The sequence below is a fragment of the Brachybacterium subflavum genome, assembly GCF_009299795.1.
Lineage (GTDB): Bacteria > Actinomycetota > Actinomycetes > Actinomycetales > Dermabacteraceae > Brachybacterium > Brachybacterium subflavum.
In genome coordinates this window covers 455301-512971 of the sequence record NZ_VIGP01000003.1, presented here as the reverse complement: position 1 = coordinate 512971, position 57671 = coordinate 455301, and the positions used below count along the sequence as shown (strand labels likewise).

46 protein-coding genes, 1 tRNA gene and 1 pseudogene (2 of these 48 cut by a window edge) are annotated in these 57671 nt (G+C 72.6%); 36 read left to right on the top strand and 12 right to left on the bottom strand.

What is annotated here, in order from left to right:
• Both FHG10_RS09400 and pyk read left to right on the top strand, forming a co-directional pair.
• Positions 1 to 56, top strand: the 3' portion of a protein-coding gene (locus tag FHG10_RS09400; protein WP_152353043.1) for a glutamate synthase subunit beta. It extends 1423 nt beyond the left edge of the window; only the last 56 of its 1479 coding nucleotides appear in the window; its start codon lies beyond the left edge, outside the window; the stop codon is at positions 54 to 56.
• A gap of 206 nt (positions 57 to 262) precedes the next feature.
• On the top strand, positions 263 to 1735 hold the full coding sequence (gene pyk / locus FHG10_RS09395) for a pyruvate kinase (RefSeq protein ID WP_152353042.1): 1473 nt from the start codon (positions 263 to 265) through the stop codon (positions 1733 to 1735).
• A 104-nt stretch (positions 1736 to 1839) separates the two neighbouring features.
• On the opposite strand, the gene FHG10_RS09390 is transcribed toward pyk, so the two are convergent.
• Positions 1840 to 1922: transfer RNA gene (locus tag FHG10_RS09390), tRNA-Leu, on the bottom strand.
• 201 nt (positions 1923 to 2123) lie between these two features.
• Between FHG10_RS09390 and FHG10_RS09385 the strand changes: the two genes are divergently transcribed.
• Positions 2124 to 2783, top strand: a complete 660-nt coding sequence (locus FHG10_RS09385; protein WP_193636249.1) for an ANTAR domain-containing response regulator — start codon at positions 2124 to 2126, stop codon at positions 2781 to 2783.
• Positions 2784 to 2873: 90 nt separating this feature from the next.
• Positions 2874 to 4229: an ABC transporter substrate-binding protein gene (locus FHG10_RS09380; RefSeq protein ID WP_152353040.1), complete on the top strand. Its 1356-nt coding sequence runs from the start codon at positions 2874 to 2876 to the stop codon at positions 4227 to 4229.
• Positions 4230 to 4270: 41 nt separating this feature from the next.
• Here FHG10_RS09380 and FHG10_RS09375 read toward each other — a convergent pair whose 3' ends face one another.
• Entirely contained in the window at positions 4271 to 4726 is a 456-nt protein-coding gene (locus FHG10_RS09375) for a hotdog fold thioesterase (RefSeq protein WP_152353039.1), read from the bottom strand.
• A 59-nt stretch (positions 4727 to 4785) separates the two neighbouring features.
• On the opposite strand from FHG10_RS09375, the gene polA reads away from it, so the two are divergent.
• The 7 genes from polA to aroD all read left to right on the top strand — a co-directional run bounded on the left by polA (position 4786) and on the right by aroD (position 14125).
• Positions 4786 to 7506: a DNA polymerase I gene (gene polA / locus FHG10_RS09370; protein WP_152353038.1), complete on the top strand. Its 2721-nt coding sequence runs from the start codon at positions 4786 to 4788 to the stop codon at positions 7504 to 7506.
• Positions 7507 to 7743: 237 nt separating this feature from the next.
• Positions 7744 to 9240 carry a 30S ribosomal protein S1 gene (rpsA, locus tag FHG10_RS09365; RefSeq protein WP_152353037.1) on the top strand — a complete coding sequence of 499 codons (1497 nt, stop codon included), beginning with the start codon at positions 7744 to 7746 and terminating at the stop codon, positions 9238 to 9240.
• Between the two features lie 166 nt (positions 9241 to 9406).
• A complete protein-coding gene (locus FHG10_RS09360) occupies positions 9407 to 10237 on the top strand; it encodes an HAD-IIA family hydrolase (protein WP_152353036.1) in 831 nt (276 codons plus the stop codon).
• 75 nt (positions 10238 to 10312) lie between these two features.
• Positions 10313 to 11554, top strand: coding sequence for a chorismate synthase (aroC, locus tag FHG10_RS09355; protein WP_152353035.1), 1242 nt, complete (start codon positions 10313 to 10315; stop codon positions 11552 to 11554).
• Entirely contained in the window at positions 11551 to 12159 is a 609-nt protein-coding gene (locus FHG10_RS09350; protein WP_227488151.1) for a shikimate kinase, read from the top strand. The genes aroC and FHG10_RS09350 overlap by 4 nt, the downstream gene beginning before the upstream one ends.
• The gene (gene aroB / locus FHG10_RS09345) at positions 12156 to 13292 is read left to right on the top strand and encodes a 3-dehydroquinate synthase (RefSeq protein WP_152353034.1); all 1137 of its coding nucleotides are present in this window, start codon (positions 12156 to 12158) and stop codon (positions 13290 to 13292) included. Before FHG10_RS09350 ends, aroB begins: the two co-directional genes overlap by 4 nt.
• Before the next feature lie 5 nt (positions 13293 to 13297).
• Complete coding sequence (aroD, locus tag FHG10_RS09340; RefSeq protein WP_152353033.1) at positions 13298 to 14125, top strand: type I 3-dehydroquinate dehydratase; 828 nt, start codon at positions 13298 to 13300, stop codon at positions 14123 to 14125.
• 6 nt (positions 14126 to 14131) lie between these two features.
• Here the strand turns inward: aroD and FHG10_RS09335 are convergent, their stop codons facing one another.
• The gene (locus FHG10_RS09335; protein ID WP_152353032.1) at positions 14132 to 15133 is read right to left on the bottom strand and encodes a trimeric intracellular cation channel family protein; all 1002 of its coding nucleotides are present in this window, start codon (positions 15131 to 15133) and stop codon (positions 14132 to 14134) included.
• 99 nt (positions 15134 to 15232) lie between these two features.
• Here FHG10_RS09335 and coaE point away from each other — a divergent pair, with 99 nt between their 5' ends.
• Together coaE and uvrB are read left to right on the top strand one after the other, a co-directional pair.
• A complete protein-coding gene (gene coaE / locus FHG10_RS09330) occupies positions 15233 to 16024 on the top strand; it encodes a dephospho-CoA kinase (protein WP_152353031.1) in 792 nt (263 codons plus the stop codon).
• Between the two features lie 9 nt (positions 16025 to 16033).
• Complete coding sequence (uvrB, locus tag FHG10_RS09325) at positions 16034 to 18142, top strand: excinuclease ABC subunit UvrB (protein WP_152353030.1); 2109 nt, start codon at positions 16034 to 16036, stop codon at positions 18140 to 18142.
• Positions 18143 to 18160: 18 nt separating this feature from the next.
• On the opposite strand, the gene FHG10_RS09320 is transcribed toward uvrB, so the two are convergent.
• Both FHG10_RS09320 and FHG10_RS09315 read right to left on the bottom strand, forming a co-directional pair.
• The gene (locus tag FHG10_RS09320) at positions 18161 to 19975 is read right to left on the bottom strand and encodes a bifunctional 3'-5' exonuclease/DNA polymerase (protein WP_227488150.1); all 1815 of its coding nucleotides are present in this window, start codon (positions 19973 to 19975) and stop codon (positions 18161 to 18163) included.
• Positions 19972 to 20589 carry an MBL fold metallo-hydrolase gene (locus tag FHG10_RS09315; protein WP_227488170.1) on the bottom strand — a complete coding sequence of 206 codons (618 nt, stop codon included), beginning with the start codon at positions 20587 to 20589 and terminating at the stop codon, positions 19972 to 19974. The genes FHG10_RS09320 and FHG10_RS09315 overlap by 4 nt, the downstream gene beginning before the upstream one ends.
• A gap of 300 nt (positions 20590 to 20889) precedes the next feature.
• On the opposite strand from FHG10_RS09315, the gene uvrA reads away from it, so the two are divergent.
• The 9 genes from uvrA (at position 20890) to secG (ending at position 32357) form a co-directional block, all read left to right on the top strand.
• Positions 20890 to 23739: an excinuclease ABC subunit UvrA gene (gene uvrA / locus FHG10_RS09310; RefSeq protein ID WP_152353028.1), complete on the top strand. Its 2850-nt coding sequence runs from the start codon at positions 20890 to 20892 to the stop codon at positions 23737 to 23739.
• Between the two features lie 9 nt (positions 23740 to 23748).
• A complete protein-coding gene (uvrC, locus tag FHG10_RS09305; protein WP_152353027.1) occupies positions 23749 to 25638 on the top strand; it encodes an excinuclease ABC subunit UvrC in 1890 nt (629 codons plus the stop codon).
• A 129-nt stretch (positions 25639 to 25767) separates the two neighbouring features.
• A complete protein-coding gene (gene rapZ, locus FHG10_RS09300; protein WP_152353026.1) occupies positions 25768 to 26703 on the top strand; it encodes an RNase adapter RapZ in 936 nt (311 codons plus the stop codon).
• Complete coding sequence (locus tag FHG10_RS09295) at positions 26700 to 27746, top strand: gluconeogenesis factor YvcK family protein (protein ID WP_454614417.1); 1047 nt, start codon at positions 26700 to 26702, stop codon at positions 27744 to 27746. The genes rapZ and FHG10_RS09295 overlap by 4 nt, the downstream gene beginning before the upstream one ends.
• Positions 27730 to 28713 (top strand): DNA-binding protein WhiA, encoded by a 984-nt coding sequence (gene whiA, locus FHG10_RS09290; RefSeq protein ID WP_152353025.1) that lies wholly within the window; start codon positions 27730 to 27732, stop codon positions 28711 to 28713. The genes FHG10_RS09295 and whiA overlap by 17 nt, the downstream gene beginning before the upstream one ends.
• Positions 28714 to 28898: 185 nt before the next feature.
• Positions 28899 to 29903 (top strand): type I glyceraldehyde-3-phosphate dehydrogenase, encoded by a 1005-nt coding sequence (gap, locus tag FHG10_RS09285; RefSeq protein WP_152353024.1) that lies wholly within the window; start codon positions 28899 to 28901, stop codon positions 29901 to 29903.
• Between the two features lie 113 nt (positions 29904 to 30016).
• Positions 30017 to 31219: a phosphoglycerate kinase gene (locus tag FHG10_RS09280; RefSeq protein WP_152353023.1), complete on the top strand. Its 1203-nt coding sequence runs from the start codon at positions 30017 to 30019 to the stop codon at positions 31217 to 31219.
• Positions 31216 to 31995: a triose-phosphate isomerase gene (tpiA, locus tag FHG10_RS09275; protein WP_152353022.1), complete on the top strand. Its 780-nt coding sequence runs from the start codon at positions 31216 to 31218 to the stop codon at positions 31993 to 31995. Before FHG10_RS09280 ends, tpiA begins: the two co-directional genes overlap by 4 nt.
• A 113-nt stretch (positions 31996 to 32108) precedes the next feature.
• Positions 32109 to 32357 (top strand): preprotein translocase subunit SecG, encoded by a 249-nt coding sequence (secG, locus tag FHG10_RS09270; protein WP_152353021.1) that lies wholly within the window; start codon positions 32109 to 32111, stop codon positions 32355 to 32357.
• A gap of 225 nt (positions 32358 to 32582) precedes the next feature.
• On the opposite strand, the gene pgl is transcribed toward secG, so the two are convergent.
• From pgl to tkt, 4 genes are all read right to left on the bottom strand, one after another.
• The gene (gene pgl, locus FHG10_RS09265) at positions 32583 to 34283 is read right to left on the bottom strand and encodes a 6-phosphogluconolactonase (RefSeq protein ID WP_152353020.1); all 1701 of its coding nucleotides are present in this window, start codon (positions 34281 to 34283) and stop codon (positions 32583 to 32585) included.
• Positions 34280 to 35821 carry a glucose-6-phosphate dehydrogenase gene (zwf, locus tag FHG10_RS09260; protein WP_152353019.1) on the bottom strand — a complete coding sequence of 514 codons (1542 nt, stop codon included), beginning with the start codon at positions 35819 to 35821 and terminating at the stop codon, positions 34280 to 34282. The genes pgl and zwf overlap by 4 nt, the downstream gene beginning before the upstream one ends.
• Before the next feature lie 142 nt (positions 35822 to 35963).
• Positions 35964 to 37070, bottom strand: coding sequence for a transaldolase (gene tal, locus FHG10_RS09255; RefSeq protein ID WP_152353018.1), 1107 nt, complete (start codon positions 37068 to 37070; stop codon positions 35964 to 35966).
• 176 nt (positions 37071 to 37246) lie between these two features.
• A complete protein-coding gene (gene tkt, locus FHG10_RS09250) occupies positions 37247 to 39346 on the bottom strand; it encodes a transketolase (RefSeq protein ID WP_152353017.1) in 2100 nt (699 codons plus the stop codon).
• A 445-nt stretch (positions 39347 to 39791) separates the two neighbouring features.
• Between tkt and FHG10_RS09245 the strand changes: the two genes are divergently transcribed.
• The 12 genes and pseudogenes from FHG10_RS09245 (at position 39792) to FHG10_RS09190 (ending at position 52015) form a co-directional block, all read left to right on the top strand.
• On the top strand, positions 39792 to 40715 hold the full coding sequence (locus FHG10_RS09245) for a heme o synthase (protein ID WP_152353214.1): 924 nt from the start codon (positions 39792 to 39794) through the stop codon (positions 40713 to 40715).
• 5 nt (positions 40716 to 40720) lie between these two features.
• Positions 40721 to 41569 (top strand): annotated as a pseudogene (locus FHG10_RS09240) (tyrosine-type recombinase/integrase); the annotation flags it as partial.
• A gap of 372 nt (positions 41570 to 41941) precedes the next feature.
• Entirely contained in the window at positions 41942 to 42814 is an 873-nt protein-coding gene (locus FHG10_RS09235; protein WP_152353016.1) for a ParA family protein, read from the top strand.
• On the top strand, positions 42814 to 43641 hold the full coding sequence (locus tag FHG10_RS09230; RefSeq protein WP_152353015.1) for a pseudouridine synthase: 828 nt from the start codon (positions 42814 to 42816) through the stop codon (positions 43639 to 43641). Before FHG10_RS09235 ends, FHG10_RS09230 begins: the two co-directional genes overlap by 1 nt.
• Positions 43638 to 44786 carry a prephenate dehydrogenase gene (locus FHG10_RS09225; RefSeq protein WP_152353014.1) on the top strand — a complete coding sequence of 383 codons (1149 nt, stop codon included), beginning with the start codon at positions 43638 to 43640 and terminating at the stop codon, positions 44784 to 44786. The genes FHG10_RS09230 and FHG10_RS09225 overlap by 4 nt, the downstream gene beginning before the upstream one ends.
• Before the next feature lie 19 nt (positions 44787 to 44805).
• Positions 44806 to 47073 (top strand): bifunctional cytidylate kinase/GTPase Der, encoded by a 2268-nt coding sequence (der, locus tag FHG10_RS09220; protein ID WP_152353013.1) that lies wholly within the window; start codon positions 44806 to 44808, stop codon positions 47071 to 47073.
• A 102-nt stretch (positions 47074 to 47175) separates the two neighbouring features.
• Positions 47176 to 47514 carry a hypothetical protein gene (locus FHG10_RS09215; RefSeq protein ID WP_152353012.1) on the top strand — a complete coding sequence of 113 codons (339 nt, stop codon included), beginning with the start codon at positions 47176 to 47178 and terminating at the stop codon, positions 47512 to 47514.
• Positions 47515 to 47522: 8 nt separating this feature from the next.
• Positions 47523 to 47996, top strand: coding sequence for an NUDIX hydrolase (locus tag FHG10_RS09210; protein ID WP_152353011.1), 474 nt, complete (start codon positions 47523 to 47525; stop codon positions 47994 to 47996).
• Complete coding sequence (locus FHG10_RS09205) at positions 47993 to 48634, top strand: hypothetical protein (protein ID WP_152353010.1); 642 nt, start codon at positions 47993 to 47995, stop codon at positions 48632 to 48634. The genes FHG10_RS09210 and FHG10_RS09205 overlap by 4 nt, the downstream gene beginning before the upstream one ends.
• A gap of 134 nt (positions 48635 to 48768) precedes the next feature.
• Positions 48769 to 50142, top strand: coding sequence for an extracellular solute-binding protein (locus tag FHG10_RS09200; RefSeq protein WP_152353009.1), 1374 nt, complete (start codon positions 48769 to 48771; stop codon positions 50140 to 50142).
• The gene (locus tag FHG10_RS09195; protein WP_152353008.1) at positions 50139 to 51083 is read left to right on the top strand and encodes a carbohydrate ABC transporter permease; all 945 of its coding nucleotides are present in this window, start codon (positions 50139 to 50141) and stop codon (positions 51081 to 51083) included. Before FHG10_RS09200 ends, FHG10_RS09195 begins: the two co-directional genes overlap by 4 nt.
• Entirely contained in the window at positions 51080 to 52015 is a 936-nt protein-coding gene (locus FHG10_RS09190) for a carbohydrate ABC transporter permease (protein WP_152353007.1), read from the top strand. The genes FHG10_RS09195 and FHG10_RS09190 overlap by 4 nt, the downstream gene beginning before the upstream one ends.
• On the opposite strand, the gene FHG10_RS09185 is transcribed toward FHG10_RS09190, so the two are convergent.
• On the bottom strand, positions 52005 to 53282 hold the full coding sequence (locus FHG10_RS09185; protein WP_227488147.1) for an acyltransferase family protein: 1278 nt from the start codon (positions 53280 to 53282) through the stop codon (positions 52005 to 52007). The two genes, FHG10_RS09190 and FHG10_RS09185, sit on opposite strands and share 11 nt — an antisense overlap.
• Before the next feature lie 121 nt (positions 53283 to 53403).
• On the opposite strand from FHG10_RS09185, the gene FHG10_RS09180 reads away from it, so the two are divergent.
• Positions 53404 to 54690 (top strand): sensor histidine kinase, encoded by a 1287-nt coding sequence (locus tag FHG10_RS09180; protein WP_193636248.1) that lies wholly within the window; start codon positions 53404 to 53406, stop codon positions 54688 to 54690.
• Positions 54687 to 55343: a response regulator gene (locus FHG10_RS09175; RefSeq protein WP_227488146.1), complete on the top strand. Its 657-nt coding sequence runs from the start codon at positions 54687 to 54689 to the stop codon at positions 55341 to 55343. The genes FHG10_RS09180 and FHG10_RS09175 overlap by 4 nt, the downstream gene beginning before the upstream one ends.
• A 44-nt stretch (positions 55344 to 55387) precedes the next feature.
• Here the strand turns inward: FHG10_RS09175 and FHG10_RS09170 are convergent, their stop codons facing one another.
• Together FHG10_RS09170 and purU are read right to left on the bottom strand one after the other, a co-directional pair.
• Positions 55388 to 56620: a dioxygenase family protein gene (locus FHG10_RS09170; RefSeq protein ID WP_152353005.1), complete on the bottom strand. Its 1233-nt coding sequence runs from the start codon at positions 56618 to 56620 to the stop codon at positions 55388 to 55390.
• Positions 56621 to 56768: 148 nt separating this feature from the next.
• Positions 56769 to 57671, bottom strand: partial view of a formyltetrahydrofolate deformylase gene (gene purU, locus FHG10_RS09165; protein WP_152353004.1) — the 3' portion only. The gene runs 27 nt beyond the window's last position; only the last 903 of its 930 coding nucleotides appear in the window; the start codon falls outside the window, past its right edge — the gene reads right to left on this strand; its stop codon occupies positions 56769 to 56771.

The window sequence follows — 57671 nt, the reverse complement described above, 5'->3', positions numbered from 1 at the left end:
GATCCACGGCCCTCCCGCAGCCGGTCGAGCCCCACGCCCGGGCCCTGTCCGTCTGACCCGGAGGCGGTCGGCGGTCGCGCTCAGCCGGGTCGTTCGTCCACGCTCCGACCGCTGGCCGGTCGCACCGCCCGACTCCGCCGCGCGGACAGTACACTGGACGGCGACGGATCACAGCGGTGCGACCCGTGGCAGCGCGTTGCCCGGATGCACCCCGCTGCGACGGGGATGCGCGCCCCCACTTACCTCCGATAGATGGGTTGACATGCGAAAAGCCAAGATCGTCTGCACACTGGGCCCGGCGACGAGCTCGTATGAGCAGATCCGCACGCTGATCGACGCCGGGATGAACGTGGCCAGGATGAACCTGAGCCACGGCACCCACGACGACCACGAGAAGGTCTACGCGAACATCCGCCGCGCGGCCGATGACCTGGGGCGCAACGTCGCGGTCCTCGTCGACCTCCAGGGACCCAAGATCCGGCTCGGGAACTTCGCGGACGGCCCTCATCGTCTCGAGGTGGGCGACGAGTTCACCATCACCACCGAGGACGTCGAGGGCACCAAGGAGCGCGTCTCCACGACCTTCAAGGGCCTGCCCGGCGACTGCCGTCCCGGCGACGTGCTCCTGATCGACGACGGCAAGGTGTCGGTGCGCGTGACCGACGTGTCCGACACCGAGGTGCGCACCGTCGTCGAGGTCCCCGGGCCCGTCTCGAACCACAAGGGCATCAATCTGCCCGGTGTCGCGGTCTCGGTTCCCGCCATGAGCGAGAAGGACATCGACGACCTGCGCTGGGGTCTGAACCTCGGCGCCGATCTGATCGCCCTGTCCTTCGTGCGCGACGCGCACGACATGGACGACGTCCTGCGGATCATGCAGGAGGAGGGGCGCCGCGTCCCGGTCATCGCCAAGATCGAGAAGCCCCAGGCCGTGCGCGCCCTGCGCGCGATCGTCGGCGCCTTCGACGGCATCATGGTCGCCCGCGGCGACCTCGGCGTCGAGCTGCCTCTCGAGCAGGTCCCGCTCGTGCAGAAGCGCGCGATCGAGCTGGCCCGCCGCAACGCCAAGCCCGTCATCGTGGCCACCCAGGTGCTCGAGTCGATGATCGAGAGCCCGCGCCCCACCCGCGCCGAGGCCTCCGACTGCGCCAACGCCATCCTCGACGGCGCCGACGCGGTCATGCTCTCGGGCGAGACCAGCGTGGGCAAGTACCCCTTCGAGGCCGTGCGCACCATGGCGCGCATCGTCACCAACACGGAGGAGAACGGTGCGGACCGCATCCTCCCGCTGGGCACCATCCCGCACACCCGCGGCGGCGCCATCACCCGCGCGGCGGCGGAGATCGGCGGCCAGCTCTCCGCCCAGTACCTGGTGACCTTCACCGAGTCGGGGGACACCGCGCGCCGCCTCGCGCGCCTGCGCCCGTCGATCCCCCTGCTCGCCCTCACCCCGTACGAGCACGTGCGTCACCAGCTCGCGCTCTCGTGGGGCATCGAGGCGCACCTCGTGCCGATGCAGAAGAACACGGACGAGATGGTCCTCGTCGTCGACGAGCTGCTGCGCGAGCACAAGGGCCTGCAGAAGAACGACCTGGTGATCGTCGCCGCCGGTTCGCCCCCCGGTGTCCACGGCTCGACGAACACCCTGCGCGTGCACCGCATCGGCGACCTCGACGGCACCGAGTCCGCGCGGATCGAGGCCGACCGCATCGCCGCCGGCACCCAGGAGTCCTGAGCCCCTGCCCGGAGCCCCGGAGGCGCATCCGTCGCGCTGCACGAAGGGCCCCGTTCCGGATCCGAGCATCGGATCCGGGGCGGGGCCCTTCGTGCGTCCTCGTGTACCGGGTGCGGGACTCGAACCCGCACGCCCTTGCGGACAGCGCATTTTGAGTGCGCCGCGTCTACCATTCCGCCAACCCGGCGCGTCCGCGGGGGAGAGGGGTGCGGGAGCTCCCGTGACCCTGCTCGCCGTGCGGACCCGCGTGATCGCTCACGACGGGCCCTCGCGGGACAGCTGGTCTAGGATAACGCGTGTGCGACGCGCGCCGAGCGGGCGTCGCGACCTCATGCATCAGCGCCCCGGCCAGCACCGGAGCGAGCCACAGGAAGTGAGCGCGTACCCCATGAACGATGTCACCCCCGACGAGGTCCCCCTCGATCTCGATGCCAAGGCTCCCGAGGAGGAGGCCCCTGCGAAGGGCCGTCGCACCGCCGTCGTCGCGGAGGACGAGAGCCTGATCCGGATGGACATCGTCGAGACCCTCACCGAGGCCGGCTTCGACGTCGTCGCCGCCGTGGGCGACGGTGTGAGCGCCGTCGAGAAGACCCGCGAGCTGCGCCCCGACATCGTCGTGCTCGACGTGAAGATGCCCAAGGCCGACGGCGTCACCGCCGCCGAGAAGATCGGCGAGGACAGCCTCGCGCCGGTCGTCATGCTCACCGCCTTCTCGCAGGGCGAGCTCGTCGAGCGGGCCCGCGACGCGGGCGCCATGGCGTACGTCGTCAAGCCCTTCACCGCGGCCGATCTGCTGCCGGCGATCGAGATCGCGATCTCCCGCCACGCCCAGATCGTCGAGCTCGAGAACGAGATCGAGGACCTCGGCGAGCGCTTCGAGACCCGCAAGCGCGTGGACCGCGCGAAGGGCCTCCTGCAGACCAACATGGGACTGAGCGAGCCCGAGGCCTTCCGCTGGATCCAGAAGACGTCCATGGACCGTCGTCTGACCATGCGCGAGGTGGCCGACGCGGTCGTCGATCAGCTCGGCGGGCGCGGAAAGGACTGACGAGGACCCCACGGCCCGCCGTCCGCGGCGGACCGTGGACCCTCCGCTCGCCCACGACCCCGCAGCCCGAGTCGCGAGAGAGGCCGCCGCATGAGCATCTCCCGGCGCGCTCTCGCGCGCTCGCTCGTCGCCGGCGCCCTCGGCACCAGCGCGCTCGCGGGCTGCAGGATCGGACCCCTGGGGCGGGACGACCCGACGACGCCCGCCGCGGGCGAGCTCTCGGAGTCCGTGCCGGACGAGCCCCTGCGCATCGGCGCGATCCTCACCACCGCCGGCCCCGTCGGCCAGGCGCATCCGCAGGTCATCGCCGCGATCAGTCAGGCCATGCGCGAGATCAACTACGACGGCGGCGTCTTCGGGCGTGAGGTCGAGCTGCTCGAGCCGCGCATCGTCGAATCCGCCGACGACGACCTCGGTGCGATCGCCGAGGAGCTCGCCGCGGACAGGGCCTCCGCCCTCGTCCTCTCGGTGGACGACGCCCAGCTCGTCGAGCACCTCGAGGCGATCGCCGACACCGGGATGGCGCTCGTCTCGCCGACCTCCACCTCCACGCGCGTGCGCTCGGGCGCCGCCGGGTCCGGTCTGCTGACCCGGCTGGCGCCGACGCAGGAGGCGATCGCGCGCCACCTCGTGGAGGAGTCCGTGGGCCTCCATCCCCAGAAGGGCGGCGCACCGGGGACGATCGCCTTCCTCGGCACGGAGGACGAGGCGTCGGAGAACCTCCGTGACCAGCTCACCACCCAGGGGCGGCCCCACGGCGCGAAGCTCGTGCTCGAGGAGACCTACCCCTTCGGGAAGCTCGGGGACGCGAAGGCATGGGCGAAGAGGATCGCGAAGGCGAAGCCCGCGATGCTGGTGCTGACGGGCGGCGAGGAGACCGGGACCCTGCTGGGCGCCCTCCACGACGAGCTCGCCGACGACGACGGCCGGCCCCGCTTCGACATCGCCGTGCGGCTCCCCGGCCTCGGTGCTCGCGATCACGCCGGCGAGCATCTGCCGCAGGAGACGCTGAAGGGCGCCCAGGCGATCCAGGCCGGGGGAGCGGTGTCCGAGACCTTCCGCCTGATGATGCTCAACGCCGACTCGGACCTGGTCGAGCTCGGCCCGCCCGCCATGGGTGCGGCCACGCAGTCCTACGACGCGGTGGCGCTCCTCTGCCTCGCAGCCGAGCAGGCGCTCTCCCTGGAGGGGACGACGATCGCCGGCGCCATCCCGGATCTGCTCGTCGGGAAGACGGAGTGCGCCGACGTCGGCGAGTGCGTCGACCAGCTGCGCTCGAGCCTGCAGTACGACGAGACCGCCTCGATCGCCTATGCGCTCGCGACCGGAGATCTCGCCCTCGGCAAGGACGGCGACCCCGTGTCCGGCGCGCTGCGCACCTTCACCTTCGACGAGGACGGCGCGATCTCCGCGCCCGACCCCGCGACCTTCGACCTCTCCGGGTAGGCGAGGATCCGAGCAGACGGGGCCGGGCCCGCCGTCGGAGCTCAGCCCCGGGGCGGCAGGAGCATGGTCGAGACCTGGATCGTGGACAGCAGGCGCTCCTGCTCGTCGACGACCTCGACGAGGTACGAGGCGACCTGCCGACCCAGGTGCTGTGCCCGGCAGTGCGCGGTGACGACCCCGCTGCGTCCCGAGCGGTGATGCGTGGCGGAGATCGAGGTGCCCACCGCCAGAGCATCGTCGCCGTGGACGGCGCGCGCCTGCAGCAGCGCGGCCATCGAGCCGATGGTCTCGGCCAGGGCGATCGTCGCGCCGCCGTGGAGGAGACCGGCGGGCTGCAGGTTTCCCTCGACGGGCATCGTCATCTCCCCGCCCTCGGGCCCCAGACGCACGCAGCGCATGCCCATGCTCTCGCTGAGCGTGCCGCGCAGCGCCCCCGCGGCGAGCGCGGCGGCGGACTGATCGGCGGCGGGTGTCTCGTGGGGATCCGTGGAGGTCATGGAGCCAGAGTGCCACAGCGCCGCGCGCGTCCGGGGGCGCCCCGTGCGAGACTTGACCCATGACCTCGAGCGAGCATCCCGGCAGCGACCAGGCCCCCGTCCGCCTCCTCCTCATCGACGGCCACGCGATGGCGTTCCGCGCCTTCTTCGCGCTGCCCGCGGACGGCTTCACCGACGGACGCGGCCAGTCCACGAACGCCGTCTACGGCTTCGCGCGGATGCTGTTCAACGTGGTCGCCTCCGAGCGGCCCACCCATGTCGCCGTCGCCTTCGACATGGCCGGCGGCACCTTCCGCGATCGCATCTACGACCAGTACAAGGCCGGTCGCGACGAGACCCCCGCGCAGTTCATCGGGCAGATCGCTCTGATCCAGAAGACGCTCGACGCCCTCGGCGTGACCTGGCTCGAGGTGCCCGACTTCGAGGCCGACGACATCATCGCGACCCTCGCGACCCGCATGCGCAGTCGCACGCAGGAGGCGCTGATCGTCTCCAGCGATCGCGACGCGATCCAGCTCGTCGGCCCCGGGGTCACCCTGCTCCAGCCCGTCAAGGGCGTCACCGAGATGCGGCGCATGGACCCCGCCGCCGTCGAGGAGAAGTACCAGGTCGCCCCCGAGCACTATCCGGACCTCGCGGCGCTCGTGGGCGAGAGCGCCGACAACCTCCCGGGCGTGCCCGGCGTCGGCCCCAAGACCGCCGCCAAGTGGATCGGGAAGTACGGCGACCTCGAGAGCCTCCTGGAGCACGCGGAGGACATCACGGGCAAGGCCGGCCAGTCCCTGCGCGACCACGTCGAGGATGTGCGCCGCAACCGGGTGATGAACGCCGCCGTCACCGATCTCGAGCTGCCGGACGACGAGGTGGCCTACACGCTGGGCCGCGGCGACCGCGCCGCCGTCCACGCGGTCTTCGACGACCTCGCCTTCGGAGCGACCATCCGCCGCGACCTCCCCGCCGTCTTCCTCCCCGAGGGGGAGGACGGGGCCGCCCCGACGACCGACGAGCAGGCGGCCGAGCTGCCCGAGATCACCCGCCCCGAGGGGACGGAGCTCGCGGCGGCGCTCGGCGGGCCGTTCGCGGGCGGTGCGGCCCTCGGGATCGACGGCACCTGGGAGCTCGGGCTGGGGGAGGCCCGCCGCCTCGCCCTGTCGACCGAGTCCGATCTGGCCGTCATCGATCTCGAGCGGCTCGACGCGGACGGCGAGCAGGCCCTCGCGGCCTGGCTCTCCGACCCCTCGATCCGCAAGGACGCGCACGACGCGAAGCTCGCCGTGCACGAGCTGTCCGCCCGCGGGCTCGACGTCGAGGGCTGGGGCACCGATCTCTCCCTCGCCGAGTTCCTGTGCCGGCCCGACCAGCGGCCGACGGACCTCGCGGGCCTGGTCATGCGGCACCTGCAGGAGGAGCTCGAGGCCGAGCAGGCAGCGCCCCAGCAGACCCTCGACCTCGAGGGGGACGACGGCGCCGCGGACGAGAGCCTCGCCCGCGCGGCCGACGCCGTGCGCCGGCTCGTCCCGCTGCTGCGCAAGGACCTCGAGGAGCATGAGGCGAGCGCCCTCCACGACGATCTCGAGCTGCCGCTCGCGACCGTCCTCGGGGAGATGGAGGCCGTGGGCATCCAGGTCGAGGACGAGGTGCTCGCGGATCTCGACGCCGAACACGAGCGCCGGCAGACCGAGGTCGCCGAGGCCGCGTTCTCCGAGATCGACGGGGAGCGCATCAACCTGGGCTCGCCCAAGCAGCTCCAGGAGGTCCTCTACGAGAAGCTGGGCATGCCCAAGGGCCGCCGCACGAAGACGGGCTACAGCACCAACGCCGAGACCCTCACGGACCTCTTCGAGAAGACCCAGCACCCCTTCCTCGCGCATCTGCTCGCCCACCGCGACGTCACCAAGATGCGGCAGATCATCGAGACCCTGCGGCGGTTCATCGCCGAGGACGGCCGCATCCACACGACCTTCCACCAGAACATCGCCGCGACCGGCCGGCTCTCCTCGAACAACCCGAACCTGCAGAACATCCCCATGCGCACCGAGGAGGGGCGGCGGATCCGCAGCGCCTTCGTGGTCTCCGAGGGATACGAGCAGCTGCTCACCGCCGACTACTCGCAGATCGAGATGCGGATCATGGCGCACCTCTCCGAGGACGAGGGCCTCATCGAGGCCTTCCGCTCGGGCGAGGACCTGCACCGCTTCGTCGCCTCCCGCGTCTTCGACGTCGCCCCCGAGGACGTGAGCGCGGCGATGCGCTCGAAGACCAAGGCCGTCAGCTACGGGCTCGCCTACGGGCTCAGCGCCTTCGGCCTCGCTCGCCAGCTGCACATCTCCCAGTCGGAGGCCACCGGTCTGCGCGACGGGTACTTCGAGCGCTTCGGCGGCGTGCGCGACTTCCTGCGCGAGAGCGTCGAGCAGGCGAGGAGCACCGGGTACACCGAGACCATCCTGGGGCGTCGGCGCTACCTCCCGGATCTCACCAGCGACAACCGCCAGCGGCGCGAGAACGCCGAGCGCGTCGCCCTGAACTCCCCGATCCAGGGGAGCGCGGCAGACATCATCAAGCTCGCCATGCTGCGCGTCGCGGCGGACCTGCAGGAGGCCGGGCTGCGCAGCCGGGTCCTGCTCCAGGTCCACGACGAGCTCGTCCTCGAGATCGCCCCGGGCGAGCTCGAGCAGGTGCGGGACCTCGTCGTCACCGGGATGGGCGACGCCTACGAGATCTCGGTGCCCCTGGAGGTCGGCGTCGGCGTCGGACGCACCTGGCTCGACGCCGCGCACTGAGCCGACGCCCGGCTGGATCCGGCGCGATCCGGCTCGATCCGGCGGGGCCGGTCTCGATCCGGCCCGATCCGGCTCGTCGCGAACCCGCCGGGCGTCGCGCAGACCACTCCCGTCGGCCCGGATCGCGGGTCGCGCCCGAGGCCGCGTGCTGGTACTCTGGACGGGTCTGTGCGCACCTGCGCCCGGGCACCAGATCGTCCACCCACTCATATCTGTCCCTACGGAGTTCCGACCTACATGACCGACACCACGACCCCCCAGATCGCCATCAACGACATCGGCGATGCCGATGAGCTCATGGCCGCCATCGACTCGACCATCAAGTACTTCAACGATGGCGACATCGTCGAGGGCACCGTGGTGAAGGTCGATCACGACGAGGTCCTGCTCGACATCGGCTACAAGACCGAGGGCGTCATCCCCTCGCGCGAGCTCTCGATCAAGCACGACGTCGACCCCGGCGAGGTGGTCGAGGTCGGCGACGAGATCGAGGCGCTCGTCCTCCAGAAGGAGGACAAGGAGGGTCGCCTGATCCTGTCCAAGAAGCGCGCCCAGTACGAGCGCGCCTGGGGCACGATCGAGCAGATCAAGGAGGACGAGGGCGTCGTCACCGGTCACGTCATCGAGGTCGTCAAGGGCGGTCTCATCGTCGACATCGGTCTGCGCGGCTTCCTCCCGGCCTCCCTCGTCGAGATGCGCCGCGTGCGCGACCTGCAGCCGTACGTCGGCCAGGAGATCGAGGCGAAGATCATCGAGCTCGACAAGAACCGCAACAACGTGGTCCTCTCCCGTCGCGCCTACCTCGAGGAGACCCAGTCCGCGGTCCGCTCGGACTTCCTGCAGACCCTGCAGAAGGGCCAGGTCCGCGAGGGCGTCGTCTCCTCGATCGTCAACTTCGGCGCATTCGTCGACCTGGGCGGCGTGGACGGCCTCGTGCACGTCTCCGAGCTGTCCTGGAAGCACATCGACCACCCGAGCGAGGTCGTCGAGGTCGGTCAGAAGGTCAAGGTCGAGGTCCTGGACGTCGACATGGACCGCGAGCGCGTCTCCCTGTCGCTGAAGGCGACCCAGGAGGACCCGTGGCAGCTCTTCGCCCGCACCCACGCCATCGGCGAGGTCGTGCCGGGCAAGGTCACCAAGCTCGTCCCCTTCGGCGCGTTCGTCCGCGTCGAGGACGGCATCGAGGGCCTCGTCCACATCTCCGAGCTGGCGCAGCGCCACGTCGACCTGCCCGAGCAGGTCGTGTCGGTCGACCAGGACGTGTTCGTCAAGGTCATCGACATCGACCTCGAGCGTCGCCGCATCTCGCTGTCGCTCAAGCAGGCCAACGAGGGCGTCGACCCCGAGGGTGACGACACCACCTTCGATCCGGCGCTGTACGGCATGGCCGCCGACTACGACGAGAACGGCGAGTACAAGTACCCCGAGGGCTTCGACCCGGAGACCAACGAGTGGCTCGAGGGCTACGAGACCCAGCGCGAGGAGTGGGAGGGCCAGTACGCGGCCGCCTACGAGCGCTGGACCGCCCACAAGGCCCAGGTCGCCGAGGCCATCAAGGCCGACGAGGAGTCCGCGAACCAGCCGGCCAGCACTTCCACCGCATCGACGAGCAGCAGCTCGTCCTCGCAGGAGTCCGCCCCGCAGTCCTCGTACCAGTCCGCCTCCTCCGACGAGGGCACGCTGGCCTCCGACGAGGCTCTGGCAGCCCTGCGCGCGAAGCTCACCGGCAACTGATCGGCTGATCACCGGCCCGGGCCGGCGGGGAGCACCCCCGCCGCTTCGGGGCCCGGAGCCCACGACGGGCGTCACCCCTGAGGGTGGCGCCCGTCGTCGCATGCGGGGGAGCGGGAGGTGGACGGCGCACCTGCGGACGAGCCGCAGGACAGGGCACACTAGGGGCATGACCACCGCTCTCGAAGACCACCCCGTCCACACCTGGCTCACCGACATGGACGGTGTCCTCGTCCACGAGCAGTCGGCCCTGCCGGGCGCCGCGGACTTCATCGCCGCCCTCCAGCAGTTCGACCGCCCCTTCCTGGTGCTCACGAACAACTCGATCTTCACGCCCCGGGACCTGCGAGCACGGCTCTCGCGCAGCGGCATCGACATCCCCGAGCAGGCGATCTGGACGAGTGCGCTGGCCACCGCCCGCTTCCTCGCCGAGCAGGCTCCCGGATCCTCCGCCTACGTGATCGGGGAGGCCGGTCTCACGAGCGCCATGCACGAGGAGGGCTTCATCCTCGCCGACACGGACGTCGAGTTCGTGGTCCTGGGGGAGACCCGCACGTACTCCTTCGAGTCGATCACCCGGGCGATCCGCCTCATCGACAAGGGCGCGAAGTTCATCGCCACCAACCCGGACGTGTCCGGCCCGAGCGCCGAGGGTCCGCTGCCGGCCACCGGCTCGGTCGCCGCGATGATCACCGCCGCCACGGGCATCCACCCGTACTACGTGGGCAAGCCCAACCCGCTCATGATGCGCACGGCCCTGAACCGCATCGGCGCCCACTCGGAGACCTCCGTGATGATCGGCGACCGGATGGACACCGATGTGAAGTCCGGCCTCGAGGCGGGCATGCGCTCCGTGCTCGTGCTCACGGGCTCGACGGCGCAGCGGGACATCGAGAAGTACCCGTTCCGGCCGACGACCGTGCTGCCCGGCATCTCCGACCTGGTCCCGCTCATCGAGCAGCTCACCCCGCACGAGGCCGTCGAGCTCGACGAGGACTGAGGGAGCGGGCGCCCCGGCGCCTCCCGGCTGGGACGGCGCGACTCGCGCCCACCTGCACGTGAGAGGATCGGGGTCATGCTGCGCTGGCTCACGGCCGGGGAATCCCACGGCCCCTCCCTCATCTCCCTGCTCGACGGCGTCCCCGCCGGGATCGAGCTGACCAGTGACGATCTGCGCTCCGCTCTCGCGCGCCGCCGCCTCGGCCACGGCCGCGGCAGCCGCCAGAAGTTCGAGCAGGACGTGGTCGCGATCCACAGCGGCCTCCGTCACGGCCTCACCCTGGGCTCTCCGCTCGCGATCGAGATCGCGAACTCCGAATGGCCCAAGTGGGAGAAGGTCATGTCGGCCGACCCCGTGCCGCGCGGGGACCTGCTGATCGACGCGGGCACGGGCGACGAGCGCGAGATCGCGCGCAACCGTCCCCTCACGCGGCCCCGCCCGGGCCACGCCGACCTCTCCGGCATGCTCAAGTACGGCTTCGAGGACGCCCGCCCCGTGCTCGAGCGCGCGAGCGCCCGGGAGACCGCCGCCCGGGTCGCCGCCGGACGCGTCGCCGCGGCCCTGCTCGAGCAGGCCGCCGGCATGCGCCTGGTCTCCCACACGCTGGCCGTGGGCACGGTGCGCGTCCCGGAGGACGCCGAGCTCCCCCAGCCGGCCGACTCCTCGCGCCTGGACGAGGACCCCCTGCGCTGCTTCGATCCCGCGACCTCGGAGGCCATGGTCACCGAGGTCGACGCCGCGAAGGCCGACGGCGACACCCTGGGCGGCGTCGTCGAGGTCCTCGCCTACGGGGTGCCCGTGGGTCTGGGGTCCCACACCCAGTGGGACCGCAAGCTCGACGGCCGGCTCGCACAGGCGATCATGTCGATCCAGGCCATGAAGGGCGTCGAGATCGGCGACGGCTTCACAACGGCCGCGCGTCGGGGCTCCCGCGCCCACGACGAGATCCTGCCCGCGCAGGACGCAGGGGAGGATCGCGAGTACCCGCGCGTGACCAACCGCGCCGGCGGCCTCGAGGGCGGCATGAGCAACGGTCAGGTCATCCGCGTGCGCGGCGCCCTCAAGCCGATCTCGACGGTGCCGCGCGCCCTGCGCACCGTGGACGTCACGACCGGCGGCGAGGCCACCGCGAACCACCAGCGGTCCGACGTCTGCGCCGTCGCGCCCGCCGCCGTGATCGCCGAGGCCATGGTCGCGCTCGTCCTCGCCGACGCCCTGCTCGAGAAGACCGGCGGCGACAGCGTCGAGGAGATCCGCGCCCACCTCGCCGAGACCGTCGCCCAGCAGTCGCGCCTCGGCGGCGCCCCGTCGGCGTGAGCACGGTGCCCACCGACCCGACCCCGGCGGCGGCCGCGCCCGGCGGAGAGGATCCCGTCCCCACGGCGCCGCGCGGTCCGCGCCTGGTGCTCATCGGCCCCATGGGCGCGGGGAAGACCACCATCGGCAGGGAGGTCGCGCGCCGGCTCGGCGTGCCCTTCGCCGACCTCGACGAGCTGATCATCGAGGCCGCGGGCCGCAGCATCCCGGAGATCTTCGCAGCCCAGGGCGAGAGCGCCTTCCGCGACCTCGAGGCGCAGGTGCTCGCCCTCGCGCTCGAGGCGCACACGGGAGTGCTCGCCCTGGGCGGCGGCGCCGTCGTCGCCGACGACTCGCGCGCCCTCGTCGCCGCCAGGCCCGCCGTGCTGCTCGAGATCGACGAGGAGACGGCCCGCTCCCGCGTGGGACGGGGCCGGGGCCGCCCGATGCTCGGCGGCGAGGACCCGCTGGGCCGCTGGCGCACCCTCACCGACACGCGCATGCCGCTCTACCGCGAGGCCGCGCGCTGGAGCATCGACGCGACCGACGGCGGGATCGACCAGATCGCCCGCCGCATCATCGAGACCCTGGGCGCCGAGCCGCCCGCACCGAAGGAGCACGCATGAGCCCCGAGAACCCCGCCGGCACCGACACCGCCACCAGCGGCGCCGATGCCGCCGACACCACCGTCATCCCCGTGTCCACGCCCACGGGCGGCTACGACGTCGTCGTGGGCCGCGGCCTGCTCGCGGACCTGCCGCAGCGCCTCCCCGCGCGCGCCCGCCGGGTCGTCATCGTCCACCAGCCCAGCCTGCGCACCGTCGCCGAGGAGCTGCTCGAGGCCGTCTCCGCGACCGACCGCTCCGCCTTCCTCGCCGAGATCCCCGACGGCGAGGAGGCGAAGACCGCGCAGGTCGCGGGCTTCCTCTGGCAGGTGTGCGGACAGGCGGAGATCTCCCGGAGCGACCTCGTGATCGGACTCGGCGGCGGTGCCGCGACCGACGTCGCCGGCTTCGTCGCGGCGACCTGGCTGCGAGGCATCGACGTGCTGCAGGTGCCTACCACGGTCGCCGCCATGGTGGATGCGGCGGTCGGCGGGAAGACCGGCATCAACACCGCCGAGGGCAAGAACCTCGTGGGCTCCTTCCACCCGCCGATCGCCGTGATCGAGGACCTCGACGTGCTCGCCGGGCTCGGCGCGCACGACGTCGCCGCCGGCCTCGCCGAGGTCGTCAAGGCCGGCTTCATCGAGGACACGCGCATCCTCGAAGTCGTCGAGGCCGACCCCGCCGCCGTGCTCGACATCTCCACCCCCGCCTTCCGCGAGATCATGGAGCGCGCGATCCGCGTGAAGGCCCGCGTGGTCTCCGCCGACCTCACGGAGACCGGGGAGCGCGAGATCCTCAACTACGGACACACCCTGGGACACGCCATCGAGCACAACGAGCGCTACCAGTGGCGCCACGGCGCCGCGGTGTCCGTGGGCATGATGTTCGCGGCCGAGCTCGCGCACCTCGCCGGCAAGCTCTCGGAGGCCGACGTGGACCGTCATCGCGACCTCCTCGTCTCCCTGGGGCTGCCCACGACCTACCGCGGCCGCCAGTGGCCCAAGCTCGAGGAGGCCATGAAGCGCGACAAGAAGTCCCGCGCCGGCCTGCTGCGCTTCGTCGTCCTGGACCGCATCGGCAGGGTCTCCCGCCTCGAGGGGCCCGACCCGGCGCTGCTGCTCTCCGCCTACTCCGCGATCGCCGAGGACTGAGAGCGATGGGGGCGACGGAGCGCGCCGCGCACGGCGGCGACGGGGCCGGCGGGGTCGTGCGCGTGCGCGGGATCGAGCTCGGCGCCGGCGTCCCCGAGATCATCGTCCCGCTCACCGGTGCGGACGAGCGCAGCGTGCTCGCCCAGGCCGAGCGTGCGCGCACGGCGCCGGCCCGGATCGTCGAGTGGCGCGCCGATCTCCTCGCCCCGTCGGCGCCCGCGGCCGAGCATCGCGAGCGCGTGCTCGGCGCCCTGCCCGCGCTGCGCGAGGCCCTCGCGCCCGAGCAGGCGCTCCTGCTCACCGTGCGCACCGCCGCCGAGGGCGGAGGACGGGCCCTCACGGACGCGGACCTCTCCGCGCTGCTGCGCGCCGGGATCGCCCTGCGGGGCGCGGACGGCAGTCCGCTCGTCGACCTGGTCGACGTGGAGACCGCGCGCGCGCCGGAGGCCGTCGGCGCCGTGATCGGCGCAGCCCATGAGGTGGGCGTCGCCGCGGTCGGCTCCTTCCACGATTTCGCCGCGACGCCCCCGCGCGAGGAGATCCTGGCGAGGCTGCGCGCGCAGCGGGCCCTCGGCGCCGACGTCGCCAAGATCGCCGTCACCCCGCGCACCGCGGACGACGTGCTCGTCCTGCTCGCGGCGAGCCTCGAGGCCGCGCGGGACGGGGCTGGACCCCATCTGGCGATCTCGATGGGATCCCTGGGAGCGGTCAGCCGCGTCGCGGCCGAGGTGTTCGGATCCTGCGCGACCTTCGCGACGGCGGGCGAGGCCTCCGCGCCCGGTCAGCTCGGGGCCGACGAGGTCTCCCGCATGCTCGGGGCGCTGCGCCCCTGAGGACGCTCAGCGGCGCTCGTCGTCCGCGGACGCGCCGGGCGCCCGCTCCTCTTCCGCCGGGGATCCCGGCGACCCGGTCGACGGGTCGTCCTCGGACGCCGGTGCCGGCTCGCCGTCCGCGAGGTCGGTCGGATGGTCCACCGGGTCCACCGGGTCCTCCGGCGGGAGGGCGGTTCCGACGCTCTCCCCGTCGCCGAGCGCGCGGCGCTCGAACTCCGCGGCGTCGTCGTCCGGGATCGTGGAGTCGTCCGCGAAGTCGTCGACCGACTCGTCCACCACCGGGATGGCGCCCGTCTCCAGGGCCACGCGGTGCCGCTCGTCCTTGCGCACCCGGCGCACGAGCGACTTCATCTGCGAGGCCGAGAGCGTCACCTGCCACTCGCCGTGGGAGGGCAGGTGCCAGCGGCGCCAGGCCGCGAGGCCCGCGAGCAGAGCACCCAGCGCGACCGCCGCGAGCACCCAGGCGGAGGGCAGCCCCAGCGCCACGACGCCCCAGGTCGCGACGGCCGTGACCAGCGCGCCCGTCGCGTACAGCGGGCCGCCGCCGAAGACCGCGGGGACACGCCCCACGAGCACGTCGCGGATCACTCCGCCGCCCACGGCGCTGGTGACGCCCAGCAGGATCGCCGGCAGCGGCTCGAGACCGTAGCCGATCGACTTCGCGGTGCCGGTCGCCGCCCACAGCGCCATCGCCAGGATGTCCAGGCCGGTGACGGCGCGGCGCCACCAGGTGGCCTCGGCCGCGATGAGGTAGGAGAAGGCGGAGCCGGCGAGGGCACACGCGAGATAGAGGGGTCCGTCGAACGCGGCGGGCGGGTCGACGCCGATGATGAGGTCGCGGACGATGCCTCCGCCGAGCCCGGCGACGATGCCGATGATCGCGAAGCCCACCGCGTCGAAGTTCAATCGGGAGGCGAGCGCACCCGCCGCGACACCCATGATGAACACGCCGGCCAGGTCCAGACCGCGGAGGAGGTCGTTGGTGACCAGCAGTTCGAGGGGATCCACGGACACGACCGTAGTATGCGCCGGCCCTCGGGGCGATGGGTCCCGGACGGGATGTGACGGCGATGACCGGCGTCCCCCGCGCCCCGTACGATCGGGAGCATGCACAGCCCGACCACCGGCGCGGCCCCCGCGCACGCCGCCGCCGACGCCGGCGACGACGGCCGCCGCGCCGCCCGCGATGCCGGCCGCGATGCGGCTCCTGGGCTCGTCCGCCTCGGCCTGACCGGCGGCATCGGCGCCGGCAAGTCGAGCGTCGCAGCGATCTGGCGGGAGGCCGGGGCCCCGGTGATCGATCTCGATGCGCACTCCCGCGCGGTGCTGGATCTCCCCGGCGAGGGCGTCGAGGAGGCCGTGGCCCGCTTCGGCGAGGAGTACCGCGCGCCCTCGGGCACGATCGACCGGTCGGCCCTCGCCCGTCTCGTCTTCGCCGACGCGGCGGCCCGCGCGGATCTCGAGGAGATCGTGCTGACGAGGGTCGATGCCGCCGTCGAGGAGGCGGAGCAGGAGGCCGCCGCGGCGGGGGAGCGGCTCGTCGTCCACGACAGCCCGCTGCTGCTCGAGAAGCACCACGAGGACGTGTACGCGCGCGTGGTTGCGGTGCTCGCCCCCCGAGAGGAGCGGATCGCCCGCGTCGTGCGCGACCGCGGCCGCGACCGCGCCTACGTCGAGTCCGTGATGGCGGCGCAGGCCACGGACCTCGAGCGGATCCGGCGCGCGGACCGCCTGCTGCTGAACAACGCCGACGCGGGCACCCTGCGCACGCGCTCGCTCACCCTCCTCGAGGACCTGCGCCGGGAGCTGCTCGACGGACCCGTCGTCCCGCCCGTCGGCCCCGCTTCGCGGACAGCACGCGTCCGCTCTCACACGCAGGATGTCCGGCCCGGGACGTAGGCTCGAGCCATGCGCCCCGTCACCGACCTCACCCGCTCCGTCAGCCCCTTCGAGGTGGTCTCCGAGTACCGGCCGTCGGGCGACCAGCCGCAGGCGATCGACGAGCTCGCGCGCCGGATCAACGGGGGCGAGCAGGACGTCGTGCTGCTGGGCGCGACCGGCACCGGCAAGAGCGCGACCACGGCCTGGCTGATCGAGAAGCTGCAGCGGCCGACCCTCGTGATGGCGCACAACAAGACCCTGGCCGCGCAGCTCGCGAGCGAGTTCCGCGATCTGCTGCCGCACAACGCCGTCGAGTACTTCGTCTCCTACTACGACTACTACCAGCCGGAGGCCTACGTCCCGCAGTCGGACACGTACATCGAGAAGGACTCCTCGATCAACGCGGAGGTCGAGCGCCTGCGCCACAGCGCCACGAACTCGCTGCTGACCAGACGGGACGTCGTCGTGGTCTCCTCCGTGTCCTGCATCTACGGCCTGGGCACACCGCAGGAGTACGTGGACCGCATGGTGCGGCTCAAGCGCGGCGACGAGGTGGACCGCGATGACCTGCTGCGTCGCTTCGTCGACATGCAGTACGACCGCAACGACGTCGAGTTCGTGCGCGGCACCTTCCGGGTGCGCGGGGACACCGTCGAGATCATCCCGATGTACGAGGAGCTCGCGATCCGCATCGAGTTCTTCGGCGACGAGATCGACGCGATCTACACCCTCCATCCGGTCACCGGCGAGGTGATCCGCGAGGAGGAGGACATCCACATCTTCCCGGCCTCGCACTACGTCGCCGGTCCCGAGCGGCTCGCGAGGGCGATCGACTCGATCGAGTCGGAGCTGGGGGAGCGGCTCACGGAGCTCGAGGGGCAGAACAAGCTGCTCGAGGCGCAGCGCCTGCGCATGCGCACCGCCCACGACCTCGAGATGCTGCGCCAGGTGGGCACCACCAACGGCGTCGAGAACTACTCGCGCCACCTCGACGGCCGCGGGCCCGGCACCCCGCCGAACACCCTCATGGACTACTTCCCCGAGGACTTCCTGCTGGTCATCGACGAGTCCCACGTGACCGTGCCGCAGATCGGGGCGATGTACGAGGGGGACCGCTCCCGCAAGCGCACCCTCGTGGACTTCGGCTTCCGCCTGCCCAGCGCCCTCGACAACCGCCCCCTGACCTTCGGCGAGTTCACCGAGCGCACCGGCCAGACGGTCTACCTCTCGGCGACGCCCGCCGACTACGAGCTGGGCCGCAGCGACGGGGTGGTCGAGCAGATCATCCGGCCGACGGGCCTCATCGACCCCGAGGTCGTCGTCAAGCCCGTCAAGGGGCAGATCGACGACCTGCGCGCCGAGATCGAGAAGCGCGTCGAGCGCGACGAGCGCGTGCTCGTCACCACGCTCACCAAGCGCATGGCCGAGGACCTCACCGACTACCTGCTGGAGAACGGGGTGCGCGTGCAGTACCTGCACTCCGACGTCGACACCCTGCGGCGCGTCGAGCTGCTGCGCTCCCTGCGCCAGGGCGAGTACGACGTGCTGGTGGGCATCAACCTGCTGCGCGAGGGCCTCGACCTCCCCGAGGTCTCCCTGGTCTCGATCCTCGATGCCGACAAGGAGGGGTTCCTGCGCTCGCGCACCTCCCTCATCCAGACCATCGGCCGCGCGGCCCGCAACGTCTCCGGCCAGGTGCACATGTACGCCGACACCGTCACGGACTCCATGCGCGAGGCGATCGACGAGACCAACCGCCGCCGCGAGAAGCAGATCGCGTACAACACCGAGCACGGCATCGACCCGACCCCGCTGCGCAAGAAAATCGCGGACGTCACGGACATGCTCGCCCGCGAGGACATCGACACCGACACCCTGCTCGCGACCGACTACCGCTCGGGCAAGGAGCGCGTCAGCCGCGACCGCGCCCGGGCGAACGTCGTGGACGCGGTCTCCTCGCGCTCGGTGGACCTCGGCGACGACCCGGTGGGCGCGCTCAGCGAGATGATCGACGAGATGACGGCCCAGATGCACCAGGCCGCGGAGACCCTGCAGTTCGAGGTCGCGGCACGCATGCGCGACGAGGTCCAGGAGCTCAAGAAGGAGCTCAAGCAGGTCCAGCGCAGCGCGTCCTGAGGTCGTGCACCACGCGCGTCACTTCTCCGCGGAGCGCTCCACGATCTGCAGGTCCAGCAGGAAGTCGACGTCGCTCGCGGGGAAGAGCAGACGGCCCGCCGCGTCGGCCGCCTCCTGCACGGCCCGGGCGGCGGCTTCTGCCTGCGCGGCGGGGGCGTGGACGATGACCTCGTCGTGCAGGAAGTAGGCGAGGTGCGCCCGACGCGAGAAGGCCGGTCCGGAGGGCGTCGCTGCCTGCTCAGCGTCCACCGAGTCGAACGCCGCGAGGGCGAGCCGCAGCCCCGCCATCCACGCGAGCGCCCACTCGGCCGCCGTGCCCTGCACGACGAAGTTCCGGGTGAACCGTCCGCGGTCGCGGGCAGCGCGGCGCGAGCGCTCCTGCTCGCCCTCCTGCGCATCGGGCGAGTTGGCCCGGAGCTGGGCCTCGGACCAGGCCGGGTCGGGAGGGGGAGAGGAGCGCCCCAGCCAGGTGGTGACTGTGCCGCCGCGCTCCCCGGTCGCGGCGGCATCGTCGACCAGCCGCATGGCGCGCGGGAAGCGCTCGCGCAGCCGCGGCACCACCCGGGCGCTGTCCCCGGTGGTGCCGCCGTACAGGGCGCCGAGCACGCCGATCTTCGCCTCCTGGCGCGTGGCGACGATCCCGGCGTCGACGATGCCCGAGTAGAGGTCCTTCCCCGCACCGGCCGCGGTCATCGCCCGGTCGTCGGACATGGCGGCGAGCACGCGCGGCTCGAGCTGGGAGACGTCGGCGCTGACCAGCCGCCACCCCGGGTCGGCTCGGAGGGACGGGCGCAGGCGCCGCGGGATCTGCAGGGCCCCGCCGCCGCTGCTCGCCCAGCGCCCGGTGACCACGCCGCCGGGCACGTACACGGGCCGGTAGCGGCCCTCGTGCACCCACTCCTCGAGCCAGTGCCAGCCGTTCGCCGTGAGCAGCCGCGACATCTTCTTGTAGCGCAGCAGCGGCTCGATCACGGGATGCTCGATCTCCTGGAGCTCCCACTGCGAGGTCGAGGAGACGTCGAGTCCCGCGCGCCGCAGCGCGCGCAGCAGGCGCGGCGGGGAGTCGATGCCCAGCAGCGGATCGCCCAGCGCGGTGCGGACCTCGGCGGCGGCCTCCGCCATCCGGGCGGGCACCTGGTCGCGGCGCGGGCGCGGTCCCAGGGCCTCGGCGAGGATGCGGTCGTGCTCGACGACGTCCCAGGGGATGCCCGCGGCGTGCATCTCCGCGGCCACGAGCGCACCCGCGGACTCGGAGGCGAGCAGGAGCCGCAGCCGCGAGGGCTCGGTGCTCCCGGCGACCGCCGCGCGCTGGCGGCCGTGCTCGGCGAGCACCTCGTCCACTCCCTGGGGGACGCCTCCCGTGCGGCCCGCCGCATCGAGATCGAACAGGGTCGCCCCGGGGCCGCGGCCCTCCCGCTCCGCCTCGACGAGGTCCTCGGGAGTCTCCCAGGCACGCGCCTCGATCAGCGGCGCCGCGTCCGCCTCGCGTACGAGCGCCGAGCGCGAGAGGATCGTGTGGGCGAGGCGCAGGTCGTGGCAGCGGCGCAGGCGCACCCCGGCGCGCAGCAGCGCGGGGCACCAGGTCGCGGCGTCCGGCAGCACCCAGCGCGGGGACGACGGCGGACCCAGGGCGGCGTCGCCGTCCCCGCCTTCGCCGCTCTCGATCTCGCGGGCCCGGTCGGGCCAGGCCTCGGCGGCGACCTCCTCGAGACCGATCCTCCGGCCCTCGGCGTCGAGCGCGACGAGCGCGATCCGCCCGTCGGCCGCCCGGGCGACGACGATCGACGCCGGCGGAGCTCCCCGCGCCGGTCCCTCGGGATCCGGCGCGGTCACCAGCCCCGCTCGCGCCAGTCGCCGAGCTGCGGGCGCTCCGCGCCCAGGGTGGTGTCGTCCCCGTGGCCGGGGTAGACCCAGGTGCTGTCCGGGAGCGCGTCGAAGAGGCGGTGCTCGACGTCGTCGAGCAGGGCGGTGAAGCGCTGCGCATCGCCCTGGGTCGCGCCGACGCCGCCGGGGAACAGGGAGTCGCCCGTGAACAGGTGGTCGCCGTCCTCGCCGCCGCGCCACAGCAGCGCGATCGAGCCGGGGGTGTGGCCGCGCAGACCGATCACGTGCAGGTCGTTCACGCCCACGCGGATCAGCGCGCCGTCCTCGAGGGGCTCGTCCGTCGGCGTCGGGATGTCCGGCGCGTCGGCGGCACCCGCGAAGGTGCGCGCGCCCGTGGCCGCCACGAGCTGGGCGAGGGCTCCCACGTGGTCGTGGTGGCTGTGGGTGGTGACGATCGAGTCGAGGCGGCTCGAGGGGGAGCCCTCGCGCACCAGGCGCAGCAGCCGCGGGAGGTCGGCCGCGGCGTCCACGAGGAGCTGCGCGCCGGACACCCGGCAGGTCAGCAGGTAGCTGTTGTTGTCCATGGGGCCCACGGACGACTTGCGGATCACGAGGGTCGTCATGCGACGGGTCGCCGTCGGGCCGTCGACCTCGACGTGGCCGTCGTAGGTGCTGCCGGCGTGGCCCCCGGTCGCGGAGACGACGTCCTCGTCCTGGGTCGGGGTGCGGTTCTTGGGCGCGGGGTGCTCGCTCATGCTCCTCAGTATGGCGCGCCGCGCTGATCTCTCCCATCGCGCGCCTCGCCACGCGAGAATCGGCCGACGGCGTCAGCGGACATGCGCGTGTCCGCGGAGCGCGGAATCGGGGTGGCAGCGGACTCACCGCGCGCTCGCGCGTCGGTCCCCGCTCGTAGGATGGGGCGTGTGAGTGACACCCTCCTGGTCCGCGGCGCACGCGAGCACAACCTCAAGAACGTCGACATCGAGATCCCGCGCGAGCACCTGATCGTCTTCTCCGGCCTCTCGGGGTCCGGCAAGAGCTCCCTGGCCTTCGACACGATCTTCGCCGAGGGGCAGCGCCGCTACGTGGAATCGCTCTCGGCCTATGCCCGCCAGTTCCTGGGGCAGATGGACAAGCCGCGCGTGGACCTCATCGAGGGCCTCTCCCCGGCGGTCTCGATCGACCAGAAGTCCACCAACCGCAACCCGCGCTCGACGGTCGGCACGATCACCGAGGTGTACGACTACCTGCGCCTGCTGTTCTCCCGCACCGGCGTCCAGCACTGCCCCGTGTGCGGGGCGCGCGTGACCAGCTCGAGCGCGGAGCAGATCGTGGACGTGCTGCTGGGGGAGGAGTCCGGGACCCGCTTCCAGCTGCTCGCACCCGTGGTGCGCGGGCGCAAGGGCGAGCACGCGGATCTGCTGAGCTCCCTGCGCTCGGAGGGCTACGCGCGCGCCCGCGTCGACGGCGAGGTGCGCCGCCTGGACGAGGAGATCTCCCTCGACAAGAAGTACAAGCACACGATCGAGGTGGTCGTCGACCGCCTGGCCGCGAAGCCCGACGCGCGCCGCCGCCTCACCGACTCCGTGGAGACCGCGCTGCGCCTGGCCGACGGCCTGCTCGTCGTGGACTTCGTGGACCGCGAGGCCGACGCCGAGGACCGCTCCCGCCGCTTCTCCGAGAAGCGCGCGTGCCCCAACGACCACCCGCTCACCCTGGACGACATCGAGCCGCGCTCCTTCTCGTTCAACGCGCCCTACGGAGCGTGCCCCGAGTGCACCGGCCTGGGGATGCGCCTCGAGGTCGACCCGGAGCTCGTGATCCCCGACGAGGACCTGAGCCTCGCGGAGGGCGCGATCGCCCCCTGGACGATGGGACACGCCGACCACCACCAGCAGGTGATGGCGGGCCTCGCCGAAGAGCTCGCGTTCTCCCTCGACACCCCGTGGCGGGCTCTGCCCGAGCGCGCGAAGGAGGCGCTGCTGCACGGCAACGACTTCAAGGTCCACGTGCGCTACCGCAACCGCTTCGGCCGCGAGCGCACGTACTCGACGGGCTTCGAGGGCGTCATCCACTACCTCGAGCGCCGCCACGAGGACACGGAGTCCGACTGGGCCAAGGACCGCTACGAGCAGTTCATGCGCGAGGTGCCCTGCCCCGCCTGCGGCGGCGCCCGCCTGCGGCCCGAGGTGCTCGCGGTCACCGTGGGGGACCGCTCGATCGCCGAGGTCTGCGACCTCTCGATCCGCGAAGCGCACGCCTTCCTCGGCGGCCTCGAGCTGGGCGTCAAGGAGGCGCAGATCGCCTCCGAGGTGCTGCGCGAGATCGAGGCCCGCCTGGGCTTCCTGCTCGACGTCGGCCTGGACTACCTGACGCTCGCCCGCGCGGCCGGCACCCTCTCGGGCGGGGAGGCGCAGCGCATCCGCCTGGCCACCCAGATCGGCTCGGGCCTGGTGGGCGTGCTCTACGTGCTCGACGAGCCGTCGATCGGGCTGCACCAGCGGGACAACGAGCGCCTCATCGGGACCCTCACGCGCCTGCGGGACCTCGGCAACACCCTGATCGTCGTCGAGCACGACGAGGACACCCTCAACGCCGCCGACTGGATCGTGGACATCGGCCCCCTCGCCGGGGAGCGCGGCGGCCACGTCATCCACTCGGGCGACCTCGCGGGCCTCAAGTCCAACCCCGAGTCCCTCACCGGCCAGTACCTCAGCGGGAAGCTCTCGATCCCCGTGCCGCCCGTCCGCCGGCCCGTCGACACGGAGCGCCGGGTCACGGTGCACGGGGCCCGCGAGAACAACCTCAAGAACGTCGACGTCTCCTTCCCGCTGGGCACCTTCACCGCCGTCACCGGCGTCTCCGGCTCGGGCAAGTCCACGCTCGTGAACGACATCCTGTACTCGGTGCTCGCCCGCGAGCTCAACGGCGCGCGCACGGTCGCCGGACGGCACAAGCGGGTGACGGGGCTCGAGAGCCTCGACAAGGTCGTGCACGTCGATCAGTCGCCCATCGGGCGCACCCCGCGCTCGAACCCGGCGACCTACACGGGCGTGTGGGACCGGGTGCGCACCCTGTTCGCCCAGACCTCCGAGGCGAAGGTGCGCGGCTACAAGGCCGGGCGCTTCTCCTTCAACGTCAAGGGCGGGCGCTGCGAGACGTGCTCGGGCGACGGCACCATCAAGATCGAGATGAACTTCCTGCCCGACGTCTACGTGACCTGCGAGGTCTGCCACGGGGCGCGGTACAACCGCGAGACCCTCGAGGTAGACTTCAAGGGCAAGAACGTCGCGGAGGTCCTCGACATGCCGATCGAGGAGGCCGTCGAGTTCTTCGACGCGGTGCCGGCGATCCGTCGCCAGCTGCAGACGCTCGACGACGTGGGCCTGGGCTACGTCCGCCTCGGCCAGAGCGCGACCACGCTCTCCGGCGGCGAGGCCCAGCGCGTGAAGCTCGCCTCCGAGCTGCACAAGCGCTCCAACGGACGCACGATCTACGTGCTCGACGAGCCCACCACCGGGCTCCACTTCGAGGACGTCCGCAAGCTCCTCGAGGTCCTGGGCGGCCTCGTCGACAAGGGCAACACGGTGATCGTCATCGAGCACAACCTCGACGTCATCAAGAGCGCCGACCACGTCATCGACCTCGGTCCCGAGGGCGGGGACGGCGGCGGCCGCGTGGTCGCCACCGGCACCCCGGAGGACGTCGCGCGCGTGGGCGCCTCCCACACCGGTCGGTTCCTGCTGCCGATCCTCGAGGCGGGGAGGCAGTGACCGCCCTCCATGGCTGATCCGTCGACCTACCGTCCCGCGACCGGGACCATCCCGACCTCCCCGGGCGTCTACCGCTTCCGCGACGCCGACTCCCGGGTGATCTACGTCGGCAAGGCGAAGAATCTGCGGGCGCGGCTGTCGAACTACTTCCAGGACCTCTCGGCCCTCCACGAGCGCACCCGGCGGATGGTCACCACGGCGACCGGCGTCGAGTGGACGGTGGTGCGCACCGAGGTCGAGGCGCTGACCCTCGAGTACACGTGGATCAAGGAGTTCGATCCGCGGTTCAACGTGAAGTTCCGCGACGACAAGTCCTACCCCTACCTCGCCGTGACGATGGGGGAGGAGGTGCCGCGCGTGCACATCACGCGCCGGCCGCGCACCAAGGGCGACCGCGTCTTCGGCCCCTACACGCAGGTGTGGGCGATCCGCGAGACCCTCGACCTGATGCTCCGCGTCTTCCCCGTGCGCTCGTGCACCCCGGGCGTCTACCGCCGCGCCGAGAGGTCCGGGCGGCCCTGCCTGCTCGGCTTCATCGGCAAGTGCTCGGCGCCGTGCGTGGGCGACATCTCGGTGGAGGACCACCGCCGCCTGGCCGAGCAGTTCAGCGACTTCATGGCCGGCAACACCGGCGCCTACCTGCGGCGCATCGAGAAGCGCATGCGCGAGGCCGCCGCCGCCCAGGACTACGAGACCGCCGCCGGGCTGCGCGACGACCTGCAGGCGCTCGAGAAGGTCATGGAGAAGAACTCCGTGGTGCTCTCCGACGCGACCGACGCGGACCTCGTCGCCCTCGTCCAGGACGAGCTCGAGGCCTCCATCCAGGTGTTCCACGTGCGCGGCGGCAGGATCCGCGGCCAGCGCGGCTGGACCGCCGAGATCCTCGACGAGTCCGGTCCCGGCGACCTCATGGAGCGCGCGCTGGCAACCCTGTACACCGACGGGGAGGCCCCCGCCGAGGTGCTCGTGAGCGAGATGCCGACCAATGCTGACCAGGTGCGGGAGCTCGTCGGCCGGCGCGTGGACCTGCGCGTGCCCCGCCGCGGGGAGAAGAAGGAGCTGCTGGAGACCGTCGGCGCCAATGCGGAGGATGCCCTGCGCCTGCATCGGCTGCGCCGCACGGGCGACCTCACCGCCCGCACCAAGGCCCTCGAGGACCTCGGGGAGGCGCTCGACCTCGCGGAGCCCCCGCTGCGGATCGAGTGCTTCGACATCTCGCACTCCCAGGGGACGAATGTCGTCGGCTCCCAGGTGGTCTTCGAGGACGGGCTGCCCAAGAAGAGCGAGTACCGCCGCTACTCGGTGACGGGCGAGGCCGCGCGCGACGACACCGCCTCCATGTACGACGTGATCCGCCGCCGTCTCCAGCGCCACCTCGATCCCGCCCCCGCGGACGACGAGGACTCCCGCCGCTTCGCCTACCCGCCCGCGCTGATCCTCGTCGACGGCGGGCAGCCGCAGGTCGCGGCCGCGCAGCGGGCCTTCGAGGACCTCGGCGTCACCGACATCGCCCTCGCCGGCATCGCCAAGCGGCTCGAGGAGATCTGGCTGCCCGGCGACGACTACCCGGTGATCCTCCCGCGCACCAGCGAGGCGCTGTTCCTCGTCCAGCGCCTGCGCGACGAGGCCCACCGCTTCGCGATCTCCTACCACCGCTCCAAGCGCGGCCGCGCGATGCAGGCGAGCGCTCTGGACGGCGTGCCGGGCCTGGGACCGGCCCGCCGGCGGGCGCTGCTCGATCGCTTCACGACGGTCGCGAACATCCGCGAGGCCGACGAGGAGACCCTCCAGGAGGTCCAGGGCATCGGGCCGCAGCTCGCCGCGCAGGTCCTCGCGACCCTGCGCGGGGACGAGCCCGGCCCGGCCGTCGACATGGCGACGGGCGAGATCCTCGAGTGATCCGCGCGCGGGGCCCGCGCGATCCTCACCCCGGATCCCTCGGCGTCCATCCGCGAGCGGTACCCTTCACCAGCACGAGGACGAAGACGACGACCCCCGACCCACGACCCTGACGAAGGAGCAGCATCCATGTCGCAGGACCGCAGCGTCCCGGAGTCCGCGCCCGCCGAGGGCGCAGCGGAGCCGGAGCCCGATCGGGCCGCGCCGCCCGGCGACGTCGTGATCATCACGGGCCTCGCGGGCGCCGGTCGGGAGACGGCCGCCCATGCGCTCGAGGACCTGGGCTGGTACGTCGTCTACAACATCGCGCCGCAGCTGATCCCGCGCCTCTACGAGCTCCAGCAGCAGGCCGAGGGCCGCGAGACCCGCTTCGCCGTGGTCGTCGACCCCCGCTCGGGCCCGTTCTTCTCCGAGCTGTCCCAGGTGATCGAGCAGATGCGCGCCTCCGAGATGCGGGTGCGGCTGGTCTTCCTCACCGCCGACGAGCACACCCTCGTGCGCCGCTTCGACTCCGTGCGCCGTCCCCACCCGCTGCAGGGGGAGGAGGGCGTGCTCGAGGGCATCCGCCGCGAGCGCGAGATGCTCGCGCCCTACCGGCGCCTGGCCGACGTCGCGATCGACACCTCCCCGCTGAACGTGCACCAGCTGACGATGAAGATGCGCACCACCTTCGGCTCCCACAGCGAGCAGGCGCTCACCGTGAACGTCATGTCCTTCGGCTTCAAGTACGGGATCCCGATCGAGGCCGACCACGTCAGCGATGTCCGCTTCATCCCCAACCCGTACTGGGTGCCCGAGCTGCGCTCCCAGCGCGGCACGGACCCGGCGGTCGCCGAGTTCGTGCTCGCCGACCCCAACGGCGCCGAGTTCGCCGCCCGCTACCTCGACATGATCCGTCCCGTGCTGCGCGGCTACTCGGCGGAGAACAAGCACTTCACGACGATCGCGATCGGCTGCACGGGCGGCAAGCACCGCTCGGTGGCGATGGCGGAGAAGATCGGCGAGGACCTGCGCCAGGCGGGCTTCGCCGTGCGCGTGCGCCACCGGGATCTGGGGCGCGAGTGACCGCCGCCGGACTGCCCCCGCACCTGCGCCGCGGCCCGCGCCGCGCCCTGTCCGCGCCGCGCCGGGCGGTCGCCCTCGGCGGCGGCCACGGGCTCGCCGCGAACCTGCGCTCCCTGCGGCTGCTGGTCGACGACATCACCGCCGTGGTCACGGTCGCCGACGACGGCGGCTCCTCGGGACGCATCCGCGCCGAGCTGCCCGTGCTGCCCCCCGGGGACCTGCGGATGGCGCTCGCGGCGCTGTGCGAGGACTCCGACTGGGGCGCGTTCTGGCACGACGCCGTCCAGCACCGCTTCGTCACCGACGGCGACCTCGACGGCCATGCCCTCGGCAACCTCATGATCGTGGCCATGTGGCAGATCCTCGAGGACCCGATCGCGGGTCTGGACCGGATCGGCGAGCTGCTCGGCGCCCGCGGACGGGTCCTGCCCATGGCCCTGGACCCGCTGGACATCGAGGCGCAGGTGGCCTTCGCGGACGGCACCCGCGGCACGGTGCGCGGCCAGGCGCACGTCGCGAAGGTCCCCGGACGGGTCGAGTCGATGCGGCTGATCCCCGAGCGACCGCGGGTGCCCCAGGAGGTGCTGCGCGCGATCGCCGAGGCCGACTGGGTGATCGTCGGCCCCGGCTCCTGGTACACGTCGGTGCTGCCGCACCTGCAGATCCCCGAGATCGCGGAGGCCCTGCGCACCACCCGTGCCCACCGCTGCGTGGTCATGAACCTCTCCTCCGGGGGAGAGGAGATCGAGGGGATGCGCAGCACGGACCTGCTGCGCGTGCTGCTGGACAGCGCGCCCGAGACGAGCTTCGACACCGTGATCGCCGATCCGACGGCCCTCGAGGACGCGGTCGAGCTCGCGGAGTTCGCGCGCACACGAGGAATACGTACCCTGCTGAGGCAGGTGAGCGTGGGCGGCGGGGTGCCGGTCCACGACCCGGTGCGGCTCGCCGCCGCCTACCGCGACGTGTTCGACGGCGTGTACGGGGATGTCGAGGGGACGCACGACGAGGAGGAGGGGACTCAGGATGGCACTGACCGCTGACGCCAAGGAGGAGCTGTCCCGGATCGACGTGGCGCGCCCGTCGGCCCGCAAGGCGGAGGCCGCGGCGATGCTGCGCTTCGCGGGCGGCCTGCATCTGCAGGGCGGGCGCGTGGTGATCGAGGCCGAGCTGGACAGCGCGGCGACCGCGCGGCGGCTGCGCGCGATCATCGCCGACGTCTACGGGCACGGCAGCGAGATCGCGGTGCTCGCGCCGTCGGGGATCCGCCGCTCGACGACGTACATCGTGCGGGTGCACGGCGACGGCGCGGTGCTCGCCCGCCAGACGGGCCTGCTGGACGCCCGCGGGCGTCCCGTGCGCGGGATGCCGCCCGCCGTGGTCGGCGGGGCCGCGGTGGACGCCGAGGCCGCCTGGCGCGGCGCCTTCCTCGCCCGCGGCTCGCTCACCGAGCCGGGCCGCAGCTCTGCCCTCGAGCTCGGCTGCCCGGGGCCCGAGGTCGCGCTCGCGATGGTGGGGGCCGCCCGGCGCCTGGGCATCGCCTCGAAGGCCCGCGAGGTCCGCGGCGGCGACCGCGTGGTGCTGCGCGACGGCGATGCGATCGCCGCGCTGCTCACGCGCATGGGCGCCCACCAGACCGTGCTCGTCTGGGAGGAGCGGCGCACGCGCCGCGAGGTCCGCGCGACCGCCCACCGCCTGGCGAACTTCGACGACGCCAACCTGCGCCGCTCGGCGCGGGCCGCGGTCGCCGCGGGGCAGCGTGTGGAGCGGGCGCTGGAGATCCTGGGGGACGAGGTCCCCGAGCACCTGCGCGAGGCCGGCCGCCTGCGCGTCGAGCACCGCCAGGCGAGCCTCGAGGAGCTGGGCCGCCACGCCGATCCGCCGATGACCAAGGACGCGGTCGCGGGGCGCATCCGTCGCCTGCTCGCGATGGCGGACAAGCGCGCCGAGGAGCTCGGCGTCCCCGGCACCGACGAGGTCGGCGAGGGCGGGGAGGGCGCGCGCTCCTGAGCCGGGAGCCGCTCCGCGGTCCAGGGAGCGGACCCGTTCCGACGTGACCCAGTGCATTGATAGACTGCTGCGCGGTCGTGATCGTCGTCTCGGGTTCCCGGGAGGCGCCGCGGTCGTCCGAGCGTACGAGGGCGTGCGCGACACACATCCCCGCAGCCTCCTGGGCTGCGATCCAAGGAGGAACCGTGACCACTAAGGTCGGAATCAACGGATTCGGTCGCATCGGGCGCAACTTCCTGCGCGCCGCCCTCGAGCAGGGTGCCGACATCGAGGTCGTGGGCGTCAACGATCTGACGGACAACGCGACGCTCGCCAACCTCATCAAGTACGACTCCATCGGCGGCGTGCTGCCCCACGAGGTCAGCCACGACGACGACTCCATCACCGTCGGCGACCTCACCTTCAAGGCCTTCGCCGAGCGCGACCCGAAGAACATCCCGTGGGGCGAGATCGGCGCGGACGTCGTCATCGAGTCCACCGGCATCTTCACCGACGCCGAGAAGGCCAAGGCCCACCTCGAGGGCGGGGCGAAGAAGGTCATCATCTCCGCTCCCGCGAAGAACGAGGACGCGACCTTCGTCATCGGCGTGAACGAGGGCGACTACGACCCGGCGAAGCACGACATCGTCTCGAACGCCTCGTGCACCACGAACAGCCTCGCGCCCGTGGCGAAGGTGCTGAACGACGAGTTCGGCATCGTCAAGGGCCTCATGACCACGGTCCACGCCTACACCTCGGACCAGGTCCTGCAGGACGGCCCGCACAAGGATCCGCGCCGCGCCCGCGCCGCCGCCCTGAACATCGTGCCCACCACGACCGGCGCCGCCAAGGCCGTCGCGCTCGTGCTGCCCGAGCTCAAGGGCAAGCTCGACGGCTACTCGCTGCGCGTGCCGGTCCCCACCGGCTCGATCACGGACCTCACCTTCGAGGCCTCCCGCGAGGTCACCGCCGAGGAGATCAACGCCGCGGTGAAGAAGGCCGCCGAGGGCCCGCTCAAGGGCATCCTGCGCTACACCGAGGACCCGATCGTCTCCAAGGACATCGAGCACGACCCGCACTCCTCGATCTTCGACGCGCAGCTGACCAAGGTGAACGGCAACCTCGTCAAGGTCTTCACCTGGTACGACAACGAGTGGGGCTTCTCCAACCGTCTCGTCGAGCTCAGCCAGCTCGTCGGCAAGAGCCTCTGATCCTCGCCTCCTCACCGAGCTGAGATCCGACGGAGCCCGTCCGGCGCCGCACCCTGCGGGGCGCGGCCCGGGCGGGCTCCGTCGCTGCACCCATCGAACCTAGGAGCCACCCCGTGCTGAAGACCATCGCGTCGCTCGGCGACCTGCGCGGCAAGCGGGTCATCGTCCGCGCCGACCTCAACGTGCCGCTGGACGGCACCACGATCACCGACGACGGCCGCATCCGCGCCGCCCTGCCCACGATCTCGACGCTCACGGGCGCCGGTGCGCGCGTCGTCGTGATCTCCCACCTCGGCCGACCCAAGGGCGCGCCCGAGGAGAAGTACTCGCTGCACCCCGTCGTGGGGCGGCTGTCCGAGCTCCTCGGCGCCGACGTCGCCTTCGCGACCGACACCGTGGGCGACAGCGCCCGGGGCACCGTGGACGCCCTCGCCGACGGCCGGGTCGCGATCCTCGAGAACCTGCGCTTCAACCCGGGGGAGACCGCGAAGGACGAGGGCGAGCGCCGCGCCTTCGCCGAGCAGATCGCCGCGCTCGGCGACGCCTTCGTCTCCGACGGCTTCGGCGTCGTCCACCGCAAGCAGGCCTCCGTGTACGAGCTCGCGCAGCTGCTGCCCTCGGCCGCCGGCGAGCTCGTGACCAGCGAGGTCGAGGCGCTGCGCAAGGTGACCGACGACCCGGGGCGCCCCTTCGTGGTGATCCTCGGCGGTGCCAAGATCGCCGACAAGCTCGGCGTCATCGAGAACCTGCTGACCAAGGCCGATCGGATCCTCATCGGCGGCGGCATGGCGTATACCTTCCTCAAGGCCCAGGGCCACGAGATCGGGAAGTCCCTGCTGGACGCCGAGCGCGTCGACACCGTGCGCGGGTACCTCGAGACGGCGCAGCGCAACGGCGTGGAGCTCGTGCTGCCCGTGGACACGGTCGTCGCCCAGGAGTTCTCGGCCGACGCGGAGCCGACGACGGTCCCCGCCGACCAGATCCCCGCCGACCAGGAGGGCATGGACATCGGCCCGCGGACCGCGGAGCTGTTCGCGGAGAAGATCGCCGATGCGCGCACCATCTTCTGGAACGGTCCGATGGGGGTCTTCGAGTTCGAGACCTTCGCGCGCGGCACGAAGGACGTCGCCACGGCCCTCGCCGGAGCCGACGGCTTCACCGTGATCGGCGGCGGCGACTCCGCGGCCGCCGTGCGCACCCTGGGCTTCGACGAGTCCGCGTTCTCGCACATCTCGACCGGCGGCGGTGCGAGCCTCGAGCTGATCGAGGGCAAGGAGCTGCCGGGCATCGCCGTCCTGGAGGAGGACCACGCATGAGCACCACCCGCACCCCGCTGATGGCGGGCAACTGGAAGATGAACCTCGACTGGAAGCAGGGCCTGTCCCTCGTCGAGGACCTGGGCGACGCCCTCAAGGGCCTGGACACCTCCGCGGTCGAGGCGGCCGTGCTGCCTCCGTTCGTGGACCTGCGCACCGTGCAGACGGCCGTGGACGCCGGGAAGCTGCCGATCTCGTACGGGTCCCAGGACGTGTCCGAGCACGAGTCCGGTGCGTTCACCGGAGAGGTCTCCGCCTCCATGCTCACGGCACTCGGCGCGACCTACGCGACCATCGGCCACTCCGAGCGCCGCCAGTACCACGGTGAGACCGAGCAGGTCACGAACGCCAAGGTGAAGGCCGCCCTCGGCGGCGGTCTGACCCCCATCCTGTGCGTCGGCGAGCCGCTCGAGGAGCGGAAGGCCGGCACGCAGGTCGAGTACACCCTCGCCCAGCTCGAGGGCGGGCTCGAGGGCGTCGACGCCGCACAGGTCGGTTCCCTCGTCGTCGCCTACGAGCCGGTCTGGGCGATCGGCACCGGCGAGGTCGCGACCCCGGACGACGCCCAGGAGGTGTGCGGCGCGATCCGCGACTGGGTGCGCACCGCCCACGGCGAGGCCGCGGCGGATGCCGTGCGCGTCCTCTACGGCGGCTCCGTGAAGTCCTCGAACGTCGCCGAGCTGATGACGAAGCCCGATGTCGACGGCGCCCTGGTGGGCGGGGCCTCGCTGAAGGCCGACGAGTTCGCGAAGATCGTCCGCTACCAGGACGCCTGAGCGGCGCGATCGGACGAGGAGCCGAACGGCTCACATCCGGCGGGGCGGGTCCGGCGACGGATCCGCCCCGTGTCGTATCCTGGCGCAGTTCCAACGTCCCGTGAGGAGAGTCCGTGGACCTCAACCTGCTCAAGCTGATCCTGCAGATCGTGCTGGCGATCACCGGCGTCGCAGTGATCCTGCTGGTGCTGCTGCACCGCGGCAAGGGCGGCGGCCTGTCCGACATGTTCGGCGGCGGCGTGTCCTCCTCCGCGAGCGCCTCCGGCGTCGCCGAGCGCAACCTCGACCGCCTCACGGTCACCCTCGCCGTCGTGTTCGGCGCCGCGGCCGTGGGTCTGGGAGTGATCGAGCGCTTCATGTGATCATCCGACGCGCAGCGCGTGCGACAGCCGTCCGAGAGGCCGGGAGGATCCGATCCTCCCGGCCTCTCGCATTCCCGGAGGGGACGGCGCCCGACGAGGCGAGGCGGCGCGCCGTCGCAGAGCGCGTCGCACAGTGGGACAGCGCACCCAGAGGGCCCGACCACGCCATGTGCGCGGCCGGGCCCTCTCGGTGCTCCGGTCGGTCCCGGGAGTGCGGTCAGCCCGTCAGCCCTTCCGCAGGCCCGTCGCCGAGGACTCGTCGAGGTACCAGGTGGTGGACTCGAGCCCGCGCACCGAGGAGGCCGGGACCTCCCACGGGTCGATGCCCCGGTGGGCGCGCGCGACCGCGTCGGCCTTCTCCGCGCCGGCGGCCAGCAGGCCCACGTGGCGCGCGGAGTTCAGCACGGGCCAGGTCAGCGACACCCGCAGCGGCGGCGGCTTGGGGGAGTCGACCACGGCCACGGCGCTCGCGCCGTCGAGCTGCTGCGCGGGGTGGCGCGGGAACAGCGAGGCCACGTGGCCGTCGGGCCCGACGCCCAGCAGCAGCACGTCGAAGAACGCCTCGCCGCGGGTGCGGAACGGACGGTCGCCGCCCGCGCGATCCAGCTCCTGGCCGTACCAGGCGGCGGCCTCGTCCAGGGACATGCCGCTCGAGGTCGAGGGGACCGGATGCACCTTGCCGGGCGCGAAGGCGATCTTCTCGAGGAAGCCGACGCGCACCGACTGGTCGTTGCGGTCCTCCGAGTCGGCGTCGACGAAGCGCTCATCGCCCCACCACACGTGCACGGCTGCCGGGTCGACCTCGTGCTCGACGAAGGCGACGGGGAGGGCGTCGGCGGTGGCGGTGCCGATGGTGCCTCCGGTGACCACGAGGTGCGCCTCTCCGCGCGCGGAGATCGCCTCGGCGAGGCGGGAGGCCACGTCGTCGGCGGCGCGCACGGCGGCGGCCTCGAGGGACTCCGAGACGGCGTCCGTCGGCTCCGGCTTGCCCTTCGCGAAGGTCGAGGCGTCCTCCACCTTGGAGAAGGCATGGGCGAGGACCTCGCCGTAGACCTCGTCGGGGTCGAGGCGCCGCAGCTCCTCGGCCAGCAGCTCGTAGAGGGAGCTCGCGGGCACGGGGACGCGCTGGTCCTCCTGGTCGCCGGGCAGGGAGATGATGACGCTGTCGCCCTCGCCGCGGCGCAGGGCCACGGTACCGTCCTCGCGCTCGAAGACGAGGGACTGGGGGCCGGCGGGGCAGCCGTCGACGGTCTCGATGTCGACCTCGAGGCCGAGCTCGAGGGCGAGCCAGGCGGCCAGCAGGCGCACCGAGGGATCGCCCGCGGGGCCGGCCACGCTCACGCTGCGCGGGAGGGAGATCGGCGGGGTCTCGTAGGCCGTGGCGGCCAGCCCGCGCCAGCGGGTGATGCGGGCCCAGGAGAGATCGGAGTCGCCGCTGGAGTAGCCGCGGCGCAGGCGCTTGAGGGTCGCGTCGGGGTCGCTCGAGGAGGCGGCGTCGGTGATGCGGCGCTGGGAGATCGACCCCAGGACGTCGTGGACCGGCGAGGACGGGGCGTCCTCGGGCCACCAGGTGACGATCGGGGCGTCGGGCAGCAGCAGCGGGGTGATGAGGGTGTCCAGGCTGGACATGACGTCGCCCCGGGCGCGGAGGATGACGATCTCGCCGGCTCCCGCGTCGCGGCCCACCCGGATCTCCGCGTCCAGTCCGGTCTCGGCGTCGGTGTCGGCATCGACCACGATGACCCGCGAGGGGTGCTCGTGGCTGGCCTGCACGGCGGCCTGCAGGGGCTGATCGATGTCCTCGCCGGTCGCGACGATGATCAGCGTGAGCACGCTGCCCACGGTGGTCGCGCCGAAGGTCTCGCGCATCTGCGTCATCTTCTTGTCGACGGCGGATGCGGTGGTGTCGTTCAGGGTGGTGATCACGGTCGCCTCCAGGCGCGTCCGTCGCGCGTGAGCATCTCGTTGGCGGTCTCCGGGCCCCAGGTGCCGGGGCGGTACGGAGCGGGCGGAAGGTTCTTCGCCCAGTAGTCGGTGATCGGGTCGAGGATCTCCCAGGACAGCTCGACCTCCCGCTGGCGCGGGAACAGCGGCGGGTCGCCCAGGAGCATGTCGAGGATCAGCCGCTCGTAGGCCTCGGGCGATTCCTCGGTGAACGAGGACCCGTACTGGAAGTCCATGTTCACGTCCCGCACCTCCATCTGGGTGCCGGGGACCTTGGAGCCGAACCGCATGGTCACGCCCTCGTCGGGCTGGACGCGGATGACGATCGCGTTCTGGCCCAGGTCCGCGGTGTCCGTGGAGGAGAACGGCAGGAACGGGGCGGACTTGAAGACCACGGCGATCTCGGTGACGCGGCGGCCCAGGCGCTTGCCCGCGCGCAGGTAGAACGGGACCCCGGCCCAGCGGCGGGTGTTCACGTCCAGGCGCATCGCGGCGAACGTCTCGGTCGTGGAGTCGGCGGGGATGCCGTCCTCCTCGAGGTAGCCGCCCACCTCCTCGCCGCCCTGCAGGCCCGCGACGTACTGCCCGCGGGCGGTGTGCAGGGAGAGGTCATCGGGCAGGGAGATGGCCTCGAGGACCTTCTCCTTCTCCGTGCGCAGCTCCTTGGCGTCGAAGGAGATGGGCTCCTCCATCGCGGTCAGCGCGAGCAGCTGCAGGAGGTGGTTCTGGATGACGTCGCGCGCGGTGCCGATGCCGTCGTAGTAGCCTGCGCGCGAGCCGATGCCGATGTCCTCGGCCATCGTGACCTGCACGTGGTCGACGTAGTTCGCGTTCCAGATCGGCTCGAACATCTGGTTCGCGAAGCGGAACGCGAGGATGTTCTGGACCGTCTCCTTGCCCAGGTAGTGATCGATGCGGAAGACGTCCTCGGGACGGAACACCTTCTCCACGACGTCGTTGAGCTCCTTGGCGGAGGCCAGGTCGTGGCCGAAGGGCTTCTCGATGACCACGCGGCGCCACGAGCCGTCGCGCGGGGTGTTCAGGCCGGAGTTCGCCAGCTGCGAGCAGACCTGCGGGAACGCGTCCGGCGGGATCGAGAGGTAGAAGGCGTGGTTGCCGCCCGTGCCGCGGGTGCGGTCGAGCTCCTCGACGACCTCGGTGAGCTTCTGGAAGGCGGCCGTGTCGTCGAAGGTGCCGGTGACGAAGCGCAGGCCGCCGCGCAGCTGCTCGAAGGTCGACTCGTCGAACTCGGTGCGGGCGTGCTCGGTGACGGACGTGCGCACGTAGTCGGCGAAGTCGTCATGGCTCCAGTCGCGGCGCCCGTAGCCGACCAGGCCGAAGCTCGGGGGCAGCAGACCCCGGTGGGCCAGGTCGTAGATCGCGGGGAGGAGCTTCTTGCGGGCGAGGTCTCCGGTGACGCCGAACATCACCATCGAGCTCGGACCCGCGATCAGCGGCAGGCGCCGATCACGGGGATCGCGCAGCGGATTGCGCGGAGTGGGGGTCGTGTTCACGATCATCCTTCCGGCACGTGGCGGAGCCGACCCGTCGGGGCGGCTCCGCCGTGTGCTCGATGGAGTGAGGACCGCCGGCCCTCCTCTCCGCGCGGCGCCGCGGGCGGCGCTCAGGAGCGGACGGGGGAGGGGAGGCGGCGGGGTGGGATCAGGCCGAGGCGATCTGCGCCGCGACGGTCTCGAGCAGCTCGTTCCAGGCCTTCTCGAACTTCTCGACGCCCTCGCGCTCGAGGACGGCGTAGACGTCGTCGAGGTCGACGCCCGCGGCGGAGATCTTCTCGAGGTCCGCGGCCGAGGCCTGCGCGGCCTCCGCGTCCAGCGCCTTCCCGGGCTCGGAGTGGTCGGCGACCGCGTCGAGCGTCTTCTCCGGCATCGTGTTCACGGTGGGGGAGGCGACCAGCTGGTCGACGTACATGGTGTCGGCGTACTCGGGGTTCTTCACCCCGGTCGAGGCCCACAGCGCGCGCTGCACGCGGGCACCCTTCGCGGCCAGCTTCTCGAAGCGCTCCGAGGAGAACTTCTCGAGGTACACGCCGAAGGCCACGCGGGCGTTCGCCACGCCTGCCTTGCCGCGCAGCTCCAGGGCGTCGCCGCCCAGCTTCTCCAGGCGGGCATCGATCTCGGTGTCGAAGCGCGAGACGAAGAACGAGCCGACCGAGCGGATGGTCGAGAGGTCGATGCCGGCGGCGTCGGCCTTCTCCAGGCCCGCCAGGTAGGCGTCGATGACCTCGCGGTAGCGGTCCACGGAGAAGATGAGGGTCACGTTGACGCTGATGCCCGCGCCGATCACCTCGGTGATGGCCGGCAGGCCCTCCTTGGTCGCGGGGATCTTGATCATCACGTTGCTGCGGTCCACGATCTCGCTGAGGCGGTGGGCCTGCGCGATCGTCTTCTCGGTCTCGTGCGCCAGGCGCGGGTCGACCTCGATGGAGACGCGGCCGTCCTGGCCCTCGGTGGCCTCGGCGACCGGGGCGAAGAGGTCGGCGGCGGAGCGCACGTCGTCGGTCGTGAGCTTCTCGACGACCGCGTCGACGTCCTTGCCGGCCTTCGCGAGCTCGGCGATGTCGGCGTCGTAGTCCTGGGCGCCGGAGATGGCGGCCTGGAAGATCGAGGGGTTGGTGGTGACGCCCACGATGTTCTTCGTGTCCACGAGCTCCTGGAGGTTGCCGGAGGTCAGGCGGCCGCGGGAGAGGTCGTCCAGCCAGATCGACACGCCGGCGTCGGAGAGGGCCTGGGTGCGGGTGTTCTGGGTCATGAGGGGAATCCTTCCTCGGCGCGCGCGGCGCCGATCAGATCATGGGGAGTCGGAGACGGATGGTCGCCGTGGATGCGCGGGGCGGGTTCGGGGCCCGAGGGCCGACGGCGGGCTCCCGCGCGGGCACGGCGAGAAGAGGGGGGGCGGGACCCGTGGGTCCCGCCCCCGTCGGCGGATCAGCTCTGCGCGGCCTCGATGGACTCCTTCGCGGCGGCCACCACCGCGTCGGCCGTGAAGCCGTACTCGCGGAAGAGCGTGGCAGCGTCCGCGGAGGCGCCGTAGTGCTCGAGGCTGACGGCGCGGCCCGCGTCGCCCAGGTACTTAAACCAGGACTGGGCGATGCCCGCCTCGACGCTCACCCGGGCGCGGACGCCGCGGGGGAGGACCGACTCGCGGTAGGCCTCGTCCTCGTCCTCGAACCACTCGACGGACGGCATGGAGACCACGCGGGTCGGCGTGCCGGCCTCCTCGAGCTGCTTCTGCGCCTCGACGGCGTACTGCACCTCGGAGCCGGTGGCGATGAGGATGACCTCGGGCTCGCCGTCCGCGGCGTCCTTGAGGACGTACCCGCCCCGGGCGACGCCGTCGGTGCTCGCGTACTCGCTGCGGTCCAGCGTCGGCAGGGCCTGGCGGGAGAGGATCAGGCCGATCGGGCGCTCGCGGCGCTCGATCGTCGCCTTCCAGGCGGCGGCCGTCTCGTTGGCGTCGGCAGGGCGGACGACGTCCAGGCCCGGGATGGCGCGCAGCGCGGCGAGGTGCTCGACCGGCTGGTGGGTGGGGCCGTCCTCGCCCAGGCCGATGGAGTCGTGGGTCCACACGTAGATGTTGTCCACGCCCATCAGGGCCGAGAGGCGCACGGCGCCGCGCATGTAGTCCGAGAACTGCAGGAACGTGCCGCCGTAAGCACGGGTGAGCTCGTCGAGGTTGATCCCGGAGAGGATCGCGCCCATGGCGTGCTCGCGGATGCCGAAGTGCAGCGTGCGGCCGTACTCGTCGCCCGAGAACTCCTTGGTCGAGCGGTCCTTCGGAATGAAGGAGGGCTCGCCGTCCATGGTGGTGTTGTTCGAGCCGGCGAGGTCGGCCGAGCCGCCCCAGAGCTCGGGCAGCACCGGGGCGAGGGCGTTGAGCACCTTGCCGGATGCGGCGCGGGTGGCCAGGCCCTTGGCGTCGGCCTCGAAGGTCGGCAGGGCGTCGGCCCAGCCGTCGGGGAGCTTCCCGGCGACGAGCCGGTCCAGCAGCGCGGCGCGGTCGGCGTTGGCCTCGCGCCAGCTCGCGAGCTTCTCGTCCCAGGCGGCGTGCGCCTCCTTGCCGCGCTGCACGAGCTCGCGGGTGCGGTCGAGGACCTCGGCGGGGACGTCGAAGGTCTTCTCGGGATCCAGGCCGAGCGCCTTCTTGAGGCCCGCGACCTCCTCGTCGCCGAGGGCGGATCCGTGGGCGGCGCCGGTGCCCTGCTTGGTGGGAGCGGGCCAGGCGATCACGGTGCGCAGGGCGATGAAGGACGGCTTGTCGGTGACCTTCTTGGCGTCCTCGATGGCGGTCTTGAGGGCGGCGACGTCCTCGACGTACTCGGTGCCGCCGTGGGTCCAGTCCACGTGGTGGACGTCCCAGCCCAGCGCCTCGTAGCGGGCGGCCGTGTCCTCGGTGAAGGCGATGTCGGTGTGGCCCTCGATCGAGATGTCGTTGTCGTCCCACAGGACGATGAGGTTGCCCAGCTCCTGGGTGCCGGCGATCGAGGAGGCCTCGTTGGTCACGCCCTCCTGCATGTCGCCGTCGGAGGCGATCGCGTAGGTGAAGCGGTCGAAGAGGCTCTCGCCCGCGGGGGCCTCGGGGTCGAACAGGCCGCGCTCGCGGCGCTGCGCCATGGCCATGCCGACGGCGGTCGCCAGGCCCTGGCCGAGCGGGCCGGTGGTGGTCTCCACGCCCTTGGTGTGGCCGACCTCGGGGTGGCCCGGGGTCTTCGAGCCCCAGGTGCGCAGGGACTCGATGTCCTCGAGCTCGAGGCCGAATCCGCCGAGGTAGAGCTGGATGTACTGGGTGAGGCTCGAGTGGCCTGCGGAGAGGACGAAGCGATCGCGGCCCAGCCACCCGGTGTCCGAGGGGTCGTGGCGCATGATGTCCTGGTACAGCAGGTAGGCCGCCGGGGCGAGGCTGATCGCCGTCCCCGGGTGGCCGTTCCCGACCTTCTGGACGGCGTCCGCCGCGAGGGTGCGCACCGTGTCGATCGCGCGCTTGTCCACGTCGGTCCAGCCGTCGATTCCCTTGAACGATTCGCTCACGAGTTGTTCTTCCTTCCGTCAGGAGCTGCAGGAGCGGCTCGCGTCGCCCGGGTCCCGGGGCGCGCCGCTCAGCGACCATTCGATCCTATCGCCCCGCCCCGTGGCCAGGGGTTGCCGCGACTTCTCGTGGGACGCGCATCCGGTGAGCCATGTCATGCGAGGTCAGGGACTCTCACGCCCCGAGCAACGGATCGGGCGGCCGCGACGATGTCCGGAGGTGACGAGAGGCACGCGGTGTGGCGCGTCGAGCACCGCGGCGGCGGTCCGCGGGGCCGGCCGCCGGGTAGTATCGGGCCCGTTCGCCCCCTCGGCGCAGACGCGTCGGTCGCAGCAGGAAGGACGGTGGACGGTGACCGCTCCCCACGGCACCCCCGCTCCCGGGACCGCCCGGCGCACCTCGCAGACGTCTCAGGCTCCCCGGTCGGAGTCGGCCCCGTCCGCCTCCATGGCCCCGGCCCCGTCGGGCCCCCAGGGCCGCCGCGGCATCGGCCGCACCGTGCGCGCCTACGTCGCGCTCACCAAGCCGCGGATCATCGAGCTGCTGCTGATCACGACGATCCCCACCATGTTCCTCGCGGCGGGGGGCTTCCCGCACCCGCTGCTGATCCTCGCGACGATGATCGGCGGCTACCTCGCCGCCGGCGGCGCGAACACGCTGAACATGTACCTGGACCGCGACATCGACGCGAAGATGAAGCGGACGAAGAACCGTCCGATCGTCACCGGCGAGGTCTCCCCGCGGGCCGCCGTCGTGTTCGGCGTGGTGCTGTCGATCGTCTCCGCCCTCTGGCTGGGCCTGCTCGTGAACTGGGCCTCCGCCGTGCTCGCGATCGCCGCGATCCTCCTGTACGTCCTCTTCTACACGATGTTCCTCAAGCGCCGGACCTCGCAGAACATCGTGTGGGGCGGGATCGCGGGCTGCATGCCGGTCCTGATCGGCTGGTCGGCCGTCACCGGCACCGTCTCCTGGACGGCGTTCCTGCTGTTCCTCGTCATCTTCTTCTGGACCCCGCCGCACTACTGGCCGCTCGCCGAGAAGTTCACCAAGGACTACGAGACCGCGGGCGTGCCCATGCTCCCCGTGGTCAGCTCCCGCACGAACGTCGCCCACCAGATGGTGCTGCACAGCGTGCTCATGGTCGCCTCGAGCCTCGCGATCATCCCGCTGGGGCACACCGGCTGGGTCTACGCGGTCGCCGCCGTGGCCTCGGGCGCGTGGTTCCTCTTCCTCGTCATCCGCTACGCGGTGCGCACGCACAAGGGGCTGACGGGCAAGAAGCTCGGCCCGATGGTCGTCTTCCACGGCTCGATCACCTACCTGACGCTGCTGTTCGTGGCGCTCGCGATCGACCCGTTCGTCCGCTTCTGAGGAACGTGCCCGTGGTCGCCGCCGACGCCGACCCCGCCGAGGTGCGCACGGGCGACGCCCGCGATCTCGAGCAGTACCTGAGCCATCTGCGCGTCGAGCGCGGCCTGGCGGGGAACACGCTGGCCGCCTACCGGCGCGACCTCACCCGCTACCTGCGCCACCTCGCCCGCGAGGACCGCGCGCTGCACGCGATGACCCCGGAGGACGTCTCGGCCTGGCTGCGGACGGTCCGCTCGGGGGCCGACGGGGGATCGGCGCTCGCGGCCTCGAGCGCCGCCCGGGCGCTGGCCGCGGTCCGCGGCCTGCACGCCTTCCTCGACGCCGAGCGCACCTCGAGCACCGGCGACCCGACACGGCTGCTGCCCGCCCCGAGCCGACCGCGCACCCTGCCGCACCCGATCACGATCGACGAGGCCGCGCGGCTCGTCGAGGCCGCGGGCCGGCCCGGCACCGGCGCGCTGTCCGCCGAGCGCGCCCTGCGGGACCGGGCCCTGCTCGAGGTGCTCTACGGGCTCGGCGCACGGATCTCCGAGGCGATCGGGCTGGACGTGGACGACGTCGATCCGCTGGAGCGCGCCGCGGTGCTGCGGGGCAAGGGCGACAAGCACCGCGCGGTGCCCGTCGGACGCTTCGCCCTCGAGGCGCTGGAGGCGTATCTCACCCGGGCGCGGCCCTCTCTCGCCTCCCGGGGACGGGGCACTCCGGCGATCTTCCTGGGGTCGCGCGGCACGCGGCTGACCCGGCAGGCGGCGTGGCAGATCGTGCAGCGCGCCGCCGCCGACGCGGACCTCGAGGGCGCGATCGGCCCGCACACCCTGCGCCACTCCTTCGCGACCCATCTCCTGCACGGCGGCGCCGACGTCCGCGCGGTCCAGGAGCTGCTGGGGCACGCCTCGGTCACCACCACCCAGCTACACCCAGGTGACCGTCGACTCCCTGCGCGAGGCCCACGCGGCCGCCCATCCGCGCTCCCGCGACCGCGGCTGAGCCGGGGCCGAACGCCCGCGGCGGCGGCGCCGCGGGCTCCGCGGGCGGGACCGGCGGGCCCGAGGAACCCATGGGGCTTAGACTTGCGGGGCGATCCGCGGCCCCGCCACGTGCGGCGGAGCCGCCCCGCGTCCGCCGCGCGCACCGCGGCGGGACCCGAGCAGCGGGTCCCGATCGGCAGGATCGGCGCAGCAGCGCAGCAGTACGACGCCCGGACGAGCAGACGACAGGAACACCACGTGAGCGACTCCTCCAAGTTGACCCTGGACATCGACCTGGGACCCACGGGTCTCCCGCGGCCCGATTTCCCCGAGCCCCCGGCGCTGGAGAGCCACGGCCCCGCGCGCGTGATCTCGATGGTCAACCAGAAGGGCGGCGTCGGGAAGACCACGAGCGTCATCAACCTCGGTGCGGCGCTCGCGGAGATGGGCCGCAAGGTGCTCCTCGTGGACCTCGACCCGCAGGGCGCGCTCTCCGCCGGCACCGGCGTGAACCCCTACGAGCTCGACATCACCGTCTACAACCTGCTCATGGACCGCAGCCACGACGTCCACGACGTCATCCAGTCCACGAGCACCGACGACCTCGACGTGCTCCCGGCGAACATCGACCTCTCCGCGGCCGAGGTCCAGCTGGTCAACGAGGTCGCGCGCGAGATGGCGCTCGCCCGGGTGCTGCGTCCGGTGATGGACGAGTACGACGTCATCATCATCGACTGCCAGCCCTCGCTGGGCCTGCTCACCGTCAACGCGCTCGCGGCCAGCCACGGCGTGATCATCCCCCTCGAGGCCGAGTACTTCGCCCTGCGCGGCGTCGCCCTTCTCGTGGAGACCATCGAGAAGGTGCAGGACCGCATCAACCCCCGCCTCGACATCGACGGCATCCTCATCACGATGTTCGATCCGCGCACCCTGCACGCCCGCGAGGTCAGCCAGAGGGTCGTCGAGGCCTTCCCTGACCGGGTCTTCCGCACCACCATCAATCGCACGGTGAAGTTCCCCGACGCCTCCGTGGCGGCGGAGCCGATCACCTCCTTCGCCTCCTCCACCAAGGGCGCGGAGTCCTACCGGCAGCTCGCGCGGGAGCTCGTCGCGCGCGGCTGCGCCGCCTGATGGCCGAGCGCCGCCGGAGCGCCTTCACCCCACCGCGCAGCGTCCGTCTGCGCGACAGCGACGGACGCCCGGTGCCCGCCCCCGAGTCCGCCCCGGCCGCCGGCGAGCGCCTGCAGAAGGTCCTCGCCCGCGCGGGATTCGGCTCCCGGCGCGCCTGCGAGGCGATCATCGCCCAGGGCCGCGTGAGCGTCGACGGCGAGACCGTGCTCGAGCAGGGCGTGCGCATCGACCCGGTCCACCAGGTCGTGCACGTGGACGGCCGCCGCCTCCAGCTCGACGGGGGCAAGCGCACCGTCGCCCTGAACAAGCCACGGCACGTGGTCAGCGCCATGTCCGATCCGGAGGGCCGCCGCGACCTCACCGAGTTCGCGGAGCGCTTCCCGGAGCGGCTCTACCACGTGGGCCGCCTCGACTTCGAGACCGAGGGCCTGCTCCTGCTCACCAACGACGGCGAGCTCGCCCACCGCCTCACCCACCCGAGCTTCGACGTCGAGAAGACGTACGTGTGCCGCTTCCCGCTCACCGGTGCCTTCCCGCGCGGCCTGCTCAAGGCGCTGCGCGAGGGCGTCGAGCTCGAGGACGGCCCCGCCCGCGCCGACCGTGCGCGACTCGTCGCCCACGACGGCCGCGAGGCGGTCGTCGAGGTCACGCTCCACGAGGGCCGCAACCGCATCGTGCGCCGCATGTTCGCCTCCCAGGGCCATGAGCTCACGGCGCTCGTGCGCACCCGGATCGGCCCGATCCTGCTCGCGGACCTCGCACCCGGCCAGACCCGGGAGCTCGACGCCAAGGAGCTCGGCACGCTGATGGCGGAGGTCGGCCTGTGAGCGAGGGCGCCGCCGCTCACGACGCGCCCCTGCTGCCGAGCCCGGTCCTCGTCATCGGCACCGGCCTGATCGGCGGATCCCTCGGACTCGCCCTGGGCGCCTCCGGCGTCGAGGTCCACGTGCAGGACGTCTCCCCGGGCACCACCTCGCTCGCGGTCGAGCTCGGCGTCGGACGCGTCCGGCGTGCGGACGACGGCGACCCCGCGCTCGTCGTCGTGGCCGCCCCGCCCGACGTCGCCGCCGCCCTCGTCGCCCGGGCGCTCGACGCCTACCCCGAGGCCCTCGTCGTCGACGTCGCGAGCGTCAAGCGCGTGGTCCTCGAGGACCTGCGCGCTCGCGCCGCGGCCGGGGAGCTCACCGCCGACGACCTCTCCCGCTACCTCGGCACCCACCCCATGGCCGGGCGCGAGGTCTCCGGCGTGATCGCCGCCCGCGCCGACCTGTTCCTGGGCCGCCCCTTCGTGATCTGCCCGCACGAGGGCACGCGCCGCGGCGCGGTCGCCCGGCTTCGCCAGATCGCGACCGAGCTCGGATCCCTGCCCGTGGTGATGGAGGCGGCCCGCCACGACGAGGCCGTCGCCCGCGTCTCCCATGCCCCGCAGGTGCTCGCGAGCCTGCTCGCGACCGGGCTGCTCGACGCCGAGGAGCAGGCGCTCGAGCTCTCCGGCCAGGGTCTGCGCGACACCACGCGCATCGCCGCCTCGGACCCGCGGCTGTGGGTCGAGATCCTGGGCGCGAACGCCCGCGCCCTGCTCCCGGTGCTCGGCGACATGCAGGAGCGGCTCGCGGGCGTCGCCGACGCCCTGTCCACCATGCAGGGCGATCCGGACCCGTCCGTCGGCTCGCGCCGCGAGCTCGCGCGCCTCATCGCCGAGGGCAACCGCGGGGTCGCCCGCATCCCCGGTAAGCACGGCAGCGGCACCGACGCCTTCGCGACGGTCTCGGTGATGGTGCCCGACAGCCCCGGCGAGCTCGCGCGCCTGCTCACCGAGACCGGTCAGATCGGCGTCAACCTCGAGGACCTCCATCTCGAGCACTCGCTCGGCCAGCGGGTGGGCGTCGCCCACATCGCGGTGATCCCGAGCCATGAGGATCTGCTCACGAGGGAGCTCTCCCGGCGCGGATGGGGCGTGCTCGAGGGCTGAGCGCCCGTATCCTGATCGGATGGAGTCCTCCGCAGCCCTGCCCGCATCCGAGCACGCCGTCACGTCGGACGCCGCGGCCGCCGGCGCGCCCCGCGGCGTGACCGTCGCGATCGACGGCCCCGCGGGCTCGGGGAAGTCGACCGTGGCACGCCGCGTCGCCGAGGTCACCGGCGGCGGTTTCCTCGACACCGGCGCGATGTACCGGGCGGTGACCTGGCAGTGCCTCCGCGGCGGCATCGACCTCGAGGACCGCGAGGCGGTCGCGCATGTCGCCGAGACCCTCGACCTGGACCTCGGGACCGACCCCGGCGGGGCCACCGTCGCGGTCGGCGGCCAGGACGTGACCGCCGAGATCCGCACCCAGGGCATCAGCAGCCAGGTCTCCGCGATCGCCACGAACACGGCCGTGCGCCCGATCCTCCAGCGCCGCCAGCGCGAGATGCTGCGGGAGACCGCCGATCGCCGCGGCCTGTGCGCCGCCGAGGGCCGCGACGTCACCACCGTCGTCGCGCCCGACGCCGACGTGCGCGTCCTGCTCACCGCGAGCGACGAGGCCCGCATGGCCCGCCGCGCCGCCGAGCTCGGCCTCGACGACTCCGAGGAGAGCCGCGAGCGCATGCGCGACCAGGTGCTGCGCCGCGACCGCGACGACTCCGCGGTTTCCGAGTTCCTGACCGCCGCCGAGGGCGTCACCCCGATCGACACCACCGACCTCACGATCGAGCAGGTCATCGAGCGCGTCCTGGCCCTCGTGGACGAGGCCCGCGCGCGCCACGAGCAGGAGGCCGACGCGCAGGACGATCCCGAGGTGCACTGGACGGGCGGCCCGGACCTCGCCGCCGCCCCCGGGGACGAGCCCACCGACGAGGAGATCGCCGAGGCCTGGCGCGCCGGGCTCGAGGACTACGCGCTGGACGACGAGGACCTCGCCCTCCTGACCGAGGGGGAGGAGGCGCCCGTCGGCCGCGCGGCGAAGAACCTGCCGGTCCTGGCCGTGGTCGGCCGCCCGAACGTCGGCAAGTCGACCCTCGTCAACCGCATCCTCGGCCGCCGCGAGGCCGTCGTCGAGGACGTCCCGGGCGTGACCCGCGACCGCGTCTTCTACGCGGCCGAGTGGGCGGGCACCGACTTCTGGCTCGTGGACACCGGCGGCTGGGAGGACAGGGTCCAGGGCATCGCCTACCGGGTCGCCGAGCAGGCCGAGGTCGCGATGGAGCTCGCCGACGCCGTCCTCTTCGTGGTCGACGCGACCGTCGGCATCACCACCACGGACGAGCAGCTGCTCAAGGTGCTGCGCCGCTCGGACCGCCCCGTGATCCTGGCGGCGAACAAGGTCGACGACGAGCGCGGCGAGCTCGAGGCCGCGGCCCTGTGGAACCTGGGCCTGGGGGAGCCGCATCCGGTCTCCGCGATCCACGGCCGCGGCTCGGGCGACCTGCTCGACGCCGTCCTCGCGGCGCTCCCGGAGGAGGGCCGCGGCGCGGCCCCCGACGACGGCCCCCGCCGCGTCGCGCTGCTGGGCCGCCCGAACGTCGGCAAGTCCTCCCTGCTCAATCGCCTGGCAGGGGAGAATCGCGTGGTGGTCGACGATCTCGCGGGCACCACCCGCGACCCGGTCGACGAGAAGATCGAGCTGGGCGGACAGGTCTGGACCTTCGTGGACACGGCGGGCATCCGCCGCCGCGTGCTGCAGTCCCAGGGCGCAGACTTCTACGCCTCCCTGCGCACCCGCTCGGCGCTCGACCGGGCGGAGGTCGCCGTGGTGCTGCTCGAGGCCTCCGAGCCGATCTCCACCCAGGACCTCAAGATCATCGACATGGTGCTCGAGTCCGGGCGCGCCCTCGTGCTCGCCTTCAACAAGTGGGACCTCATCGACGAGGACCGGCGCCGCCAGCTCGAGTGGGAGATCGAGAAGGACCTCGCGCACGTCGCGTGGGCGCCGCGGGTGAACATCTCGGCCCTCACCGGACGCCACGCGGAGAAGCTCGTGCCGGCCCTGCGCACCGCCCTGGACTCGTGGGACACGCGCATCCCCACCGCGCGCCTGAACGCCTTCCTGGGCACCCTCGTCGCCGCGCATCCGCACCCGCTGCGCGGCGGCAAGCAGTCGCGCATCCTCTTCGCGACGCAGGCCCGCACCCGGCCGCCGCGGATCGTCATCTTCGCGACCGGATTCCTCGAGCACGGCTACCGGCGCTTCATCGAGCGCCGCCTGCGCGAGGACTTCGGGTTCACGGGCTCCCCGATCGAGATCGGCGTGCGCATCCGCGAGAAGCGCTTCCGCTGACCCGAGCGGGCGCCCCGCGGCCCGAGCCGGTCCCGTCACGCCACGTTCCCGTTCCGACCGCCGCCCCCGACCCGCGTCCCGTCCCGTCCCGAGGAGCAGACCATGAGCCAGTCCTGGCAGCAGGTGCCTCCGCCCCAGCCCCCGGGCCAGGGCGCTCCGGGCCCCACGCCCCCGGTGCAGTACCCGGAGCGGCAGTCCCTGCAGACGCAGGCGATCGTGCAGATCGTGATCGGTGCCGTGTGCGGGGCGCTGATCCCGTCGATCCTCGGCATCATCGCGCTCGTGAAGCTCGACGAGCCCACCACGGCGCGCGCCCTCGTGAAGTGGGGGTGGATCTCGCTGATCATCATCGCCGCGCTGATCGTCGTCATCGTCGCAGCGAGCGTCGTCCTGCCGCTCGTGATCACCTTCATCGCCGTCGGCGCGTCCGCGGGGGGCTGAGCGCACCGATGGCCACCCCCGAGTTCGTCCACGCGCTGCGCGAGCACATCGGCCACGCGTCGCTGTGGATGTCCGGCGTCACCGCGATCGTGCTGGACGCCGAGCGCCGCCGCACCCTCGTGGTCCAGCGCGCCGACACGGGAGCCTGGACCCCGGTCACGGGGATCATCGACCCCGGCGAGCAGCCCGCCCGCGCGGCGGTCCGCGAGGTCGCCGAGGAGGCCGCGCTCACGGTGCGCCCGCTGCGCCTGATCGAGGTGCGCACCCTGCCCGAGATCACCTACCCCAACGGCGATCGCGCCCAGTACCTCGACCTGTGCTTCGTCCTCGAGCACGTCGACGGGGATCCCCGTCCGGCGGACGGCGAGAACACCGAGGCGCGCTGGGCGGACCTCGACGACCTCCCGCCGATGCCCGGCCGGTTCCGCGAGCAGATCGCACTCGCCCTCGAGGACCGTCCCGAGGCGGTGTTCCGGGCATGAGCGGCTTCTCCCGTTCCGCGTGTCCCGGCGACGTGCTCGCCCTCGCCCTCGCCCTCACGCAGAGCGCCGGCGACGAGGCCCGCGTGCGGCTGCTGCTGGATCAGCGCACGCTGGCCGACCGCGTGCCGGACGCCGCGGAGCGCCTGGCCGCCTTCGGCGACGGCGTGCTGGTCGAGGTGCGGGTGGGCGAGCGCCTCGCGCTGCCGGGCGTCTGGGTCGAGCGCAGCGTGCTCGACCTGCGGCCGACGGGGGAGCGCGAGCCGGTGCGCGAGGAGGACCTGCGGCTGCCCGCCGCCGTGGTCGGCGGCACCGGGCAGACCTCCCTGGCCTGGGGCGAGACCCGCTGGCCGCTGCCCCTGGACGCGACCGTCGCGATCCCGTCCTCGTGCAGGCCCGGGCCCCACTCCCTCCCGGAGCTGCGCCGCCTCGCCCTGCACGCGGCCGGTCGCCGCGCCGAGATCGCGCTGACGCTCTGGCAGGACCCCGGCTTCGACGTGCCCTGGCGCGACGTGCGCCTGGTCCCGCACGCCTCCTGGTGGTTCGAGATCGCGCAGGTCCCGCCCGGCACCCGCTACGCCGACGCCGCCGCGGGGCAGGGCGTCGAGGCCGCGCGCCTGCTCGCCGCCGCCCGCGACTGACCGCCGGACACGCCAGTGCCCGGCCTCCGCGGCCTGCGGCGCCGCGCCGGTAGGCTGGCTCACAGCCACGCGCCGCCCGCGGGAGGACCACGCGCCCCGCGGCTGCCGCCCCTCGATGCGGAGGAGCCTTCCCCATGGTCACCCCGGGACCCACCCGCCCCGACAGACGCACCTTCCTCAGGATCACCGCCGGCGCCGCCGTCGTCCTGCCGCTCGCCGCCTGCTCCTCGGACGCGGGGGCGGACACCGTGAGGATCGCCTACCAGCAGTTCGGCTCGGGCACGAACCTCAAGGACTGGCTGAGCGCGAGCGCGAAGACGTTCACCGCCGCCCATCCCGGCTTCAGCGTCGAGCTGGTGCCGATCGTCGCGGCGGAGAACGACTACTTCACGAAGAACGAGCTGCTCATGTCCTCGCCGCGGACCTCGGCCGACGTCGTCTACGAGGACTCCTTCATCATGCTCTCCGACGTCGGCGCCGGATACCTGCGGCCGCTCGATGCGCACATCGGGACCTGGGACCACTGGGACGACGTCGTGAAGGCGTCCCGCGAGGCCTTCACCGCGGAGGACGGGCACGTCTACGGCGCCCCGCAGACCACCGACACCCGCGCCCTCTTCTATCATCGCGACGTCTTCGAGGAGGCCGGGCTGTCCAGCACCTGGGAGCCGACCTCCTGGGACGACATCCTCGAGGCCGCACGCGCGATCAAGGACTCCGATTCCGAGGCCGCGCCGCTGTTCATCTTCAGCGGGAAGGCGCAGGGCGAGAAGGCCTCGATGCAGGGCTTCGAGATGCTGCTCTACGGGACGACCTCCCGTCTCTACGACGAGGACACGAAGAAGTGGGTCCTGGGCTCGCAGGGCTTCGTGGACGCGCTCTCCCTGCTGCGCACCATGTTCGAGGAGGAGCTGACCCTCCCGGTCTCCCAGCACCTGGACCCGAACATCAGCGAGAGCATCTACTCCACGATGATCCCCGAGGGGAAGCTCGGCATCCTGCTGGACGGCTCGTGGATCACCCGGAACTGGGCCGAGGGGTCGCCGGGGGAGTGGCCGGAGTGGACCGAGAAGGTCGGCCTGGCGAAGATGCCCACGAAGGACGGCCAGGACCCGGGCACTCTCACCCTCGCCGGAGGCTGGGGCCTCACGATTCCCCAGCACTGCCGGGACGAGGACGCCGCCTGGGCGTTCATCGAGGCGGCGACGTCGACGGAGAACTCGCTGGCCTTCGCGATCGCGGACAACCACATCACCGTCCGCAAGGACGTCGCCGCGAAGAAGGACTACCAGGAGTACGCGCCCAGCGTCGAGTTCTTCACCGACCTCCTCGCGACCGCCTACTACCGGCCGGCCCTGCCCGCCTACCCCGAGGTCTCGGCCGCGATCCAGGAGGCCATGGAGGCGGTGATGTCCGACGCCACGGATCCGAAGGAGGCCGCGGCCGACTACGACGCCGCGGTCACGGACATCGTCGGCGCCGAGAACGTGCAGGAGGAGTCCCGATGAGCACCCTCGCCCCCGAGCGCCCCGCGACCAGGTCCGTGCGGCCGCGCCGTCGGCGCCCCGCCGGCATCGGCGACCGCCTCACCCTGCGGCGCGCGGCGCCCATGATCCCCGCCGCCGTGCTCCTGGTGCTGTTCATGGCCGGCCCCATCCTCTACTCGCTCTATCTCGCCTTCACCGACAAGGCGATCCGCGGGGACGGCGCCTCGAAGACCTCCTTCGTGGGCGTCTCGAACTTCACCGACGCCCTCACCGACGGCGACTTCTGGAACTCGGTCGTGCTCACGATCCTGTTCACGCTCATCTCCGCCGTGATCGGGCAGAACCTGCTGGGACTGCTGCTCGCGCTGCTCATGGAGCGGGCGAACCGGGTGATCAGCTTCGCGATCACGTCCATCGTGATCGCCGCCTGGATCCTGCCCGAGGTGGTCGCCGGGTACCTGCTCTACACCTTCTTCGCCGAGGGCGGCAGCCTCGACGGCATCCTCGGCCTGGTGGGCATCCCGCCGCAGACCCTGCTGTTCAGCGCGCCGATCGTGGCGGTGAGCTTCGCGAACGTCTGGCGCGGCACCGCCTTCTCGATGCTCGTGTACTCGGCGGCGCTCGGCGCGATCCCCGGCGACGTCCAGGAGTCGGCCGCGATGGACGGGGCCGGGCCGATGCGCCGCTTCACCTCGATCACGCTTCCGCTGCTGCGCCCGGCGCTCGCCACGAACCTCATGCTCATCACCCTGCAGACCCTCTCCGTCTTCGGGCTGATCTTCATCATGACCGGCGGCGGGCCCGACCGGAAGAGCCAGACCCTGCCGCTGTACATGTACGAGCAGGCGTTCTCCTACGGCCAGCTCGGCTACGGCACGGCGGTCGCCCTGCTCCTGCTCCTGATCGGAGCGGCCGCCTCCCTCGTCTACCTCCGCCTGCTCCCCGAGGAGGAGAAGCGATGACCTCCACCGCAGCGGCCCAGGCCGCCTCCGCATCCGCCGCTCCGTCCGGGACGTCCGGCCCCGGCTCCGCGACCGCGCGCCCCCGCCGCGGCCACAAGGGCGGCAAGGGGCCGCGCGAGCGCACCGCCGAGCTCGCCTCGAGCCTCGCGATGATCGTCATCGGCGTGGCGTTCCTGATCCCGCTGCTGTGGGTCGTGCTGGCCTCCTTCAACGAGAGCGCCACGCTCTCGGTCAGCTGGCCCGAGAAGTGGAGCCTGGGCAACTTCCGGGCGATCTGGAACACCGAGACCACGTTCCGCCCGCTCGGGAACTCGCTGCTGCTGTGCGGCGGGGCGACGATCGTGACCATGGTCGCCGCGGTCCTGTGCGCCTACCCGTTCTCCCGGTACCGCTTCGCGGCCAAGCGTCCGCTGCTGCTGACCGTGATCTTCGCGACCGGACTGCCGATCACCGCGATCATGATCCCCGTCTACTCGCTGTTCGTGCAGGTCAACCTCATCGACTCGATGTTCGGGGCGATCCTCTTCCTGGGCGCCTCGTCCCTCCCGTACGCCATCTTCCTCACCAAGGGGTTCATGGACTCGGTCCCCGTGGAGATCGAGGAGTCGGCGTGGACGGAGGGTGCGGGCGTGCTCCGCACCCTGTGGTCCGTGGTGCTGCCGCTCATGCGCTCGGGGCTCTCCGTGGCGACGATCTTCACCTTCGTCGGCATGTGGGGCAACTTCTTCGTCCCCTTCATGCTGCTGCTGAGCCCCGACCACCTGCCGGCGGCGGTCACCCTGTACACGTTCTCCTCGCAGTACGGGCAGGTGGCCTACGGCCAGCTCGCGGCCTTCTCGATCTTCTACTCCCTGCCCGTGGTCGCCCTGTACCTGATCATGGGCCGGAGCCTGGGCACGGGCTTCGCGGCCGCCGGCGGCGTCAAGGGGTGATCGGCCGGCGGGCCGTGCGCCGCGTCGCGGGCAGCAGCGCCCGCGGCCTGCGGTGCCCGTTCAGCCATCGCCCGATCCAGGTGCTGCGCACCATCAGGTCGTAGGCGAGCAGGAGGATCCCGGTGGTGAGGAGCAGGTTCAGCGCGACCTTCACGAGCGGGGGCAGCGGCAGCTCCGCCATCGCCAGGCCCAGGGCGACGACGAGCGGCAGGTGCAGCAGGTAGATCCAGTACGAGGCGTCGGCGAGATAGCGGACCGCGAAGATCTCGCGGTCCATGGCGCGTGCGGCGAGTCCGAGGAGCCCGCGCACCCATGTCCACCCGGCCAGCGGGACGAGCACGAGGGTGAGGACGGGGGACTCGGGGGTCCCCGACCCGCCCACCAGGAGCGGCGCCGTGAGCAGGCCGGCGAGGGCGAGGCAGAGGGGCCACCCCCGTGCCATCCGCCCCAGGGCGCGGGTCTCGACCTGGAGGAACCAGCCGACCAGGAATGCGCCTCCGTAGGCGAGCGACGCCCCCGGCACCGGGATCAGCGTGGTGGGCTCCTGGATGCCGCCGATGTTCGTCCCCTGGGCGACGAGGCCCGCCGCGTAGGGGAGCGCGGCCAGCAGCAGTCCCGCAGGGCTCGAGAGCACGCGGCCGATCGCGCGGGCGGCGCGGCCCGCGCGATCGGCCCCGAGGAGCCTCACGAGCAGCGCCCGGACGAGGACGACCACGAGGATGATCTCGACCAGCAGCAGCAGGAACCACAGCTGGCCCGGCGTGAGCAGGTCCAGCAGCCCCGGTCCGCCCTCGTCGGCGCCGCCCTGCGCTCCGCCCGTGTCCTCGGCCCCGCCCTGCACGGCCCCGGGCAGCGGGCGGCCCAGCGCAGCGCTGCCCGCGACGATGACCACGGGCAGCGAGAGCACCGCGAGGGGCCAGAAGGCGATCAGCGGGGCCCCGATGCGCAGCAGGCGGTCGCGCACGTACGACCCGGTCCCGCGGCGCATGAGCACCATGCGGCCGAAGTAGCCGGCCAGCATCATGAACAGGATCATCCGGAACAGATGGATCACGACCATCACGGGAAGCGCCCACGATGCGGTCCGGGTGTCCTGGAAGAGCCAGGCGGCGCCGGGGACGAACCCGAGCACGGTGTGCAGCACGACCCCCAGCAGCAGGGCGCCGGCGCGGAGGGCGTCCAGATGGTGCAGACGCGCGGACGGTGCCCTGCGTGCGGTCTCGGTCGCCGGCGAGGGGGACGTGGACGGATGCGCGGAGGAGGCCATGACCACGACGCTAGGCAGGGACGGGGAGGGGCGGATCCCCTCACCGGCGTCCGCCCCCTCCGCCGATCGGGGGATGGCGCGACGCTGGCGCCCGGTGCATGCGCGGGGGAGACTGGGGCGCATGCCTGTGGCGATTCCGCGTCCGTCGGCGGTCGCGCGCCCGACGGGGCTCGCGGCCCCGTTGCCGATCCCCGTCCGCGGAACAGACGGCGAGGGGTCGATCCCGACCGGTCCTCTCGGGCGGCTGCTGACCGTGTGGCTGCCGCCCGTGCTCGCCGCGGTCTCCTGGATCGTGGGTCTGCTCGCCTCCGACGTCCTCGGGTTCCGGCACCTGATCCTCTGGGCCCTCGTGCCCGCTCTCGCCACGCTGCTCCTGCGCGTCGGACTCACGCGCAGGGCGCGCGTGCAGGGGGCGGGGGAGTCGGGTCTCGTCGCCCTGTTCGCCGTCCACCAGGCTCTTCTCGTGCTCGCGGTCGCCCTGAACCCTCTCGCCTGCATCTATGCCTTCGTCGGCTACCTCGACGCGCCCCGCTTCCTGGCCGGCCGGGCGATCCCGGTCTCGGTCGGGGTGACGGCGCTGATCTGTGCCTTCGGCCAGACGGGCGGGACGGCGGGAGTGGCCGCTGCGCCTGCGCTGTTCGTGATGCTCGTGCTGGTCAACGTCCTGCTCAGCCTGGGCATGATGCACCTGGACAACGAGCGCGAGCGGGAGATGCTCGCGCGCGAGGCGGCCGCCCGGGAACTCACCGAGGCGTATCGGGAGAACTCAGAACTGCACGAGGAGCTGGTGCGCCGCGCCCGTGAGCGCGGCGTGGCCGAGGAGCGCACGCGCCTGGCACGGGAGATCCACGACACGGTGGCCCAGGGCCTGGTCGGTGTGATCCGTCAGCTCGAGGCCGTGCCGCAGGAGGGCCTGGACGATTCCGCGCGTCGGCGGATGCGGACGGCGGAGGAGGCGGCGCGGGAGAGCCTCGTGGACGCGCGCCGTGCGGTGGAGGCCCTGGCCCCGCAGCAGCTGGAGGGCGAGGACCCCCTGGAGGGCCTCGCGGAGCTCGTGGCCCGCTGGTCGCGGACCCACCGGATCGTCGCGACCTTCGACGCCGATGCGGCGCCGAGCCCCCTTCCTCATCCCCACGCCGTGGTGCGCGTGACGCAGGAGGCGATGGCGAACGCGGCTCGCCATTCCCGGGCGGGCGCGATCGAGATCGTGCTCGCGGGGGAGCCCGACGCGCTGGTGCTGCGGATCCGCGACGACGGCCGCGGCTTCGACCCGGAGGAGGCCGCAGCCCGCGGCCGCGGACACGGGATCACGGGCATGCGCTCGCGGATCCGGGAGATCGGCGGGGCTCTCGTCGTGGACTCGGCGCCCGGCGAGGGAACCCTCCTGACAGCCAGGATCCCGCGGTGAGCGCCGCTGCGCGTCCCGCGGTGGGCCCCGCTGTGCGGGTGCTCGTGGTCGACGACCACCCGGTGGTCCGCGACGGACTGGTCGCGATGCTCGGCGCCGATCCCGGGATCGACGTGATCGGCGCGGCGCAGGACGGCGCCGGGGCGCTCGCCCTGATCGCCCGCGAGGAGCCCGAGGTCGTGCTCATGGACCTGCGCATGCCGGGCATGGGCGGTGTCGAGGCCATCCGCGAGCAGCGTCGGCGCGGGGGAGCGCAGCCGCGGCTGCTCGTCCTCACCACCTATGACACGGACCGCGACATCCTGGGTGCGCTCGAGGCGGGGGCCGACGGCTACCTGCTCAAGGATGCTCGGAGCGATGACCTCATCCGGGCGGTCCACGACCTCGCCGCCGGGCGGCCCGTGCTCGTCCCGGCGGCGCTCTCGGTCCTCACCGCGCAGCGCGGGGCGCGCGGGCAGCGCCCCGCACTGAGCGCCCGCGAGGCGGAGGTGCTGCGCCTGGTGGCCGAGGGGTGCACCAACCGGGCGGTGGCGCGGCGCCTGCGCATCGGCGAGGCGACGGTCAAGACGCACCTCGCGCACGTGTACGAGAAGCTCGGCGTCGGGGACAGGGCCTCGGCCGTGCGGACGGCGTGGGAGCAGGGGCTCGTCTAGCTCCGACGAGCCCCTGCTCCCGGCGTCGTCGCCTTGCGGTCGTCTCAGCGTGAGGCGACAAGGACGCCGCCCACGAGGGAGGCCTCCGCGGCGGCGCTCCCCGAGCTGCCGGACGAGGAGGTCGAGGAGCTGTTCTGCGTCCCGCTCGCGCTGCCGCCGTCGGATCCTCCGCCGTCGGACGCGCCGCCGGGAGGCATGCCGTCCTGACCGCCGCCGTCGGACGGAGGCGCACCCCCGCCGTCGGACGGAGGCGTGCCTCCCTGTCCGCCGCCCGCTCCGAAGGCATCGGTGGACTGCCCGGGCTCGGTGCTCGGGTCGATCGCGACGGACAGCGTCACCGTGAAGCCGCTGTCGGCGTCGCCGTCGACGTCGGCGAGCTGCAGCTCCCCGCCGTCGTCCCCGAAGACGTTGTCGGAGTCCAGGGTGACCTGCGCGAGGTTCTCGGCCGAGCCGTCGTACTCGTCGAGCGCGTAGACGGTCTCGCAGACGTCCTGGGGGAGGGCGACCTGCGAGGTGGCCAGCAGGTTGTCGGTGCTGGTGATGGAGTCCGCGTCGGGGTAGACCTCGAAGTGGATGTGGGGCCAGCGACCGGTGTAGCAGGCGGGGAAGATGCTCGTGAAGGTCACCTGCCCCTTCTCGTCGGCCACCTGGACGCCGCGCAGGTAGTTCTCGTCCTCGAGGCCCTCGGAGTACAGCGAGTACTCCCCGGCGGCGTCGCAGTGCCACACGTAGACGGCGACGCCCTCGTAGGGCTCGTTGTCCGCCTCGAGGTTCGTGAGGGTGAGCGTGAGCGTCATCGGGACGCCGTCGGCCCTCGCGCTCGCGTCGCCGAAGCTCGAGGTGATGTCCGAGCGCACGATCCCGGACTCGGTGAGCACGTTCGCGCCGTTGGTGCCGTCGGCCGGATAGGGGCCGTTGGTCTCCTCGGGGATCTCGCCGTCGCTCGTGCCCGAGCCGCCCCCGTCCGAGGCGGAGGACGAGGCAGCGTCGTCGGAGGCGTCGGACGTGCAGGCCGCGAGGCCCACGGCCGCGGCCCCGACCCCGAGGCCAGCGAGGGTCCGACGGCGTGAGAGCAGCGTGGCGAGGTCGAAGCCCAGGCCCTGGTCGGCCAGCGGCTCCTCGGGGTGGGAGAGGTCGCGTCCCTGGTAGCTCACGCGGCCGTCGCCGGCCACCTCCACGCGGGAGTCCTCGGCGTGCGAGGGATGGCGGCGGGCCTCGTCCGGCTGCGGGTTCTGCTCCGGCTGCGGCTGCGGGGTCTGCGGGCTGTGCGTGGTCATCGCAGGTCCTTCGGTCGTTCTTCTGGGGCGAGAACGATCCTGCGGGGCGAGCCCGTGCCGGAGGCAGGTCCCGCCTGTGCCGACGCTGTGCGACGCGGGCCGTGCGCCCGGGGCCGCATGCCCGGTGCCGAGCGCCCGGGGAGGGACGTCAGCGGAAGATGACCGTGCGCATCCCGTCGAGCAGCACGCGTGACTGCGCGAACCAGGTGACCGCCCGCCGCAGCGCGAGGCACTCCTGGTCCTGGCCGATCTCCCGCAGCTGCGCGACCGAGTGCGAGTGCTCCACGCGCGTCACGTTCTGCTCGATGATCGGGCCCTCGTCGAGGTCCGAGGTGACGAAGTGGGCGGTCGAGCCGATGAGCTTCACGCCGCGCTCGTGCGCCTGTCGATAGGGGTTCGCGCCCTTGAAGCCGGGGAGGAACGAGTGGTGGATGTTGATGCAGCGACCGGCGAGGGCCTCGCACAGCTCGGGGGAGAGGATCTGCATGTACCGGGCGAGGACCACGAGCTCGATGTCGTGCGCGTCGACCGCCTCGAGCACGGCGCTCTCGAAGGCCTCCTTCTGCTCGGGCCCCGCGACGGGCAGGGAGCGGAAGGGGACCCCGTGGAATTGGACGAGATCCCGCAGGGTGTCGTGGTTCGCCATCACGAGCGGCACCTCGATCGGCAGGTGCCCGGAGCGCTGGTGGAACAGCAGGTCGCTCACGCAGTGCGCGGCCTTCGAGGCGAGGATCAGGGTGCGTCGGGGCCTGCCCGCGACATCGAGGGAAGCCTCGAGCCCGAAGCGCTCGATCACCGGGGCGAGCGCGCCCTCGAGCGCGTCGCGCCCCGTGTCCGAGGCGATCTGCAGGCGCATGAAGAAGCGCCCCGTGTCGGGGGAGGCGAACTGCTGGGACTCGGTGATGTTCCCGCGCGCGGCGACGACGGCGCCGCTGACGGCGTGCACGATCCCGGGCCGGTCCTCGCACGCGAGGGTGAGCACCCAGGTGGTCGGCGCGGTGCTCGGCTCCGCGGGGGTCTGGGAAGCGGTCGTGGGGCCGACGGGTGCGGC

Excerpts from the sequence above, each read along its gene's own strand:
- pyk (WP_152353042.1), top strand. The coding sequence starts at position 263 with ATGCGAAAAGCCAAGATCGTCTGCACACTGGGCCCGGCGACGAGCTCG.
- FHG10_RS09385 (WP_193636249.1), top strand. The coding sequence starts at position 2,124 with ATGAACGATGTCACCCCCGACGAGGTCCCCCTCGATCTCGATGCCAAG.
- FHG10_RS09380 (WP_152353040.1), top strand. The coding sequence starts at position 2,874 with ATGAGCATCTCCCGGCGCGCTCTCGCGCGCTCGCTCGTCGCCGGCGCC.
- FHG10_RS09375 (WP_152353039.1), bottom strand. The coding sequence starts at position 4,726 with ATGACCTCCACGGATCCCCACGAGACACCCGCCGCCGATCAGTCCGCC.
- polA (WP_152353038.1), top strand. The coding sequence starts at position 4,786 with ATGACCTCGAGCGAGCATCCCGGCAGCGACCAGGCCCCCGTCCGCCTC.
- rpsA (WP_152353037.1), top strand. The coding sequence starts at position 7,744 with ATGACCGACACCACGACCCCCCAGATCGCCATCAACGACATCGGCGAT.
- FHG10_RS09360 (WP_152353036.1), top strand. The coding sequence starts at position 9,407 with ATGACCACCGCTCTCGAAGACCACCCCGTCCACACCTGGCTCACCGAC.
- aroC (WP_152353035.1), top strand. The coding sequence starts at position 10,313 with ATGCTGCGCTGGCTCACGGCCGGGGAATCCCACGGCCCCTCCCTCATC.
- aroB (WP_152353034.1), top strand. The coding sequence starts at position 12,156 with ATGAGCCCCGAGAACCCCGCCGGCACCGACACCGCCACCAGCGGCGCC.
- aroD (WP_152353033.1), top strand. The coding sequence starts at position 13,298 with ATGGGGGCGACGGAGCGCGCCGCGCACGGCGGCGACGGGGCCGGCGGG.
- coaE (WP_152353031.1), top strand. The coding sequence starts at position 15,233 with ATGCACAGCCCGACCACCGGCGCGGCCCCCGCGCACGCCGCCGCCGAC.
- uvrB (WP_152353030.1), top strand. The coding sequence starts at position 16,034 with ATGCGCCCCGTCACCGACCTCACCCGCTCCGTCAGCCCCTTCGAGGTG.
- FHG10_RS09315 (WP_227488170.1), bottom strand. The coding sequence starts at position 20,589 with ATGACGACCCTCGTGATCCGCAAGTCGTCCGTGGGCCCCATGGACAAC.
- uvrC (WP_152353027.1), top strand. The coding sequence starts at position 23,749 with ATGGCTGATCCGTCGACCTACCGTCCCGCGACCGGGACCATCCCGACC.
- rapZ (WP_152353026.1), top strand. The coding sequence starts at position 25,768 with ATGTCGCAGGACCGCAGCGTCCCGGAGTCCGCGCCCGCCGAGGGCGCA.
- whiA (WP_152353025.1), top strand. The coding sequence starts at position 27,730 with ATGGCACTGACCGCTGACGCCAAGGAGGAGCTGTCCCGGATCGACGTG.
- tpiA (WP_152353022.1), top strand. The coding sequence starts at position 31,216 with ATGAGCACCACCCGCACCCCGCTGATGGCGGGCAACTGGAAGATGAAC.
- zwf (WP_152353019.1), bottom strand. The coding sequence starts at position 35,821 with ATGATCGTGAACACGACCCCCACTCCGCGCAATCCGCTGCGCGATCCC.
- tal (WP_152353018.1), bottom strand. The coding sequence starts at position 37,070 with ATGACCCAGAACACCCGCACCCAGGCCCTCTCCGACGCCGGCGTGTCG.
- FHG10_RS09245 (WP_152353214.1), top strand. The coding sequence starts at position 39,792 with ATGGCCCCGGCCCCGTCGGGCCCCCAGGGCCGCCGCGGCATCGGCCGC.
- FHG10_RS09230 (WP_152353015.1), top strand. The coding sequence starts at position 42,814 with ATGGCCGAGCGCCGCCGGAGCGCCTTCACCCCACCGCGCAGCGTCCGT.
- der (WP_152353013.1), top strand. The coding sequence starts at position 44,806 with ATGGAGTCCTCCGCAGCCCTGCCCGCATCCGAGCACGCCGTCACGTCG.
- FHG10_RS09215 (WP_152353012.1), top strand. The coding sequence starts at position 47,176 with ATGAGCCAGTCCTGGCAGCAGGTGCCTCCGCCCCAGCCCCCGGGCCAG.
- FHG10_RS09210 (WP_152353011.1), top strand. The coding sequence starts at position 47,523 with ATGGCCACCCCCGAGTTCGTCCACGCGCTGCGCGAGCACATCGGCCAC.
- FHG10_RS09205 (WP_152353010.1), top strand. The coding sequence starts at position 47,993 with ATGAGCGGCTTCTCCCGTTCCGCGTGTCCCGGCGACGTGCTCGCCCTC.
- FHG10_RS09200 (WP_152353009.1), top strand. The coding sequence starts at position 48,769 with ATGGTCACCCCGGGACCCACCCGCCCCGACAGACGCACCTTCCTCAGG.
- FHG10_RS09195 (WP_152353008.1), top strand. The coding sequence starts at position 50,139 with ATGAGCACCCTCGCCCCCGAGCGCCCCGCGACCAGGTCCGTGCGGCCG.
- FHG10_RS09190 (WP_152353007.1), top strand. The coding sequence starts at position 51,080 with ATGACCTCCACCGCAGCGGCCCAGGCCGCCTCCGCATCCGCCGCTCCG.
- FHG10_RS09185 (WP_227488147.1), bottom strand. The coding sequence starts at position 53,282 with ATGGCCTCCTCCGCGCATCCGTCCACGTCCCCCTCGCCGGCGACCGAG.
- FHG10_RS09180 (WP_193636248.1), top strand. The coding sequence starts at position 53,404 with ATGCCTGTGGCGATTCCGCGTCCGTCGGCGGTCGCGCGCCCGACGGGG.
- FHG10_RS09170 (WP_152353005.1), bottom strand. The coding sequence starts at position 56,620 with ATGACCACGCACAGCCCGCAGACCCCGCAGCCGCAGCCGGAGCAGAAC.